General features: G+C 71.0%; 47 protein-coding genes (2 of these 47 running past the window's edge). 34 read left to right on the top strand and 13 right to left on the bottom strand.

The window, feature by feature from the left end; translation table 11 throughout:
* Window positions 1-568, bottom strand: partial view of a GNAT family N-acetyltransferase gene (locus LOC65_RS00950; RefSeq protein WP_230246266.1) — the 5' portion only. 272 nt of this gene lie to the left of the window's left edge; only the first 568 of its 840 coding nucleotides appear in the window; the start codon lies at window positions 566-568; the stop codon falls past the left edge of the window.
* Window positions 569-765: 197 nt separating this feature from the next.
* On the opposite strand from LOC65_RS00950, the gene LOC65_RS00945 reads away from it, so the two are divergent.
* Window positions 766-2,112: a metallophosphoesterase gene (locus tag LOC65_RS00945; protein WP_230246265.1), complete on the top strand. Its 1,347-nt coding sequence runs from the start codon at window positions 766-768 to the stop codon at window positions 2,110-2,112.
* Window positions 2,113-2,308: 196 nt separating this feature from the next.
* Window positions 2,309-3,391: a 5,6-dimethylbenzimidazole synthase gene (gene bluB / locus LOC65_RS19430; RefSeq protein WP_310736909.1), complete on the top strand. Its 1,083-nt coding sequence runs from the start codon at window positions 2,309-2,311 to the stop codon at window positions 3,389-3,391.
* On the opposite strand, the gene LOC65_RS00935 is transcribed toward bluB, so the two are convergent.
* Window positions 3,334-4,359 (bottom strand): MsnO8 family LLM class oxidoreductase, encoded by a 1,026-nt coding sequence (locus LOC65_RS00935; RefSeq protein WP_230246264.1) that lies wholly within the window; start codon window positions 4,357-4,359, stop codon window positions 3,334-3,336. The genes bluB and LOC65_RS00935 overlap by 58 nt on opposite strands.
* Entirely contained in the window at window positions 4,359-5,945 is a 1,587-nt protein-coding gene (locus tag LOC65_RS00930) for a GMC family oxidoreductase (RefSeq protein WP_230246263.1), read from the bottom strand. The genes LOC65_RS00935 and LOC65_RS00930 overlap by 1 nt, the downstream gene beginning before the upstream one ends.
* Window positions 5,946-6,169: 224 nt before the next feature.
* Here LOC65_RS00930 and LOC65_RS00925 point away from each other — a divergent pair, with 224 nt between their 5' ends.
* Window positions 6,170-8,026 (top strand): ABC transporter ATP-binding protein, encoded by a 1,857-nt coding sequence (locus tag LOC65_RS00925; RefSeq protein ID WP_230246262.1) that lies wholly within the window; start codon window positions 6,170-6,172, stop codon window positions 8,024-8,026.
* A gap of 27 nt (window positions 8,027-8,053) precedes the next feature.
* On the opposite strand, the gene LOC65_RS00920 is transcribed toward LOC65_RS00925, so the two are convergent.
* On the bottom strand, window positions 8,054-8,392 hold the full coding sequence (locus tag LOC65_RS00920) for a hypothetical protein (RefSeq protein WP_230246261.1): 339 nt from the start codon (window positions 8,390-8,392) through the stop codon (window positions 8,054-8,056).
* 192 nt (window positions 8,393-8,584) lie between these two features.
* Between LOC65_RS00920 and LOC65_RS00915 the strand changes: the two genes are divergently transcribed.
* Window positions 8,585-11,023 carry a YgiQ family radical SAM protein gene (locus tag LOC65_RS00915; protein WP_230246260.1) on the top strand — a complete coding sequence of 813 codons (2,439 nt, stop codon included), beginning with the start codon at window positions 8,585-8,587 and terminating at the stop codon, window positions 11,021-11,023.
* A gap of 1,606 nt (window positions 11,024-12,629) precedes the next feature.
* On the opposite strand, the gene LOC65_RS00910 is transcribed toward LOC65_RS00915, so the two are convergent.
* Entirely contained in the window at window positions 12,630-13,646 is a 1,017-nt protein-coding gene (locus LOC65_RS00910; RefSeq protein WP_230246259.1) for an IS110 family transposase, read from the bottom strand.
* Window positions 13,647-13,843: 197 nt separating this feature from the next.
* Between LOC65_RS00910 and LOC65_RS00905 the strand changes: the two genes are divergently transcribed.
* The 7 genes from LOC65_RS00905 (at window position 13,844) to LOC65_RS00875 (ending at window position 20,026) form a co-directional block, all read left to right on the top strand.
* Window positions 13,844-15,208, top strand: coding sequence for a hypothetical protein (locus LOC65_RS00905; protein ID WP_230246258.1), 1,365 nt, complete (start codon window positions 13,844-13,846; stop codon window positions 15,206-15,208).
* A 322-nt stretch (window positions 15,209-15,530) separates the two neighbouring features.
* Window positions 15,531-16,184, top strand: coding sequence for a DUF6904 family protein (locus LOC65_RS00900; RefSeq protein WP_230246256.1), 654 nt, complete (start codon window positions 15,531-15,533; stop codon window positions 16,182-16,184).
* Window positions 16,185-16,306: 122 nt separating this feature from the next.
* The gene (locus LOC65_RS00895; RefSeq protein ID WP_230246254.1) at window positions 16,307-16,471 is read left to right on the top strand and encodes a hypothetical protein; all 165 of its coding nucleotides are present in this window, start codon (window positions 16,307-16,309) and stop codon (window positions 16,469-16,471) included.
* A 79-nt stretch (window positions 16,472-16,550) separates the two neighbouring features.
* On the top strand, window positions 16,551-17,504 hold the full coding sequence (locus LOC65_RS00890; protein ID WP_230246586.1) for an IS1595 family transposase: 954 nt from the start codon (window positions 16,551-16,553) through the stop codon (window positions 17,502-17,504).
* A gap of 27 nt (window positions 17,505-17,531) precedes the next feature.
* Complete coding sequence (locus LOC65_RS00885; protein ID WP_255718979.1) at window positions 17,532-17,891, top strand: GNAT family N-acetyltransferase; 360 nt, start codon at window positions 17,532-17,534, stop codon at window positions 17,889-17,891.
* A 43-nt stretch (window positions 17,892-17,934) separates the two neighbouring features.
* A complete protein-coding gene (locus tag LOC65_RS00880; protein ID WP_009857394.1) occupies window positions 17,935-18,381 on the top strand; it encodes a GNAT family N-acetyltransferase in 447 nt (148 codons plus the stop codon).
* Window positions 18,382-18,817: 436 nt separating this feature from the next.
* Window positions 18,818-20,026 carry a GGDEF domain-containing protein gene (locus LOC65_RS00875; RefSeq protein ID WP_230246251.1) on the top strand — a complete coding sequence of 403 codons (1,209 nt, stop codon included), beginning with the start codon at window positions 18,818-18,820 and terminating at the stop codon, window positions 20,024-20,026.
* A gap of 9 nt (window positions 20,027-20,035) precedes the next feature.
* Here the strand turns inward: LOC65_RS00875 and LOC65_RS00870 are convergent, their stop codons facing one another.
* Window positions 20,036-21,184 (bottom strand): aminotransferase class V-fold PLP-dependent enzyme, encoded by a 1,149-nt coding sequence (locus tag LOC65_RS00870; RefSeq protein ID WP_230246249.1) that lies wholly within the window; start codon window positions 21,182-21,184, stop codon window positions 20,036-20,038.
* A gap of 93 nt (window positions 21,185-21,277) precedes the next feature.
* Here LOC65_RS00870 and LOC65_RS00865 point away from each other — a divergent pair, with 93 nt between their 5' ends.
* A complete protein-coding gene (locus LOC65_RS00865; protein ID WP_009857390.1) occupies window positions 21,278-22,069 on the top strand; it encodes a ParA family protein in 792 nt (263 codons plus the stop codon).
* On the opposite strand, the gene LOC65_RS00860 is transcribed toward LOC65_RS00865, so the two are convergent.
* Entirely contained in the window at window positions 22,044-22,940 is an 897-nt protein-coding gene (locus tag LOC65_RS00860; RefSeq protein ID WP_164963236.1) for an HDOD domain-containing protein, read from the bottom strand. The two genes, LOC65_RS00865 and LOC65_RS00860, sit on opposite strands and share 26 nt — an antisense overlap.
* Window positions 22,941-23,147: 207 nt before the next feature.
* On the opposite strand from LOC65_RS00860, the gene LOC65_RS00855 reads away from it, so the two are divergent.
* Both LOC65_RS00855 and LOC65_RS00850 read left to right on the top strand, forming a co-directional pair.
* Complete coding sequence (locus tag LOC65_RS00855) at window positions 23,148-23,366, top strand: hypothetical protein (protein WP_009857388.1); 219 nt, start codon at window positions 23,148-23,150, stop codon at window positions 23,364-23,366.
* A gap of 58 nt (window positions 23,367-23,424) precedes the next feature.
* The gene (locus LOC65_RS00850; RefSeq protein WP_230246247.1) at window positions 23,425-24,342 is read left to right on the top strand and encodes a DUF808 domain-containing protein; all 918 of its coding nucleotides are present in this window, start codon (window positions 23,425-23,427) and stop codon (window positions 24,340-24,342) included.
* A gap of 13 nt (window positions 24,343-24,355) precedes the next feature.
* Here the strand turns inward: LOC65_RS00850 and LOC65_RS00845 are convergent, their stop codons facing one another.
* The 3 genes from LOC65_RS00845 to LOC65_RS00835 all read right to left on the bottom strand — a co-directional run bounded on the left by LOC65_RS00845 (window position 24,356) and on the right by LOC65_RS00835 (window position 27,187).
* Window positions 24,356-24,799, bottom strand: coding sequence for an FKBP-type peptidyl-prolyl cis-trans isomerase (locus LOC65_RS00845; RefSeq protein WP_255718290.1), 444 nt, complete (start codon window positions 24,797-24,799; stop codon window positions 24,356-24,358).
* 16 nt (window positions 24,800-24,815) lie between these two features.
* Complete coding sequence (locus LOC65_RS00840) at window positions 24,816-25,310, bottom strand: DUF3016 domain-containing protein (protein WP_230246244.1); 495 nt, start codon at window positions 25,308-25,310, stop codon at window positions 24,816-24,818.
* Between the two features lie 92 nt (window positions 25,311-25,402).
* On the bottom strand, window positions 25,403-27,187 hold the full coding sequence (locus LOC65_RS00835; protein WP_230246241.1) for a glutamine--tRNA ligase/YqeY domain fusion protein: 1,785 nt from the start codon (window positions 27,185-27,187) through the stop codon (window positions 25,403-25,405).
* 357 nt (window positions 27,188-27,544) lie between these two features.
* Between LOC65_RS00835 and LOC65_RS00830 the strand changes: the two genes are divergently transcribed.
* From LOC65_RS00830 to LOC65_RS00820, 3 genes are all read left to right on the top strand, one after another.
* Window positions 27,545-28,585 carry a hypothetical protein gene (locus LOC65_RS00830; RefSeq protein ID WP_230246238.1) on the top strand — a complete coding sequence of 347 codons (1,041 nt, stop codon included), beginning with the start codon at window positions 27,545-27,547 and terminating at the stop codon, window positions 28,583-28,585.
* Window positions 28,586-28,695: 110 nt separating this feature from the next.
* On the top strand, window positions 28,696-30,222 hold the full coding sequence (locus LOC65_RS00825) for an alkaline phosphatase (RefSeq protein WP_164963240.1): 1,527 nt from the start codon (window positions 28,696-28,698) through the stop codon (window positions 30,220-30,222).
* A gap of 66 nt (window positions 30,223-30,288) precedes the next feature.
* Window positions 30,289-30,816: a DUF1566 domain-containing protein gene (locus LOC65_RS00820; RefSeq protein WP_230246235.1), complete on the top strand. Its 528-nt coding sequence runs from the start codon at window positions 30,289-30,291 to the stop codon at window positions 30,814-30,816.
* Between the two features lie 13 nt (window positions 30,817-30,829).
* Here the strand turns inward: LOC65_RS00820 and LOC65_RS00815 are convergent, their stop codons facing one another.
* A complete protein-coding gene (locus LOC65_RS00815; RefSeq protein ID WP_230246233.1) occupies window positions 30,830-32,347 on the bottom strand; it encodes a helicase HerA-like C-terminal domain-containing protein in 1,518 nt (505 codons plus the stop codon).
* 210 nt (window positions 32,348-32,557) lie between these two features.
* Between LOC65_RS00815 and LOC65_RS00810 the strand changes: the two genes are divergently transcribed.
* The 10 genes from LOC65_RS00810 (at window position 32,558) to LOC65_RS00765 (ending at window position 40,566) form a co-directional block, all read left to right on the top strand.
* Window positions 32,558-33,283 carry a YebC/PmpR family DNA-binding transcriptional regulator gene (locus tag LOC65_RS00810; protein WP_009855288.1) on the top strand — a complete coding sequence of 242 codons (726 nt, stop codon included), beginning with the start codon at window positions 32,558-32,560 and terminating at the stop codon, window positions 33,281-33,283.
* Window positions 33,280-34,533: a phosphoribosylamine--glycine ligase gene (gene purD / locus LOC65_RS00805; protein WP_230246231.1), complete on the top strand. Its 1,254-nt coding sequence runs from the start codon at window positions 33,280-33,282 to the stop codon at window positions 34,531-34,533. Before LOC65_RS00810 ends, purD begins: the two co-directional genes overlap by 4 nt.
* A complete protein-coding gene (gene hemF / locus LOC65_RS00800) occupies window positions 34,530-35,456 on the top strand; it encodes an oxygen-dependent coproporphyrinogen oxidase (protein ID WP_230246229.1) in 927 nt (308 codons plus the stop codon). Before purD ends, hemF begins: the two co-directional genes overlap by 4 nt.
* On the top strand, window positions 35,453-36,073 hold the full coding sequence (gene nadD / locus LOC65_RS00795) for a nicotinate-nucleotide adenylyltransferase (protein WP_230246227.1): 621 nt from the start codon (window positions 35,453-35,455) through the stop codon (window positions 36,071-36,073). The genes hemF and nadD overlap by 4 nt, the downstream gene beginning before the upstream one ends.
* A complete protein-coding gene (gene rsfS, locus LOC65_RS00790; RefSeq protein WP_009855292.1) occupies window positions 36,074-36,745 on the top strand; it encodes a ribosome silencing factor in 672 nt (223 codons plus the stop codon).
* Window position 36,746: 1 nt separating this feature from the next.
* Window positions 36,747-37,217 carry a 23S rRNA (pseudouridine(1915)-N(3))-methyltransferase RlmH gene (gene rlmH / locus LOC65_RS00785; protein WP_009855293.1) on the top strand — a complete coding sequence of 157 codons (471 nt, stop codon included), beginning with the start codon at window positions 36,747-36,749 and terminating at the stop codon, window positions 37,215-37,217.
* A gap of 62 nt (window positions 37,218-37,279) precedes the next feature.
* Entirely contained in the window at window positions 37,280-37,891 is a 612-nt protein-coding gene (locus LOC65_RS00780; protein ID WP_230246225.1) for a nucleoside triphosphate pyrophosphatase, read from the top strand.
* Between the two features lie 73 nt (window positions 37,892-37,964).
* Entirely contained in the window at window positions 37,965-39,425 is a 1,461-nt protein-coding gene (gene rng / locus LOC65_RS00775) for a ribonuclease G (protein WP_009856492.1), read from the top strand.
* Between the two features lie 141 nt (window positions 39,426-39,566).
* Complete coding sequence (locus LOC65_RS00770; RefSeq protein WP_310733804.1) at window positions 39,567-40,157, top strand: nucleotidyltransferase domain-containing protein; 591 nt, start codon at window positions 39,567-39,569, stop codon at window positions 40,155-40,157.
* Window positions 40,123-40,566: a DNA-binding protein gene (locus LOC65_RS00765; protein ID WP_164963246.1), complete on the top strand. Its 444-nt coding sequence runs from the start codon at window positions 40,123-40,125 to the stop codon at window positions 40,564-40,566. Before LOC65_RS00770 ends, LOC65_RS00765 begins: the two co-directional genes overlap by 35 nt.
* Before the next feature lie 18 nt (window positions 40,567-40,584).
* Here LOC65_RS00765 and LOC65_RS00760 read toward each other — a convergent pair whose 3' ends face one another.
* On the bottom strand, window positions 40,585-43,761 hold the full coding sequence (locus LOC65_RS00760; protein ID WP_230246223.1) for a DUF3427 domain-containing protein: 3,177 nt from the start codon (window positions 43,759-43,761) through the stop codon (window positions 40,585-40,587).
* A 296-nt stretch (window positions 43,762-44,057) separates the two neighbouring features.
* Between LOC65_RS00760 and LOC65_RS00755 the strand changes: the two genes are divergently transcribed.
* The 5 genes from LOC65_RS00755 (at window position 44,058) to LOC65_RS00735 (ending at window position 48,349) form a co-directional block, all read left to right on the top strand.
* Entirely contained in the window at window positions 44,058-44,735 is a 678-nt protein-coding gene (locus LOC65_RS00755; RefSeq protein ID WP_009856493.1) for a PEP-CTERM sorting domain-containing protein, read from the top strand.
* A 181-nt stretch (window positions 44,736-44,916) separates the two neighbouring features.
* Window positions 44,917-45,153, top strand: coding sequence for a hypothetical protein (locus LOC65_RS00750; RefSeq protein ID WP_009856494.1), 237 nt, complete (start codon window positions 44,917-44,919; stop codon window positions 45,151-45,153).
* Between the two features lie 4 nt (window positions 45,154-45,157).
* On the top strand, window positions 45,158-45,646 hold the full coding sequence (locus LOC65_RS00745) for a YgjP-like metallopeptidase domain-containing protein (RefSeq protein WP_230246222.1): 489 nt from the start codon (window positions 45,158-45,160) through the stop codon (window positions 45,644-45,646).
* Between the two features lie 40 nt (window positions 45,647-45,686).
* Window positions 45,687-47,108, top strand: a complete 1,422-nt coding sequence (gene dbpA, locus LOC65_RS00740) for an ATP-dependent RNA helicase DbpA (RefSeq protein WP_230246219.1) — start codon at window positions 45,687-45,689, stop codon at window positions 47,106-47,108.
* Complete coding sequence (locus LOC65_RS00735) at window positions 47,105-48,349, top strand: DEAD/DEAH box helicase (RefSeq protein WP_230246218.1); 1,245 nt, start codon at window positions 47,105-47,107, stop codon at window positions 48,347-48,349. The genes dbpA and LOC65_RS00735 overlap by 4 nt, the downstream gene beginning before the upstream one ends.
* Here the strand turns inward: LOC65_RS00735 and LOC65_RS00730 are convergent, their stop codons facing one another.
* On the bottom strand, window positions 48,350-49,039 hold the full coding sequence (locus tag LOC65_RS00730; RefSeq protein ID WP_230246217.1) for a hypothetical protein: 690 nt from the start codon (window positions 49,037-49,039) through the stop codon (window positions 48,350-48,352).
* 228 nt (window positions 49,040-49,267) lie between these two features.
* Between LOC65_RS00730 and LOC65_RS00725 the strand changes: the two genes are divergently transcribed.
* Complete coding sequence (locus tag LOC65_RS00725; protein WP_230246216.1) at window positions 49,268-50,953, top strand: ShlB/FhaC/HecB family hemolysin secretion/activation protein; 1,686 nt, start codon at window positions 49,268-49,270, stop codon at window positions 50,951-50,953.
* A gap of 58 nt (window positions 50,954-51,011) precedes the next feature.
* Window positions 51,012-57,512 carry the 5' portion of an MBG domain-containing protein gene (locus tag LOC65_RS00720; protein ID WP_230246214.1) on the top strand. The gene runs 4,635 nt beyond the window's last position, so the window shows 6,501 of its 11,136 coding nt (coding positions 1-6,501); its start codon is at window positions 51,012-51,014; the stop codon falls past the right edge of the window.

The following is a 57,512-nucleotide window of genomic DNA, read 5'->3' as shown; positions in this document are numbered from 1 at the left end:
GACCGCCGTCGCGCATGCCGACGCTGGCGCAGCCGACCATGGTCTGCAGGCCGTTGCGCACCATGAAGGCGGCGAGCGCGCCCCACAGCGCCATCACGACGCCGCCGGAGCGCCAGTCCGGGTGCACGCAGGAGCGGCCGAGCTCGACCATCGTCGCGCGCAGCGGCTCCAGGGCGCGGAGATCGAACTCGTTGTCGCTGTACAGCCCGCCGGCACGTGCGGCGGCTGCCGGCGTCATCACGCGGTAGGTGCCGACGACGGCGCCGGGCTCGCCGGCGTCGCCCGGGGCGCGCACCAGCAGGTGTTCGCAGAACGCGTCGTAGCGGTCGACGTCCAGCCCCGCGGGCGTGCCGGGCGGCACCTCGAGCCGGGCGCCCATCTCGCCGGCGAAGACCTCGTGGCGCAGACGCTGGGCCTCGCGCACCTCGTCCTCGTCGCGCGCCCAGGCGACGACGAGCGCGGCCTCGGCGGTGGGTGCCGCCGGCAGCGGGGCGCGGGGGCTGAGGGCGCCGGCGCGGTCCTCGATCGGGGCGGCGGCGAGCGGCGGAGTCAGGATCGTGTCGGGCATGGACGGCCATCGTCACGGCCGGGGGTGACGCCCGGGTGAAGCGTCGATGACGAAGCCGTGGCGGTGCGCGCCGCGTGCCGGCGGGCATGACCGGGCGCAAACGCCGCCGTGATGCCGGCGCGGCGTCATCGCACGATCACGGCGGCCGCCTGCAATGCCGGGCGTCGTGCCGCGGGCACGAACGCCACAGGACACCCATGACGACCTCCAACGACAACCGCTCCCGCCCGGCGCCGTCGCGCCGCCGTTTCCTGCAGACCAGCGCCGGCCTGGCGTCCGTCATCACGCTGCCGTCCTGGCTGGCCGGCTGCGGCGGTGGTGACGACGACCGCCCGCTGCGCCTGGCCGTGCTCAGCGACGTGCACCTCTACGACAGCACGGCGCTGGGCACCAGCAGCGAGCTCGACGCCTACCTGCTGCAGGACCGCAAGATGATCCGGGAGAGCGTCGAGATCCTCGACGCCGCGCTGGCCGCGATCGTGGCCGACAAGCCCGACGCGCTGCTGATCTCCGGCGACCTGACCAAGGACGGTGAACGTGTCAACCACGAGCTGCTCGCCTCCAGGCTGCAGGCGCTGCGGGCGCGCGGCATCCGGGCCTACGTGATCCCCGGCAACCACGACGTCGCCAACCCCGACGCGAAGGACTTCCGCAGCGTGCCGGCGACCGCCGCCGAGACCGTCGACGCCGCCGCGTTCGCGACGATCTACGCCAGCTGCGGCTACGGCGACACGATCTCGCGCGACCCGGCGTCGCTGAGCTACGTCGCCGAGCTGGGCACCGGCGTCTGGCTCTTCGCCATCGACTCCTGCCGTTACGCCGAGAGCGCCCATCCGAGCGCGCCGATCACCGCCGGCCGCGTGCGCGCCCAGACGCTCGCCTGGCTGCAGCACTGGCTGGGCATCGCGCGCCAGCGCGGCATCGCCGCCGTCGGCACCATGCACCACGGCCTGATCGAGCACTTCCCCGGCCAGTCGAGCTTCTTCCCCGAGTACCTGGTCGAGGACCGCGAGGCCCTGGCCGCCGCCTTCGCCGCGGCGGGCCTGACGGTGGTCTTCACCGGCCACTACCACGCCCAGGACATCGTGCGCGCCAGCTACGGCGGTGTCATGGTGCACGACATCGAGACCGGCTCGACGGTCACCGCGCCCAGCCCCTACCGCCTGGTGACGATCGACCGCGGCGCCGGCACGCTGGCCATCACCAGCAGCACGGTCAAGGCGACGGCCGGCCACCCCAGCGACTTCGTCGCCTGGTCGCAGGACTATCTGGAGACCGGCCTGCAGACGCTGGTGGCCGGGCTGCTGGGCTCGGCGCCGTACTCGCTGCCGGCGCAGACCGTCGCGATGCTGGTGCCGCTGATCGTGCCGGCGATGGTCGCGCACTACGCCGGCGACGAGCAGCTCGACGACGCCAACGTGCTGGCCACGCTGCAGGCCATGGCGCAGAGCGCCGACCCGATGACGGCGATGCTCGGCGGCTTCGTGCTCGGCCTGTGGAACGACCCGCAGCCGGGCGACAACACGCTGTCGATCACGCTCTGAACACCGCCGGCCGGATGTCCCCGGCCGACGTTGGCATCCCTGTGGACAAACCGTGGGGCCGGCGCGCAAGTGCGCGCCAGGCCACGAGTTTTTTTGGATTGCCTGGTTTTTGAGCACGGCCGCCGGTGCTGGGCGGCGGCTCGGCGGCTCCGTATCATCGCGGCGCGCCGCCTGGGCGTGCCCGTCTCCGCTGCCGATGTCCTGCTCCGAAGTGCGTCCCGATCCTGCCTGCTCTGGCCTGCCGCCGGCCCTGGCCGCGGTGCTTGCCGCGGGCATCCCGCTGACGCAACCGGGCCTGGCCTCGAGCTGCGTGCTGCTGGACGCCGGCGCGCTGGACACGGCCGACTGGTCGGCGCTGGCCGAACCGGGCCAGACGCGCGTCTTCGCCGACGGCGGCCCGCAGGCGGTGCGCATCGCCGCCGAGCTGCAACGCCACGGCCTGGCGGCGGACACCCCGGCGGCGCGTCTCGACGGCGAGACCGTCGTCGCCACCGGCCTGGCGGCGCTGCCGGCCGGCGCCGGCACGCTGGTGGTCGGCGAGACGGTGCGCCTGTCGCGGCACTTCGAAGCCGCGCCGGCCGCCGAGCAGCAGGCCTCGCCCGGCGGCGAACACTACGGCCCGGCCGACGCGCGCCGCCTGCAGCGCCTGCTGGCCGGGCGGCGCGACATGCGCCACTTCCGCCGCGGCGAGCGCATCGCGCCCGAGACGCTGCAGCGCCTGCTGCAGGCGGCGCACCACGCGCCGTCGGTGGGCATGATGCAGCCCTGGCGCTACCTGCGCATCAGCGACCCGGCGCGCCGCGAAGCGATCGCCGCGCTGGTCGCGCGCGAACGCGACGCCACCGCCAGCGCGATGGGCGAACGTGCCGCCGAGTTCCTGCGCCTGAAGGTCGAAGGCATCCGCGAATGCGCCGAGCTGCTGGTCGCGGCGCTGCCGCCCGACGACGGCACGGTCTTCGGCCGGCGCACGATGCCGCGCGAGATGGTCGTCTGCTCGCTCGCCTGCTCGATCCAGAACCTCTGGCTGGCCGCGCGCGTCGAGAACCTGGGCCTGGGCTGGGTGTCGATGTTCGAGCCGCAGCCGCTGGCCGAGCTGCTGGCGATGCCGGCCGGCGCGATGCCGCTGGCCATCCTCTGCCTCGGGCCGGTCGAGGCCTTCTACCCGGCGCCGATGCTGGAGATCGAAGGCTGGCGCTCGCGCCGCCCGTGGCAGGACGCGGTCTACGAGAACGCCTGGGGCGAACCCGCCAGCCCGAACTCGGCGGCCAGCAAGGCGTAGGAGCGTTGGCGCACGGCTTCGTCGTAGGTCCAGGTGTTGACGACGACGTGGTCCAGCGCCAGCCGCGAGGCCAGCGCGCGCAGCCGCGCACCGACCTCGGCGGCGCTGCCGACCAGCGCCTGCTCGCGCGCGCCGGCCAGCAGCGCCAGTTCGTCGGGTTCGAAGCCGGCCAGCGCCACCTGCTCGGGCGACTGCAGCGGCGCGATGCGGCCGCGGCGGCGGTCCAGCCACCAGCGTTCCCGCGGCAGCGCCTGCTGGCGCGCGGCGTCGCCGTCGTCGGCGGCCAGCGCCCAGACGCAGATCGTGGCCTCGGGTTTCGGGTGGCGTTCGCTCGGCTGGTACAGGCCGCGGTAGAGGTCCAGCGCCGCCTCGACGCCGTGGCCGTCGGAGAAGAAGTAGGCGAAGGCGTAGGGCAGGCCGAGCTGGGCCGCGAGCTGCGCGCCGTAGGTCGAGCTGCCGAGGATCCAGACCTCGGGCGTGCGTTCGGCGCCAGAACCCGCCGGTGCCCGCGGATGCGCGACGATGCCGCGGTGGCGCGCGCCGCCCACCCAGGCCTGCAGCTCGGCCACCTGCTGCGGGAAGCCCTCGGCGGCCAGTGCCGCGTTCGGGTTCAGCGCGGTCGCGGTGCGCATGTCGCCGCCCGGCGCGCGGCCGACGCCGAGGTCGATGCGGCCCGGCGCCAGCGCGTCGAGCACGCGGAACTGCTCGGCCACCTTCAGCGCCGCGTAGTGCGGCAGCATGACGCCGGCGCTGCCCAGGCGGATGCGGCGCGTGCGTGCCGCGGCGGCGGCCAGCAGCAGCTCGGGCGCGGTGCCGACCAGCGCGTCCATGTTGTGGTGCTCGCTGACCCAGAAGCGTTCGTAGCCCAGGGTCTCGGCGAGCTCGGCCAGCGCGACGCCGGCGCGGATGGCCTCGTCCTCGCCGCGGCCGGCGACCGCCGGCGACTGGTCCAGCACCGACAGCCGCATCACACGAGGGCGGCGGCGCGGCGCACGAGATCGGCGGCCTTCTCGCCGATCATGAGGGTCGGGGCGTTGGTGTTTCCGGAGACGATGCTGGGCATGATCGACGCGTCGGCCACCCGCAGGCCCTGGATCCCCTTGACCCGGAGCTCGGCGTCGACGACGTCGCCCCGGCCCGGCCCCATGCGGCAGCTGCCGACCGGGTGGTAGATCGTGTCGGCGTGCTGGCGCACCCAGTGCTCCAGCGCGGTGTCGTCCAGCCCCGCGGCCGAGGGCCGGCCGCCACCGGCCAGCGCCGGCTGCGCGAGGATGCGCTGCGTCAGCCGCACGCCGTCCATCAGCCGGCGCAGGTCGTCGGGGTGGTCCAGGAAGCCGGGGTCGATGCGCGGCGGCGCCAGCGGGTCGGCGGCCCTCAGCGTCACGCGGCCGCGGCTCTGGGGCCGCAGCACGCAGACGTGGGCCGACCAGCCGTGGCCCCAGACCGTGCTCCGGCCGTGGTCGACCAGCTTGCCGATGACGAAGTGCAGCTGCACGTCGGGCCGCATCTCGTCGGCGCGCGTGCGCAGGAAGGCGCCGGACTCGGCGAAATTGGTCGTCAGCAGGCCGCGGCGCCGCGAGCGCCACTGCTGCACGCCGGCCAGCACGCGCAGCGCGCCGCCCGCCGACACGCCCACCGTCTCCTTGGCGCCCGGCGCGTCGACCAGCAGCACGACGTCGGGGTGGTCGTGCAGGTGGCGGCCGACGCCCGGCAGATCGTGCACGACCGGCACGCCCAGCGCCTGCAGCTCGGCGCCCGGGCCGATGCCCGACAGCAGCAGCAGCTGCGGCGACTGCAGCGCACCCGCCGACAGGATGACCTCGCGCCGCGCTGCCAGCACGCGCCGCGTGCCGCCCTGCAGCAGCTCGACGCCGGTGGCGCGGCAGCCTTCGAGCACCACCTTCAGCACCTGCGCGCCGGTGACGACGTCCAGGTTGGGCCGATCGAGCGCCGGCGTCAGGTAGGCCTTGGCGGCGCTGAAACGTTCGCCGCCGCGGTGCGTCACCTGGTACATGCCGACGCCTTCCTGGTGTTCGCCGTTGAAGTCGCGGTTCTCGGTGAAACCCGCCTGGCGGCCGGCCTCGATGAAGCGCCGCGACCAGGGGTTGGGCTCGGGCAGGTCCATCACGTTCAGCGGGCCGGCGGCGCCGTGCCAGGCGTCGGCGCCGCGTTCGTTGTGCTCGGACCTCTTGAAGTACGGCAGCACGTCGGCCCAGCCCCAGCCCGGGTTGCCGGCGGCGGCCCAGGCGTCGTAGTCCTCGCGCTGGCCGCGGATGTAGATCATCGCGTTGATGGAACTGGAGCCGCCGAGCACCTTGCCGCGCGGCTGGTAGCCGGCGCGCCCGTCCAGCCCGGACTGGGCGACGGTCTCGAAGGCCCAGTTGGCCTGGCCGGTGCGGGCCATCAGCGCGATGCCGGCGGGGCAGTGGATCAGCGCGCTGCGGTCGGGCTCGCCGGCTTCGAGCAGCGCGACGCGCACGTCGGGGTCCTCGGACAGGCGCGCGGCGAGCACGCAGCCCGCCGACCCTCCCCCGACGATCAGGTAGTCGTACACGCTGGTCTCCGGTGCTCGTGGTTGTCGGACGATCTTAGCCAGCCCGGCTGGAGAGATCGCTCCAGAGCCGCCCGGGGCTGTCACCCCCGCGTCCTCGGCGGCCGCCGTCTGCACCGGACACGCGGCTTGCCGATAATCGCCCCCCGCGGCCGACCCGGCCGCCCACCGCCGCCGGCCGCCCGCGCCGCCGCGGCCGCGCCCATCAGGCGCCTTGGAGACCCGCCGTGTTCCAGCGTTTCGAACGGCTGGTGCATCCCTACCCGGATGCGCTGCCGCCCACGCCGCCGAAGACCTTCGTCGCCTTCCTCTGGGAATGCTCGCGCGGCATGCGCGGGCTGCTGCTCGCGCTGACGCTGCTGACCGCCGGCATCGGCGCCTTCGAGGCGCTGCTGTTCAGCATGATGGCCCACGTCATCGACGTGCTGGCCCAGGTCGAGCCGGCCCGGCTGTGGGAGCAGGAAGGCCGCACGCTGCTGCTGCTGGGCGGCGTGCTGCTCGGCAGCATCGTGCTCGCCGGCGTGCAGGCGCTGGTCAAGTACCAGTCGCTGTTCGGCAACTTCCCGATGCGGCTGCGCTGGAACTTCCACCGCCAGCTGCTCGAGCAGAGCATGGGCTTCTACCAGGACGAGTTCGCCGGCCGCATCGCCACCAAGGTGATGCAGACCGCGCTGGCGGTGCGCGACACCTGGCTGATCCTGGCCGACATCCTGGTCTACGTGCTGATCTATTTCGTCACGCTGGTCGGCATCGTCGGCGGCTTCGACCTGTGGCTGGTGCTGCCGTTCGCCGGCTGGCTGGCCTGCTACATCGGCTGCCTGGTGTTCTTCGTGCCGCGGCTGGGCAAGGTCGGCCAGGCCCAGGCCGACGCGCGCTCGCTGATGACCGGGCGCATCACCGACGCCTACACCAACATCGCCACCGTCAAGCTGTTCTCGCACTCGCAGCGCGAGGCGCGTTACGCACGCAGCGCGATGCAGGAGTTCATGGGCACGGTGCACGGCCAGATGCGGCTGGTCAGCGGCTTCGAGATCGCCAACCAGGCGCTGAGCGTCGGCCTGATCGCGTCGACCGCCGGCGCCTGCCTGTGGCTGTGGACGCAGGGCCAGGTGGGTGTCGGCGCGGTCGCCGCGGCCACCGCGATGGCCTTCCGCCTGAACGGCATCTCGCACTGGGTGATGTGGGAGATGGCTTCGCTGTTCGAGCACATCGGCACGGTGCACGACGGCATCGGCACGCTGTCCAAGGCGCGCAGCGTGCTCGACAAGCCCGAGGCCAAACCGCTGGAGGTCTCGCGCGGCGAGATCCGCTTCGAGGCCGTGCGCTTCTCGTACGACGCGCGCAAGCTGGTGCTCGACGACCTCGACCTCGTCATCCGCCCGGGCGAGAAGATCGGCCTCGTCGGCCGCTCCGGCGCCGGCAAGAGCACGGTGGTGAACCTGCTGCTGCGGCTGTACGACATCGACTCGGGCCGCATCCTGATCGACGGCCAGGACATCGCCGGCGTCACCCAGACCAGCCTGCGCGCGGCGATCGGCATGGTCACGCAGGACACCTCGCTGCTGCACCGCTCGGTGCGCGACAACATCCTCTACGGCCGGCCCGACGCCGGCGACGAGGACATGCGCCGCGCCGCCGAACGTGCCGCGGCGGCCGACTTCATCGCCGGCCTGGCCGACGCCAAGGGCCGCCAGGGTTACGACGCCCACGTCGGCGAACGCGGCGTCAAGCTCTCTGGCGGCCAGCGCCAGCGCATCGCCATCGCCCGCGTGATGCTGAAGGACGCGCCGATCCTGCTGCTCGACGAAGCCACCAGCGCGCTGGACAGCGAGGTCGAGGCCGCCATCCAGGACAGCCTGTACAAGCTGATGGAAGGCAAGACGGTGGTCGCGATCGCGCACCGCCTGTCGACGATCGCGGCGATGGACCGGCTGGTGGTGATGGACCGCGGCCGCATCGTCGAGGTCGGCGACCACCGCAGCCTGCTGGCCGCCGGCGGCCTGTACGCGCGGCTGTGGGCGCACCAGAGCGGCGGTTTCCTCGGCGAGGACGACGCCGACGAGGCGGTGGCCACGGCGGGCTGATCCGCCTCGGGCGAGGGCGGCGCCGCCTCAGCGCGGCGGCGGCTCGGGCATCGGCCGGGTCGGCGCGAAACCGTGTTCGTCGGGCGTCAGCGACATCGGCTGGGTCTCGGCCCAGCCGGCGTCGGCGCTGCGGGGGCGGTCCTGCGGCGCCAGCGCACGCTCCAGCGCGGCGCGGCGTTCGGTCTGGTCGTTGACGGCCGGCGGCGCGGCGTGCAGCCGGCGCTTGAGGTCGCGCGTCTCGGCCTCGGCCTCGAAACGCGAGTGCTGGGCGTCGGCCAGCAGCCGGCGCAGCTGGGCGACACGGCGGCGGTGCCACAGCGCCGCGGCAAGGCTGAACACGGTGAACACGAGGGCGGCAGCGAGCAACGGGGGCCAGTAAGCGTCCATCGAGCGCGTATCGACGCGGCCGCGCGGCGACTTGAGCATTCGCGCAAATCGCCATCCCGCCGCGAGACGAAAGCCACGCCGGGCGCCCGCGCCGGCCCTGCCGCCACCCGGGCGACCCCGGCGCGGCGACAATCGCCGGTTCGCCCCGTTGTCCCCACCCGAGAGCACGCCGTGTCCCACGCCCTCACTCCGCCGCGCCCGGCGCGCGCCCTCACCGGCTACAAGCCGTTCTGGGCCAAGCGTTTCGGCCCCGCGCCCTTCCTGCCGACCACGCGGCGGGAGATGGAGGCGCTCGGCTGGGACTCCTGCGACATCGTCATCGTCACCGGCGACGCCTACGTCGACCATCCGAGCTTCGGCATGGCCGTCATCGGCCGCGTGCTGGAGGCTCAGGGTTTCCGCGTCGGCATCATCCCGCAGCCCGAGTGGAACGCCGTCGAGTCCTTCCAGGTGCTGGGGCGCCCGAACCTGTTCTTCGGCATCGCCGCCGGGAACATGGATTCGATGATCAACCACTACACGGCCGACCGCCGCATCCGCAGCGACGACGCCTACACCGCCGGCGCCGCCGCCGGCAAGCGCCCCGACCGCGCGACGCTGGTCTACACCCAGCGCTGCCAGCAGGCCTACAAGGACGTGCCGGTGGTCATCGGCGGCATCGAGGCCAGCCTGCGCCGCGTCGCCCACTACGACTACTGGCAGGACAAGGTGCGGCGCTCGATCCTCGCCGACAGCAAGGCCGACCTGCTGGTCTACGGCAACGCCGAGCGCGCCATCGTCGAGATCGCCCACCGCCTGGCGCGGCGCGAGCCCGTCGAGACGATGACCGACATCCGCGGCACCGCCTTCCTGGTGCGCAGCGGCTTCGCGCCTCAGGGTTTCATCGAGATCGACTCCAGCGAGGTCGACCTGCCGGGCCGCGTCGACGCGCTGCCCAACCCCTACGAGCCGCCCGACCACGCCGGCGGCAACGCGATCGAAGGCCCCGCGGCCGCCGACCCGACCGTCATCGACGCCGAGCCGGCTGCACCGGCTGCGGCCGCGGCGGCTGTTGCCGAGCAGCCGATCACGATCGTGCCGCGCCGCGCCGCGCGCCCGGCGCCGCCGCCGCGCGACCGCACGGTGATCCGCATGCCGTCGTACGAGCAGGTCCGCGCCGACCCGGTGCTCTACGCCCATGCCAGCCGCGTGCTGCACCTGGAGACCAACCCCGGCAACGCGCGGGCGCTGGTGCAGCGCCACGGCGAGCGCGACGTGTGGATCAACCCGCCGCCGCTGCCGCTGAACATGCCGGAGATGGACCACGTCTTCGACCTGCCGTACGCGCGCAGCCCGCACCCGCGCTACGCCGACGAGTTCGGCCGCCACGACGGCGCGACGAAGATCCCGGCCTGGGAGATGATCCGCTTCAGCGTGAACATCATGCGTGGCTGCTTCGGCGGCTGCACCTTCTGCTCGATCACCGAGCACGAGGGCCGCATCATCCAGAGCCGCAGCGCGGACAGCATCGTGCGCGAGGTCGAGCAGATGCGCACGATGCCGGGCTTCACCGGCGTCGTCAGCGACCTGGGCGGGCCGACGGCCAACATGTACCGCCTGGGCTGCAAGAGCCCCGAGATCGAGGCCGCCTGCCGCAAGCCGAGCTGCGTCTACCCCGACATCTGCCAGAACCTGCGCACCGACCACGGCCCGCTGGTGAAGATCTACCGCCGCGTGCGTGCGCTGCCGGGCGTCAAGAAGGTGCTGATCGGCTCGGGCCTGCGCTACGACCTGGCGGTGAAGAGCCTGGAGTACACGCGCGAGCTGGTGTCGCACCACGTCGGCGGCTATCTGAAGATCGCGCCCGAGCACACCGAGCGCGGGCCGCTGTCCAAGATGATGAAGCCGGGCATCGGCAGCTACGACCGCTTCAAGCAGCTGTTCGACCAGTTCAGCGCCGAGGCGGGCAAGAAGCAGTACCTGATCCCGTACTTCATCGCCGCGCACCCGGGCACCACCGACGAGGACATGATGAATCTCGCGCTGTGGCTCAAGCAGAACGGCTTCAAGGCCGACCAGGTGCAGACCTTCTACCCCAGCCCGATGGCCACCGCGACGGCGATGTACCACTCGGGGCTGAACCCGCTGAAGGGCGTGCACCGCGACGAACGCGGCGAACGTGTGGACGTGGTGCGCGGCGAACGCCGCCGCCGGCTGCACAAGGCCTTCTTGCGCTGGCACGACCCGAACAACTGGCCGCTGCTGCGCGAGGCGCTGAAGGAAATGGGCCGCGCCGACCTGATCGGCAACGGCAAGCACCACCTGATCCCGACCTACCAACCGGCCACCGACGGCAGCTACCAGAGCGCGCGGCGCAAGAACAGCACGCCGTCCAAGGGCACGGTGCTGACCCAGCACACGGGGCTGCCGCCGCGGGCGGGGTTGCCGTGCGGGCGGGGGCAGTCTGCCGGTGCGGCGAGTGGCGCGGCTGCGCGGGGCGCGGCGCCGGGGCGGGGGGCTGGTGGCAAGCCGGCGTCGTCGGCCTCTGCGTCGGCCGGATCGGCGCGTGCGCGGCCGGCGGCGGGCGGCGGTGGAAAGCCGGGCTCGGTGGCGAAGGGGCGCAAGCGCTGAGCTTGGGGCGGGCTGGCGGCGGCGTAGGCGGCAACGGCTGCCGCTGCTCGCACCGCTTCTGGCACCACTGCTGAGACGGCGCCGACGTCGTCGTTAATCGCCGCTCCATTCTCTTGATGGCTTGAGCCAGGCTGCGCTCGGCTGGCCGAGTGCGCCACCGCCTGCGCATGCCGCGGCCACCGGGTGGCCGGTTCCGTTCATGTCCCCCGGCCCGGCTGCGCCGGGCCTCCTCCTTTACTTCACTCCACCGGCCACCCGGCGTCCGCGGCAGGCCGGGGCGGGGTTTGTTCGCTCGGGTTGGCGGCCTCCCCCCGAAGACGGGCGGTGGGCTTGGCGGCCATGATCGGGCGGCTCAGAATCGTGCGCGACCGACGCCGTTTTCGGCGTCTTTTTTACGCCTGCGGAGAGGATCGCACGGCGACGGAAATCTCAAGCGCGACAAGGGCTTGAGTTGTCGTCCAGGGTGTCTGTTACGCGAGCGTTGGATTTGTTATGCGGCGTCTGGTTGCTGCATATAACAAGAGTTAGGCCACACAACCGACACTTTCACTGGCAGGCTCCCCAATCCAAATACGAGGACGCACGTGGATCAGAAAAGACTTGATGAAGCTGTCTCGGCGCTTACACGCAAAGGCGTGAATCGGCCGTGCCCAAGGTGCGGCAACGCACGCTTCAGCGTCGTCGGCGAAACCCAGATCATGCTTCAAGAACAGCCAGGGACCCTGGTAATTGGGGGCCCGAGCATTCCGGCTGTAATAGTCGCTTGCGACAACTGCGGATACATCACGCAGCATGCTTCCATTCCGCTCGGATTGACCCAGGGGGCAAAGTGATGCAGGAGCCAATCCAATACAACAAGCTTCCGGATCAGAATCAGTTCGTGCTTAGATCTAAGGAGCTTGACTTAGAGGCAGGATGGCTAGGCAAGGCATTTGGAGGAGCACGCAACGCTCCTATGAATATTGCGGGATTTGTTGTTATTCTTCTGGTACTAGCCGGCCTGGCAACGCTGTACATACCGTCTTCAATGCCAGCCGCGGAATTTTGGAAGGTATCGGTCCCGCTCATAACACTTGTCATGGGCTTCTTGTTTGGCAAAGGTTCGAGAGGGGACTAGGTGTGGCCTAACCCCTCGCTCAAGCTGACCCGCTACGGCAGGCGCTGTAAGCCCGGGCCGCGGCACATGGTGCATCATCGCAGCCCGGGCTTACAGCGCCTGCCTCCGCGGGCAGCTTAGCTCGAACTACAAGGGCATCCCCGCCTGTCAAGCAAAACGAGGCCTTGATGAATCGATCATCGATTCATCAAGGCACTTCGACGGTGTTCTGCCATTGCGCCGCCTGACGGCAAAAGAACCAAGGTGCGGACTGCGCAACTACAACCGGCCTTTGATGCAGCGTTCGATGCTGCGGGCCCTGATGAAAGACGCGCGCGGGGGCTCCATTCGTTAGCCGCGGTCGCCATCACTGGCGCCGCCTGGAGTTAAACGAGCACTCCCCGCGCAGGTCCAACCTTGATCCATCAACGCAGGTGTCACGCGGTGGCAAAGACGGATTCGAGGTCGCCTTTCTTCGAAGAAGTTGGCAAGGGGTCGCGCGCCGGGCGCTCAGGCCATGGGCTTGAACTCTTCGCCCTTGGCGAGCATCGCCCAGGCCATGCGCACGTTCTTGGCGGCGATGGCGACCACGGCCTTCCAGTAGCCGCGGCGCTCGGCCAGTGCGGTGGCCCAGCGGCTCAGCCGGTCGTGCTTGTTGGCCGCGGCGGCCAGCACGGCGCGCGCTCCCATGATGAACAGCGTGCGCAGATAGGCGTCGCCGGCCTTGGTGATGCGCCCGAGCCGGTTCTTGCCGCCCGAGCTGTACTGGCCGGGCGCCAGGCCCATCCAGGCGGCGAGCTGGCGGCCGTTGGCGAAGTCGTGGCCGTAGCCGATGCTGGCCAGCAGCGCGCTGGCGGTGGTCGGGCCGATGCCGGGCATGGCCATGAGAGCGCGGGCGCGGTCGTCGGCCTGGGCCATCAGCCGGATGTGCTCGTCGTACGCGGCCACGCGCTCGTCCAGGCGCTGCAGTTCGGCCAGGAGGTCGCGGCACACGGTCTGCACCCAGCCGGGCACGGTGTCGAGCTGCTCGCCGGCGCGGCTGCGCACAGTGGCGGCCTTGAGCGGCAGCACGATGCCGAACTCGCTGAGCACGCCGCGCAGGCGGTTGATGACGGCTGTGCGCGCGCTCACCCAGCCTTGGCGCGCGGTGTGCACCGCCAGGCGCGACTGCGCCTGCGTCGACTTGACCGGCACGAAGCGCATCGCCGGACGCTGCAGCGCCTCGCGGATTGCAGCCGCGTCGGCCGCGTCGTTCTTGCCGCGGCGCCCGCTCATGCGGTAGGGCACGACGAACTTGGGCGCCATCAGCCGCACCGTGTGGCCGAACTCCTGGAAGCGGCGCGCCCAGTGGTGCGCGCCCGAGCAGGCTTCCATGCCAATGGTGCACGGCGGCAGCTTGGCTACCGCTTCGAGCAACTGGTCACGGCGCACGGCCGGGCGCAACAGCGCAGGTTTGCCGCGCTCGTCGACACCGTGCAGGGCAAACACGTTCTTGGCCAGATCGATGCCGAGAAACAGAATGGTCATGGACATCTCCTTGCGTCAGCCGGGTGGAGGATGAGATTGCGCAACCCCATCGTCGTACCGGGCGGCCGTCTCTGCCTGAGGGATAACCTCGGGTGGGTGGGACGCTATGGGGATGTCCCTCTCATTCGTTAGGCGTCGCAGCCGGCACTTACCCCGCATACGACCAGCAAATTCCCCCTCACCTCGTTCCCAACGCGATGCGCGACACCCTCACAGAATTCCTTGCGGCCGCCGATGCTTGGATCTGCGACGGCTACGCACTTGACATTCGATACGCGGCTCGCCCTTCGGGCAGAGGCTTTGAGATCTTCAGTGCATCTATCGGACTACATCCACTCAAAGCCCAGACGGATGTGTCGTTCACGATTGATACCGGCAACCTGCTAGTAGGACAGCATCAGCGATGCCCTGTGCCGAAGGCTGCGCTCCTACAGATCCTTGAAGACGCCTCACGCGGCCTCATTCGAGTAGAAGGAAGGCAGCTACACCTTCCGGGCAACGCCCCACACAGTCACTACTCTGACTCCTCCGCGCGGGACAGTTGGTTCTCACCCCTTCACCTCCAGACAACAGGTGGCGCTGGGCCGGGACTCTCATCGACCCAGTTGCTTGCACTAGACAACGAGCTTCGAGCGAGCACACCCCCGTTTGATGGACTGAACGACCTTTTCGCATGGCTCGATCTCGAACCGGCCGCACTTGCTGGCCGCCCATCCTCGGTCACCTCAAGAATCGCACCGCCCGCCGACTTGATTGTCGATCAATGCAAGTTGGCAGACGAGGTTCTCACTCTGATACTCCACGCTCATCCGTCGTTTTTGCAAGAGAGAATCGGACTGATGGTCAGAGCAGTACCGGGGAACGGGATCCGGGGACGCATGCAAGTCTCCAGTGAAATCTCGTGGCAACCGTCTGAAGAGTCAAAGCGTGAGGCAGTAGCCAAGATATCGCTGAAGGAGGCGGACAGTGCTTTGGTTGTGTTGATGGTTGGCTCGGCAACCGTTCGTCGACAATGGTTCATCGATCCGTCCAAAGCACGTAACAACCGCCTTCTCGCTGTTCAGCACTTTGACCATGAGCTGCGCAAAGTGCGAGAGGCTGTACTAGAAACTGGCGACTCTCGGCGCTTCGAGCAAGGCATCGCATCGCTGCTCTTTGTTCTCGGGTTTTCTCCCGCCATTCAGATTGAGACTGACTCGCCAGACCTCATAGTCAGCACACCTGGCGGAAGGCTCCTTATTGTCGAGTGTACTTTGAGAATCGCAGACTTCCAGCAGAAGCTTGGAAAGCTTGTTGACCGTCGCGCCTCGCTAGAAAAGTATCTTAAGAACTCTGGCCACTTCAGCGAAGTACACGCCGCTTTAGTTTGCAGGTTGCCCCGCGATCAAATCGCAGCCCTGTCCGACAGCCTTCTTGCGCACAAGATCTTGTTGGCGTCACATGAAGACCTAACGGCGGGCTTCCTCCGCGTTCGACATGCTGTTGATCCGGATGAAATCATCCAGTCTGCATTGAAGAATCTTGCAGCGACTAGCGGGAGTCCGAGCACCGCGGCGCCGTGATGAGCGACGCCTTGTATCTTCCAAGAGACCGCACTGAGCAGTGAGCTTCGATGAAGTTCGCGGCCGGTGCGCCAAACCCGATAGGCCTATGAGCGAGCAGCTCGCGGGTTAGCCCAGGGCCAGGACGCTGAGGGGGCGCATGAAGAGACAGATCAACGGCGCTGGTGCGGCGTGCTGCGCCGGCTTGGTCGGCAGCCGGCGCAGTCGAGTTTTTCTACAGCTTCGTTAGGCGTCACCAGCAGCCCTGGTCCCCGGCGCAGCATCCTGGCGCTTGACGTTCTGTGATCTACTTCGTCGCAACCTCAGCATTCCCAGACGACACATGCTTGTATCGCGCCCAACAAAATTCGGTGCTGGCATTACGCTTGGCGGCGACTATCTCGACCTGAGCAGTCTTCACGAGACGGTTCACACTCTTGCGTCTGAGAAAGGGCCCTTGTCGGCACACCACTACGAGTTCGCGCTCGGTCTGGCCTATGACCTACGGAAAGCTCGTGAAGGCAAGCGCGACCGCTGGCCGTCTGACGCAGACGCCTATGTAGGGTACTCGGCTGTCAACATTCTGTGGCCGATCTTCCTTGTTCAACTGGGCATGCTTCGAGCGGCTTGCGCTTACATGCCAACGGATCGCCGCATACAAGCACACCTGTATTCACTCGAAGCATGCGCCGCCGAAGCGCTCACGGAGTTTGATCCATCCATCAGTGCAATGTGCATGCGATGGCTAGCGAACTTCAATTTGCTTCATGATAGTTTTCTTATGGAATTCGTAACTCATCAGACAAGAGAATTTCTCTTCGGCGCCGATCAGGGGAAAGCTCGTTTCCGGCGGCTACCTCGCCTACTCGATGAAATCTCGCCTTTCTCGCAGGCATACCATGAGTTCGAGCGTGCTGTCGTGAAGCAGGCTCACGCACAGGGCGCCAAGCCGCAAGACATGACGGACCTATCTGAATGGCCCGACTTCAAGTGGTGAAGGTGACGCATAACCCCTCGGTCAGCCGGGCCGCCTGAAAGCGGCGCTTCCCTTGCTTGCAGGTTCGCTCCGACCTTTGGCCTGCGCCGGCCGGTTACCTCGAACGTTAATTATCAGAACCCATGTCTTTCTATGTTCGTCGCGCCACCGAAGAAGATGCAGCTGCGTTGCTGGATTTGAGGCGCGCGGTCTTCACGGAGACGGACTTCATGCTCTGGGAGCCGCAGGAGTTCAAGGCCACAGAGGAAGATGAGCGGACGTTCATTGCCTGGCTTTCAGGCACCTGATTAGCAACGTGCCTCAGCAGTCTCACGCAGTGAGCCAGTGAACGTCTACGCTGGCAGCACCGCTCACGAGGAGACGCTGATGGCGATGAACCGAATCCAGCTCCAGCCCGGCCTGTCGATGCCGGAGTTCCAGCGCTGCTTCGGCACCGAGGAGCAGTGCGCCGCTGCGGTAGCGGCTGCGCGCTGGCCCAACGGCTTTGCCTGCCCGCGTTGCGGCACCACGGCGCACTGCGCGATCCGACACCAAGGCCGTCGGCTTCTGCAGTGCAACGCGTGCCGCCACCAGACCTCGCTGACGGCCGGCACGCTGTTCGCATGCACCAAGCTGCCGCTGACGACCTGGTTCCTGGCGATGTACCTGCTCAGCCAGGCCAAGACGGGCCTGCCGGCGCTGGCGCTCAAGCGCCAACTCGGCGTGAGTTACCCGACGGCCTGGCTGATGCACCACAAGATCCTGCACGCCATGGCCGAGCGCGAACAACTGCACCGCCTCGACGGCCAGATCCAGCTCGATGACGCCTACCTCGGCGGCGAGCGCAGCGACGGCAGCACCGGGCGAGGGACCACTGGCAAGACGCCCTTCGTCGCCGCGGTGAGCGTCAACGCCGCAGGCCACCCGCTGTTCGTCAAGCTCTCCACCGTCCCGGCCTTCTCCTACGAGGCCATCGCCATGTGGGCCTGCCGCAACCTCGTGCCCGGCTCTCTCGTCCGCAGTGACGGCCTGGGCTGCTTTGCCGGCGTCTCGGCCGCTCAATGCCTGCATGCTCCCATCGTCGCCGGCCGCGCGAAGCCCGCTGCCTTGCCCGACTTCCATTGGGTCAACACCGTGCTCGGCAACCTCAAGCGCACCCTCGCCGGCGCCCATCACAGCTTCAAGTTCGGCAAGTACGCCGACGCCTACCTCGCCGGCTTCGCCTACCGTTTCAACCGCCGCTTCGATCTCAAGGGCCTCGTCGCTCGTCTCGTTGTCGACGTCTGCCGCGCCGCACCGAGAACCGCCAAGGCCATCAGGAAGGCTGACGAACATTGCTAATCAGATTCAGGCAAGAGCAACAGTGTCTTGCTCGTGGCCACGGAGGGCGCCGATCTCGTTGGCTTCTTGGGCGCCAGTGGCGGTGAGAGAATTCGAACCAGGCACTCCGCCTTGATCTTCCTGGGCGTTCGAAGGGAGCACTGGTCCCGCGGCGTTGCTTCGGCAATGCTCCAAGAGGCGCTGTCTTGGGCGTCGGCTGCCGGGTTGCTCCGCCTGGAGCTGAACGTTCACACCACAAACGACCGCGCTGTCGCCTTGTACAAGCGCTTTGGGTTCCAGATCGAGGGGACGCGCCGTGCCTCAATGCTTGTCGCCGGCCAAGTGCGAGATGAGTACCTCATGTCGTACGTCGCAGATCCAAAATTCACAGTGCTGCACGATGCTTGAAGTCAGAGTAGCCAAGCCATGCGATCGGCTTCCGCTTTATCGGATGCTCGAGCTTTACCAATACGAGCTCTCTGATATCTGGGACCAAGACCTCGACGTACACGGAGAGTACGGTTACGCGCTGGACCGGTACTGGCAGGACAAGCATTGCGCGGCGTATGTCTTGACCGTCTCGATGCAGTACGCTGGCTTCGCTCTGGTTGACAACCAGGTCAAGCTGCCGGGTGGCGAGTTCTGGATGGATCAGTTCTTCGTCCTCAAGAAATACAGGCGCAAGCGAATCGCCGCTCACGCCGCCAAACAAGTTTTTGCGCGACACGCTGGCGCGTGGCAAGTCGGGCAGATGACGGATAATGTGGCCGCCCAAGCCTTTTGGCGCAAGGTCATCAATGAGTTCACGGGCGGCGATTACAGCGAGCATCAGCTCACCAGCGGCTGGTGGCAAGGCTACGTTCAGAGTTTTAGCAGCCTTGAACGTAGTGACGCCTAAATAGTCGGTTTCTCCCGCGGCGAGCGTTATGCTGATCTGCCCCTTCCGCCATACCTGCGATTCGGAAGGCGTCCTGATTAGAGGCCACGTGATCTCCGCCCACACCCGCGCCCTGGCCACCGGCGCCGGCCAACCCCCGCTACCGCGGCCGCGCAACCGGGCCCCCGCCGCCTTCCACTCGCTCGCCCCCGACGACCACGTGCCGGCCTTCGCCACCCCCGCCGCCGCCTGACCACCGCGCTCGGCCTGTCCGTGCGGTCCTCCCGGCAACGTGGTCATCCAATGCGAATTGGTGAAATCGCTGTGTCATGATCGGCCGTCCGGGTCCGAGCGGGCCGCTCCGCCCTCCGCCTCGCCCGGCGGTCGCCGCCTCCGAGGTGGTGGTGTCAGGATACGGGCGAGCCACCGGCGCTGCCGCGGCGCGCCGCGGATGACGATGAACTGCACGACCGAAACCAGCGCCGCCGACTTCATGGACCTGCTCGCCCAGCCCGACCCGGCCGGCGGCCAGCACCTGTTCGAAGTCTTCCCCTGGAACGACAACTTCAACACCGGCAACGCGCTGATCGACGAGCAGCACAGGCGCCTGGTGGACCTGCTGAACCAGCTCGCCGGCACGCTGGTGCACAACCGGGCGTTCGAGGTCGAGGCCGCGTTCGCCGAGCTGGCGGCCTACGCCGACTATCACTTCTCGGCCGAGGAAGAGATCTGGGTCGACTGCTTCGGTGACGACGTCTGGCTGCACAACCACCAGGCGGCCCACGGGGCCTTCCTGCCCAAGGTGCAGGACCTGAAGCAGGCCGAAGGCGGCCAGCCGCTGTACCAGCAGATCGAAGGCATGGTGAAGTTCCTGATCCGCTGGCTGGCCTTCCACATCATCGTCGAGGACAAACGTTTCGCGCTCGTCGTCGCCGAGGTCCAGGCCGGCGTGCCGCTGGACGAGGCCAAGCTCAAGGCCGAGCGCAAGATGGGCGCCTCGTCGGTGCGCCTGCTGATCGACACCGTTCTCGGCATGTACGAGAACCTGTCCAGCCGCACGCTGAACCTGCTGCGCGAGCGCCGCGCGCGCGTCGAGGCCGAGGAGAAGCTGCGCCAGGCCTACGTCGACCTGGAGGCCGCCAACCGCCGGCTGGAGGAGTCGGCGATCACCGACGACCTGACCGGGCTGTTCAACCGCCGCCATTTCGACGCCGTCTTCGCTGCCGAGCTGGCGCGCGCCCGGCGCGAGCGTTCGACGCTGACGCTGGCGCTGCTGGACCTGGACCACTTCAAGCGCCTGAACGACACCTTCGGCCACGTCGCCGGTGACGAGGCGCTGGTGTCGGTGGCCGCGGCGCTGCGCGAACATGGCCGCCGCGCCGGCGATTACGCCTTCCGCCTCGGCGGCGAGGAGTTCGCGCTGCTGGCCTGCAGCTCCAGCCCCAGCGGCCGCGGCCAGGAGCTGTTCGAGGCCATCCGCCGCGACATCGAGGCGCTGGCGATCCCCAACAGCCGCAGCGCCACGGCGCCGACGCTGACGGTGTCGATCGGCGCCATCGTGCGCGTGCCCCAGCCCGCGGACACCGCGCAGACGCTGTTCCTCGAAGCCGACCGCCTGCTCTACGAAGCCAAGCAGCAGGGGCGCAACCGCATCGTCTGCGGCTGAGCGCGGCGCTCAGCGCAGCGCCGGCGCGTCCAGCAGGCGCTCGATCTCCCAGCGCCCGGTGTAGCCCTGCACCGAGATGCGCACGAAGGTCCGGCCGGCGTGGGTCGTCACCGGCACCTCGATGCCGCTTTCGTCGAAGAGGCGGCGGCGCAACGCCTCGGCGTCCTGCGCCGGCACGGGGATGACCACCATCTGCGCCCAGTCCTCGTCCCGGGCGATCGGCGCCAGGCCGTGGCGTTGCGTCAGCGCCTGCAGCGCCTCGCGCGCCAGCGCATGGCAGCGCTCGCGCACCGCGGGCCAGCCGTGGCGGCGCTGGAAGTCGATGGCCGCCGGCACCGCCAGCCAGGCCGACAGGTCGCGTGTGCCCTGCCACTGCAGGCGGCGCTCGAACAGCGTGCGCCCCAGGTAGGCGTCGAAGCCGGCGTGGCCGCCGCTGCCCTCGGCATAACCCCAGCTGATGACCGGCGCGTCGAGCCGCGCGTGGTGTTCGGGCCGCGCGTGCAGGAAGCCGCTGCCCTTGGGCGCACACAGCCACTTGTGGCAGTTGCCGACGTAGAAGTCGGCGCCGACGGCGTCCAGGTCCAGCGTGATCTGGCCCGGCGCGTGCGCGCCGTCGATCAGCGTCGGGATGCCGCGCTCGCGGGCGGCGCGGCACAGCGCAGCCACCGGCAGCGTCAGCGCCGTCGTCGACGTGATGTGGCTGGCGTAGATCAGCCGGGTGCGCGGTGTCACCGCGGCCATCAGGCGCTCGACGAAGCTCTCGCGTTCGAAGGGCAGCGGGATCTCCACGCGCCGGTAGTGCGCGCCGCGCGCGGCGCAGGCCTGCTGCCAGGCGGCGTCGCAGGCGCCGTATTCCAGGTCGGTGGACAGCACCTCCTCACCCGGTGCCAGCACGAACGAGCGCGTGACGACGTTGACGCCGGTGGTCGCGTTGGGCACGAAGACCAGGTGTTCCGGGTTGGCGCCCACTTCGCCGGCGAGCGCCGTGCGCGCCTGGTGCAGCAGCTCGGCCGAGCGCCGGCCGAGAAACTCGACCGGGTTGCGCTCCATCTCCAGCTGCCAGCGCTGCTGCTCGGCCAGCACCTCGCGTGGGCAGGCGCCGAAGGAGCCGTGGTTCAGGAAGACGAGATCGGGGGCGAGCAGGAACAGGTCGCGCATCGTGTCGTGTCGGCTGGAGGCGGCCGCCCGAGTCTAGGGTTCCGCCTCCAGTGCTGCGGTGCACAATGTCGCGTCCTTCCACGGAGCGCTCGGATGCGGCACGTCGTCTTCAACCAGAAAGGCGGGGTCGGCAAGTCCACCATCGCCAGCAACCTGGCCGCGATTGCGGCCGCCAGGGGGCGGCGGGTGCTGCTCGTCGACCTGGACGCCCAGGCCAACTCGACGCACTACCTGCTCGGCGAGGCCGCGGTCGACCCGCGCCCCGGCGCGGCGGAGTTCTTCGAGACGACGCTGAAGTTCAGCGTGCGCCCGGTGCCGGCGGCCGATTTCGTCACCGCCACGCCCTGGGAGCGGCTGGACCTGATGCCCGCCAGCGCCGCGCTGGAGGAGCTGCACGCCAAGCTGGAGAGCCGCTACAAGATCTTCAAGCTGCGCGACGCGCTGGCCGAGTTTGCCGGCACCTACGACGAGATCTGGATCGACACGCCGCCGGCGCTGAACTTCTACACGCGCTCGGCGCTGATCGCCGCCGACGGCTGCCTGATCCCGTTCGACTGCGACGAGTTCTCGCGCCGCGCGCTGTACGGGCTGCTGGAGGCGGTGGAGGAGATCCGCGCCGACCACAACGACAAGCTCGCCGTCGAGGGCATCGTCGTCAACCAGTTCCAGCCGCGCGCCAGCCTGCCGCGGCGCACGGTGCAGGAACTCGTCGACGAAGGCCTGCCGGTGCTGGAGCCCTACCTGGGCGCCAGCGTGCGCGTGAAGGAGTCGCACGAACTCGCGCGCCCGATGATCCACCTGGACCCCGGGCACAAGCTGACGCAGCAGTTCGTCGCGCTCTACGAGGCCGTCGCCAAGCCTAGAAAGCGCTCAGCGAAGCGCTGAGCTCCTCGCCCCACTGGGCGATCTCGCCTTCGTCGACCTGCAGCCAGGCCAGCGCGGCGGCCGAGTGGTCGGTCCAGTCGCGCTCGGGCAGCTGGGCCTCCTGGCGGCGCACGATGTGCTCGGCGACGAGGCCGGCGGCCATCAGCGTCTGCACCTCGGGCTCGGTCTCCTCGCCGCCCAGCGAGTCCAGGTCGTGGTGCAGCCGGATCGCGGCCATCACCTCGGGCGCCAGGCGCCAGACGCGCGCCACCAGCGCGCCGACGACGGCGTGGTCGGTGCGGTGGTTGGCGTTCTCGGTGGCGACGTAGCTGCGGTCGATGCGCGCCGCGGCCTCGACCATCGTCGAGCCGTAGCCCTTCACGCTCTGCAGCAGCACCGGCATGCCGACGTGGCAGAACAGGCCGTAGGTGTGGGCGACGTCGGGCGACAGGCCGACGAGCTGGCGGGCGATGAAGGTCATCGCGATCGCACGCTGCGCCGAACGTTCCCAGAAACGCCGCAGGTGGCGGTTGTCGGCGACGATGGCGTTGCGCACCAGGAAGCCGGTCATGATCGCCGCGGTCTGCTTCAGGCCCAGGCGGTTCATCGCCTGGCCGACGGTCTGCACCGGCGGGCCCACGGCGTACAGCGCGCCGTTGGCGTTGCGGATCAGCGTCGCGGACATCGCGACGTCGCTGGCGGCGATGCGGGCGACCTCGTTGAGGTCGGGCTCGGGCTGCTGCATCACCGCCTGCAGCCGCGCCAGCAGCGCCGGGCACGGCGGCACGACGATGTGCTGCAGCGCGCCGCGGGTGCGGGCGTGGTCGATTTCACGGGCGATGGAAGCGGTGCGCGAGGTGTCGGCAGGCAGCGGTGCGGCGATGGCGGTCATGGTGGTGGGGCGCGTCCAGACGTCTTATCGGCCGCGCCGCGCCAGACTGAAGTGCCGTCGTGCCGGCAGGCTTGCGCCGTGTCAGCCGTCTTCCGACACACGCCGCAGCCGCCGTCCGACGCCCGCGATGGCGCCGCGCCCCAGGCGGCCGGGGCCGTGGCCGCCTAAGCTGGATTCATCGCCCAGGGTTCCAGGGAGACCGACGTGATGAACGCCTTCGCCGATGCCGGCCTCGCCGCCCGCTACCAGCTGCGGTTCGAGTCGTTGTTCCAGCAGGGCCGCGCGCTGGCCTTCCCCTGCGACGCCCAGGGCCGCGTGGCGATGGACACGCTGAGCGAGCGAGCGCGCTGCAACTACCTCTACGCCCGCGCCGTCGTCGGCCGCGAGTACGCGACACCGGCCGTCGTGCCCGACTTCCTGTCCTGAGCACCCGATCGGGCGGCGGCCGCGGCGCCAGGGTGCCGCATGCGGCGACAATCGCGCCGTGGCCGCCAGCAGTCTCCTCGCTCTCATCGACGACATCGCGACCGTCCTCGACGACGTCGCGCTCCTCAGCAAACTCGCCGCGAAGAAGACCGCGGGCGTGCTCGGCGACGACCTCGCGCTGAACGCCCAGCAGGTCACCGGCGTGGCCGCCGAGCGCGAGCTGCCGGTGGTCTGGGCGGTGGCCAAGGGTTCGCTGCTGAACAAGGCCATCCTGGTGCCGGCGGCGCTGGCGATCAGCGCCGTCGCGCCCTGGGCGGTGACGCCGCTGCTGATGATCGGCGGCGCCTTCCTCTGCTACGAGGGCTTCGAGAAGCTGGCGCACAAGTTCCTGCACCGCGGCGGCGAGGACGCCGCCCACCGGGCCGAACTGCGCGCCGCGCTGGACCAGCCCGACGTCGATCTGGTGGCCTTCGAGAAGGAGCGCATCAAGGGCGCGATCCGCACCGACTTCATCCTCTCCGCCGAGATCATCGCGATCACGCTGGGCACGGTGGCCGAGGCCGAGTTCATGACGCGCGTGCTGGTGATGTCCGGCGTCGCGCTGGCGATGACGGTGGGCGTCTACGGCGTCGTCGCCGGCATCGTCAAGCTCGACGACCTGGGGCTGCGGCTGCAGCGTGCCGGCAGCGCCGCGCTGCGTTCGCTCGGCGACGGCATCCTGGCCGCGGCGCCGTGGCTGATGAAGTTCCTGTCGGTGGCCGGCACCGCGGCGATGTTCCTCGTCGGTGGCGGCATCCTGGTGCACGGCGTGCACCCGGTGGCCGAGGCCGTGGAACACACGCTGGGCGGGCTCGGCGGCGTCGCCGGCGCGGTGCTGCCGGCGCTGGCCAACGGGCTGCTGGGCGTCGCCGCCGGCGCCGTCGTGCTGGCCGGCGTGACGCTGGCGCAAAAGCTCTTCGCCCGCGCGCCGGCCTGACCGGCCGGCCGCCTTACTTGCGGATGCCCAGCAGTTCGACCTCGAACTGCAGCGTCGCGTTCGGCGGGATCACGCCGCCGGCGCCGCGTTCGCCGTAGGCGATCGTGCTCGGGCAGGTCAGTTTGGCCTTGCCGCCGGCCTTCATCTTCTGCACGCCTTCGGTCCAGCACGGGATCACGCGGTTCAGCGGGAACTCGATCGGCTCGCCGCGGCGGTAGGAGCTGTCGAACTCCTTGCCGTCGACGAGCGTGCCGCGGTAGTGCACGCGCACGGTGTCGGTGGCCGTCGGGCTGGCGCCGCTGCCGTCCTTCAGCGAGCGGTAGATCAGCCCGCTGGCGGTGACGACGGCGCCGGGTTCGGCGGCAGCGGCCTTCAGCGGGTCGGCCGGCGCGGCGGCGAAGGCGAGGGCGGGAGCGGCGGCCACGACGGCGGCCAGGCACAGGCGGTGCAGGGACAAGAGGGTTCTCCGAGAGTCAGGGGGTGAGGAAACGTTCCTCGAACCAGCGTTCGAGCATGCGCCGCTCGTAGGCCAGCGCCTCGTCGGCGCGGCCGCCGAAGAGGCGGTTCTGCAGATAGTTCAGGTCCGAGACGGTCTCGTCGCGTGTCTGCACGCTGCCGCCGGCCTCGAGGCGGTAGCGCAGCGTGATGCGCGGCCAGTCGGCGCCGCCGGTCAGCACGCGCGTGTCGTTGACGTTGCCCACCGGCACGTGGCCGGCGAGGTCGACGTTGAGCACCTCGACCGTCAGCACCTGGCCGTCGGGCAGGCGCCGGGCGAGGTCCTGGAAGATGGCTGCGAGCCGGTCGGTCGTGCGCTCGCGCTCGACGGCGCCGAAGCCGACGTCGGTGTAGCGCTCGGGCTCGACGAAACTCACCTGGACGACGCCGGCGGCCTGCGCCGGGCCGGCCAGCGCCGCCAGCGCCAGCGCGGCGCCCAGCGCCGCGTGGCGGATCGGGAAGAGGTGTGGCATGGGGCCTCCACGAGACGAAGCAGAGACCCCCAATCTGGCACGGAACGCCGCCGGGCACCAGCGCCAGCGACGAGACACCACCGGGCGCAACCTTACTTCGTGCGGCTGTCCCGCAGCGTGGTGATGCGGTTGAACACCGGCGCGTCGGCGCGGTGCAGCACGCGGTCGGCGACGAAGTAGCCGTGGCGCTCGAACTGCAGCCGCGTCTCGGCCGCAACCGAGGCCAGCGACGGCTCCAGCCAGGCCTGCACGACACGCTTGCTGTCGGGGTTGAGCACCTCGCGGAAGTCGCGGCCGGCGGCGTCGGGCTGGGCTTCGGTGAACAGCCGGTCGTAGAGGTTCACCGTCGCGGCGACGGCGTCGTGCCGGCCGACCCAGGTGATCGTGCCCTTGACCTTGATCGCGTCGGCGCCCGGCGTGCCGCTCTTGGTGTCGGGCACGACCTTGGCGAGCACCGCGGTGACCTGGCCGTCGGCGTCCTTCTCGCAGCCCGTGCACTCGACGACGACGCCGTACTTCAGCCGCACCTTGTTGCCCGGGAACAGGCGGAAGAAGCCCTTGGGCGGCGTCTCGGCGAAGTCCTCGCGCTCGATCCAGACCTCGGGGCCGAGGCCGAAGTGGCGTTCGCCCAGTTCCGGGTGGTGCGGATGCGCCGGCGCCTGGCAGGGCTCGACGTGGCCGGCGCCGAAGACCTCGTCCCAGTTGACGAGCTTCAGCGGCAGCGGGTCGAGCACGACCATCGCACGCGCGGCCTTGCCTTCCAGGTCCTCGCGCAGGCAGCCGTCGAGCACCGAGTAGTCGAGCCAGATGTTGGTCTTGCTCGCGCCCGAGCCGTCGGCCATCGCGCGGATCGCTTCCGGCGTGTAGCCGCGGCGGCGCATGCCGAAGATCGTCGGCATGCGCGGGTCGTCCCAGCCTTCGACGATCTTCTCGTCGACCAGCGCCTTGAGCTTGCGCTTGCTGGTGATGACGTAGCTGAGGTTCAGGCGGCCGAACTCGTGCTGGCGCGGCGTCGGGCGCGCCAGCAGGCCGAGTGTGGCCAGCTGGTCGAGCAGCCAGTCGTAGAACGGGCGCTGATCCTCGAACTCCAGCGTGCAGATGCTGTGGGTGATGTTCTCCAGCGCGTCCTCGATCGGGTGCGCGAAGGTGTACATCGGGTAGACGCACCACTTGTCGCCGGTGTTGTGGTGCGTGGCGTGCTTGATGCGGTAGAGCGTCGGGTCGCGCAGGTTGATGTTCGGCGACGCCATGTCGATCTTGGCGCGCAGCACCATCGAACCGTCGGCGTGCTGGCCGTCGCGCATCTCGCGGAACCGCGCCAGGTTCTCGGCCGGCGTGCGGCTGCGGAAGGGGCTGGGCGTGCCCGGCGTCGTGAAGTCGCCGCGGTTGGCGCGCATCTGCTCGGCGCTCTGCTCGTCGACGTAGGCCAGGCCGGCTTCGATCAGCGCCTCGGCGGCGCGGTACATGAAGTCGAAGTAGTCGCTCGCCCAGTAGAGGTGGGCGGTGCCGTTGGCCTGCCAGTCGAAGCCCAGCCAGCGCACGGCCTCGATGATCGCGTCGACGTACTCCTGCTCTTCCTTCTCGGGGTTGGTGTCGTCGAAACGCAGGTGGCAGACGCCGCCGTAGTCGCGCGCCAGGCCGAAGTTCAGGCAGATGCTCTTGGCGTGGCCGACGTGCAGGTAGCCGTTGGGCTCGGGCGGGAAGCGGGTGCGGATCTTCGCCGGGTCGGGCACGCCCGCCGCGTGGTGCGCGCCGTCGCCCGGGGTGCCGCCCCAGCGGCGCTGGCTCCAGGTGCCGGCCTCGAGGTCGCGCTCGATGATGCCGCGCAGGAAGTTGCTCGGCTTGGGGGCGTCGGGGGGAGTCGGGTCGTGGGCCATTCGGCAGGCGGTTTCGCGCAAGGTTCGGGGCCGCGCGCACGGGGGGCTCCGGCGTGGCGGCGAAAGAGCGAAGGATTCTATCGAGCGGCCGTCGCGCGGGGCGGCCGGGGCGGCAGGGGCAGGCCGCAGGGGTCAGGTCTCGCGAGACCTGACCCCGTCTTCTCGCGCGAGACCTGACCCCGTCTTCTCGTCGGTGGTCGTTTCGCGAGACGACGGGCGGCAGGTGCGTGCGGCAGGGGTCAGGTCCCGCAGGACCTGACCCCGTCTTCGCGTCTTCGCCGCGGCGCCCCGGCCGGTTTGGAATAATCGCCGGTCCTTGTCCACGGCGTCCGTACCCGGCGCGCCGCCCCAGAACCGATGTCCGAGGCGACCGCCCCCGCCGACCCTGCGCCTGCCGCGCGCCCCGCCGAGTCCGCTCCGCTGCAACTGCTGCGCGTCAGCGCCGACGAGGCCGCGCGGCTGGACGGCGCCGCGCTCGGCGGCCTGGCCTGGGGCGCGGCGGCCACGCCGTCGGCCCCGGGCCTGGTGGCGCGGCTGCTGGCGCCGGCCGCGCCGGTCGTCGACCTGTTCAGCGCCGGCGCGCCCGACAGCGGCCGCTTCGGCCCGGTGCACTGGCGCGACGACGGCCACTGGCTCTACGGCTGGCTGGACCTGCCCGACGCGGTGGCCGACCTGACCGACGCCTCGTGGCAGGCCTACCGCGACCTGTTCGAGGTGCTGGACGCACGCGGCCGGCCGCCGCTGGTCAAGGTCTGGAACTTCCTGCCGCGCATCAACGACGACGGCGGCGGGCTGGAGCGTTACCGCCAGTTCAACGTCGGCCGCTTCCGTGCCTTCTCCGAAGCCGGCTTCGACGCCTTCGAAGGCGCGCCGGCGGCCTGTGCGCTGGGCCCGCACGAAGGCACGCTGGCGATCCGCTTCCTGGCCTCGCGCGGCGCGGTGCGGCCGCTGGACAACCCGCGCCAGGTGGCACCGTACCGCTATTCGCAGCGTTTCGGCCCGCGCAGCCCGAACTTCTCGCGCGCCGCGCTGGCCGACGCGGGCGACGGCCGGCTGGCCTTCTTCGTCAGCGGCACGGCCAGCATCGTCGGCGAACGTTCGGTGCACGAAGGCGACGTGCGGGCCCAACTCGCCGAGACGCTGCGCAACCTGGACGCGCTGTGCGAGCAGGCGCGCGCCCACGGCGCGGCGGCGGTGTCGCCGGCCGACCTGGACTGCGTCGTCTACCTGCGCCATCCCGAGGATCTCGCCGTGGTGCGGGCCGCTTTCGAGGCCGCCGTCGGCCCCGATTCGGTGGCCGCGCGCGGCGCGGTCTACGTCGAGGCCGACGTCTGCCGGCGCGAGCTGCTGGTCGAGATCGAGGGCCACGCGCTGCTGGCCGGGGCGCTGCGCCGCTGATCCGCGCCGCCTGCGCGCGGCCTGTCATCGAACCGTCTCGGCGCGTGAAACGCCGCGTCACACAAGCTCCCTAAGTTCCAGGTTTCTTCAACACCTGGAACCTGGGAGCCATGTACAAGAGCCTTCAGCGGTACTCGACCCTCGCGCTCGCGGCGGCCGCGCTGTTCTCGCTTTCCGCCTGCGGCGGCGGTGACGACGACGACGGCCCGGCGTTGCCGAAGAACGTCATCGTCATGATCAGCGACGGGGCGAGCTGGAACACCTGGGAGATGGCCGCCAACTGGCAGGCCGGCGTCAAGGCCAACGACCTGCCGGCCTACGCCGCGATGCCGGTGCGCCTGGGCATGACGACCTTCCCGCTGACGACCAGCACCACCAAGACCGACACCGCCGAGACGACGCTCAGCTACGACCCGGCCAAGGCCTGGGACACCACGCTGGTGACGGCGGCGGGCTGGATCGGCGGCTCGACCGGCAACGACTACACGACCGCGATCGCCGGCTACCAGTACCTGCGCCAGAACGTCACCGACTCGGCCGCCGCCGGCACCGCGCTGGCCAGCGGCCACAAGACCTACAACAACGCGATCAACGTCGACAACTTCGGCAACCCGGTCGAGTACATCACCCAGATCGCGCGCGCGCAGGGCAAGGCCACCGGCGTCATCACCTCGGTGCCGTTCAACCACGCGACGCCGGCCGCGTTCGGCGCCCAGAACGCCTCGCGCAACGCCTACAACGCGATCGCCAAGTCGATGCTCGAGACCGGGCCGCTGGACGTGCTGATGGGCGCCGGCCACCCCGAGTACGACGACAACGGCCGCGCCTGGGCCGACATCGACCCGACCTGCGCCACCAACGCCTGCCGCGCCGCCAACAACTACATCGCCGCCACCGAGTGGCAACGCCTGAAGGCCGGCACGCTCAAGCCCGCCGGCGCCACCGCGGCCTGGAAGCTGATCGACGACAAGGCCGACTTCGAGAAGCTCGCCGCCGGCACGCTGAGCTACGACGGCCCGATCTTCGGCATCCCGCGCGTGGCCTCGACGCTGCAGCAGGCGCGCCAGGCCGCGGTCAAGGGCAACGACGCCGCGCAGCCCAGCGGCGTCGCGCTGAACACGACCGTGCCGACGCTGGAGACCATGACCAAGGCCGCGCTGGCGGCGCTGGGCAAGAACCAGAAGGGCCTGTTCCTGATGGTCGAGGGTGGTGCCGTCGACTGGGCGGCGCACGCCAACCAGACCGGCCGCATCATCGAGGAGCAGGTCGACTTCAACCGCGCGCTCGCCGCGGTCAACGCCTGGGTCGAGAAGAACAGCAACTGGAACGAGACGCTGCTGATCGTCACCACCGACCACGGCAACGCGCTGCCGCTGGGCACGGCCTCGGACAGCACCGCGTTCCAGCCGATCACCAACGCCGGTGCCGGCCAGCTGCCGCAGCTGCGCTGGTGGTCCGACAACCACACCAACGAGGTGGTGCGTGTCTGGGCGCGCGGCAAGTACGCCGAGAAGATGAACCAGTACGCCCGCGGCCGCGACGCCCAGTTCGCGGCGCGCATCGGCCACAACGCCGACGGCAGCTACATCGACAACACCGACATCTTCGGCATCGGCAAGGCGGCGCTGGGCCGCTGACGCCGCGCCGAGGCGCACCGGGCGCCCCTCGCGGGGCGCCCTTTCGTCTTTTCCACCGGGTTCCCGATGATCAGCTTCTCGACTCGCCGCCTCGCCCTGCTGGCCTTGCTGGTGGCGGCCGTCCCGGCGGCCGCCGGCCAGCTCTGCCGCGACGGCCGGCCGGCGCCTTCGGGCCTCGTCGTGCGTGGCGACGGCAGCGTCGTCGACACACAGCGCCGGCTGCAGTGGCAGCGCTGCGTGGTCGGCGTCTCCGGCCCGCGCTGCGAGCGCGACCAGGCCGAGCGGTTCCCGGCGCTGCAGGCGCTGGATTTCGTCACCACCTACAACCGCGGCGGCGGGCAGGGCGGGCACCGCGACTGGCGGCTGCCGACGCTGGCCGAGCTGCGCAGCCTGGTCGCCGCCGACTGCGTCAACCCCGCGACCGACCTCAAGCTCTTCCCGAACGCACCGCAGGCGCAGCTCTGGAGCCGCGACGTCGACGGCGGCGTGGCCGCCTACGTCGACTTCCGCGACGGCTACGCCGCCCGCGACGACATCAACCTCGCCAACCCGATCCGCCTGGTGCGCGACCTGCCGGCGCCGCGGCGGCGCTGAGCCGCCACGGCCTTCAGCGCCGCCGGCTGCCGCCGACCAGCGAACCGAGCACGCCGCGGATCAGCTCGCGGCCGACGGCCGAGCCGATGCTGCGCATCGCCGAACGTGCCGCGGCCTCGGCCAGGCCTTCGCGCTTGCCGCCGCGCGGGCCGGTGCTGCCGAACAGCGTGTCCTTGAGCCCGTCCAGCAGGCCGCCGCCTTCCGCCGGTGCCTGGGCGCCCGGCGGCAGGCCGGCGGTGGCGGCCGGGGCCGTCGTGGCGCGGCCCTTCAGCCGTTCGTAGGCCGACTCGCGGTCGACGGTCTTCTCGTAGACGCCGGCCACCAGCGAGCCGGCGATCAGCGCCTGGCGCTCGGCCGGCGTCACCGGGCCGATGCGGCTGCCCGGCGGCAGCACGAAGACGCGTTCGGTGACGCTGGGCCGACCCTTGGCGTCGAGGAAGCTGACCAGCGCCTCGCCGACACCGAGTTCGGTGATCGCCGTCGTCAGGTCGCCGAGCTTGGGGTTGGCGCGCATCGTCTCGGCCGCCGCCTTCACCGCCTTCAGGTCGCGCGGCGAGAAGGCGCGCAGCGCGTGCTGCACGCGGTTGCCGAGCTGGGCGAGCACGGTCTCGGGCACGTCCAGCGGGTTCTGGGTGACGAAATAGACGCCGACGCCCTTGCTGCGCACCAGGCGCACGACGAGCTCGATGCGCTCGACCAGCACCGCCGGCGCGTCCTTGAACAGCAGGTGCGCCTCGTCGAAGAAGAACACCAGCTTGGGCTTGTCCAGGTCGCCGACCTCGGGCAGCGCCTCGAACAGCTCCGACAGCATCCACAGCAGGAAGGTGGCGTACAGGCGCGGCGCGTTCAGCAGCTTGTCGGCGGCGAGGATGTTGACGACGCCATGGCCATCCACGGTCTGCATGAAGTCGGCGATGTCGAGCATCGGCTCGCCGAAGAAGCGGTCGCCGCCCTGTTCCTCGATCTGCAGCAGGCCGCGCTGGATGGCGCCGATGCTGGCGCTGCTGACGTTGCCGTACTCGGTGGTGAACTCGCGTGCGTTCTCGCCGACGTGCTGCAGCATCGCGCGCAGGTCCTTCATGTCCAGCAGCGCCAGGCCCTGGTCGTCGGCGATCTTGAAGACGAGGTTCAGCACGCCCTGCTGGGTCTCGTTGAGCGCCAGCATGCGCGACAGCAGCAGCGGCCCCATGTCGGAGACGGTGGCGCGCACCGGGTGGCCCTGCTCGCCGAAGACGTCCCACAGCGTCGTCGGGCAGGCGAAGGGCTCGGGCGTGTCCAGGCCGCGTTCGGCCAGCACCGCGGCGAGCTTGGGCGAGACGCTGCCGCGCTGGGTGATGCCGGTCAGGTCGCCCTTCACGTCGGCCATGAAGACCGGCACGCCGAGTTGGCTGAAGCTCTCGGCGAGCTTCTGCAGCGTGATCGTCTTGCCGGTGCCGGTGGCGCCGGTGATCAGGCCGTGGCGGTTGGCGAGCGCGGGCAGCAGCTCGCAGACGACGTCGCCGTGACGGGCGACGAGGATCGGTTCGGACATCGTGGAGCCCCCGGTTCTGGCTGTCTTGTCGAGGCGGCCGGCAGGACGCCGGCATGGGTCGCGCGAGTCTAGCGCCGGCCCCGGCGCCCGCTCTTGCGTCCGCGGGCCGGGGGCGCCCGGGGGCCACCGCTAAAATCGCGCCCTTCGCTGAGGAAGCGCGCCGACTTTCCGTCACCCCGACCCCGAACGGCGCTACAGGAGATTCCCCCCATGGCCGGACATTCCAAATGGGCCAACATCCAGCACCGCAAAGGCCGCCAGGACGAGAAGCGCGGCAAGATCTGGACGCGCGTGATCCGCGAGATCATCGTCGCCGCCCGCCAAGGCGGCGGTGACCCGAACGCCAACCCGCGGCTGCGGCTGGCGGTCGACAAGGCCAAGGCGGCCAACATGCCCGCCGACACCGTCAAGCGCAACATCGACAAGGCCACCGGCAACCTCGAAGGCGTCAACTACGAGGAGATCCGCTACGAAGGCTACGGCATCGGCGGCGCGGCGATCATCGTCGACTGCATGACCGACAACCGCGTGCGCACCGTCGCCGAGGTCCGCCACGCCTTCAGCAAGTACGGCGGCAACCTGGGCACCGAAGGCTCGGTGGCCTTCCAGTTCAAGCACTGCGGCCAGCTGATCTTCGCCCCCGGCACCAGCGAGGACGCGGTGATGGAAGCCGCGCTCGAAGCCGGCGCCGAGGACGTGGTCACCGGCGAGGACGGCTCGATCGAGGTGCTGACCTCGCCTGCCGACTTCCAGGCCGTGAAGGCCGCCCTCGAAGCCAAGGGGCTGACGGCGGAGGTCGCCGAGGTCACGATGCGCGCCGAAAACACCATCGCGCTGGCCGGCGAAGACGCCGCGCGCATGCAGAAGCTGCTGGACGTCATCGAGGACCTCGATGATGTGCAGGACGTCTTCCACAACGCGGAAATCGAAGCATGAAGGTTCTCGTGATCGGCGGCGGCGGCCGCGAGCACGCCCTGGCGTGGAAGCTCGCGCAGTCCCCGCGCGTGCAGCACGTCTACGTGGCGCCGGGCAACGGCGGCACGGCGGCGGACGCACGGCTGCGCAACGTCGCGATCACGGACCCGGCGGCGCTGGCCGACTTCGTCGTCGCCGAGAAGGTGGCGCTGACGGTCGTCGGCCCCGAGGCGCCGCTGGCCGCCGGCGTCGTCGACGTCTTCCGCGCGCGCGGGCTGCGCATCTTCGGCCCGACGCGTGCGGCGGCGCAGCTGGAAAGCTCCAAGGCCTTCGCCAAGGACTTCATGAAGCGCCACGGCATCCCGACGGCGCGCTACGAGAGCTTCACCGAAGCCGCCGCGGCGCATGCCTACGTCGATGCGCAGGGCGCGCCGATCGTCGTCAAGGCCGACGGCCTGGCGGCGGGCAAGGGTGTCGTCGTCGCGACGACGCTGGACGAGGCGCATGCCGCGATCGACACGATGCTGGGCGTGCCCGGCGGCCGGGTCGTCATCGAGGAGTTCATGGACGGCGAGGAGGCCAGCTTCATCGTCGTCGCCGACGGCACGACGGTGCTGCCGCTGGCCACCAGCCAGGACCACAAGCGCATCTTCGACGGCGACCGCGGCCCCAACACCGGCGGCATGGGCGCCTATTCGCCGGCGCCGGTGGTCACGCCCAACGTGCACGCCAAGGTGATGCAGGAGATCATCCAGCCGACGCTGGCGGGCATGGCCAAGGACGGGCATCCGTTCACCGGCTTCCTCTACGCCGGGCTGATGATCGACGCCCACGGCCAGCCGCGCACGGTGGAGTTCAACTGCCGGCTCGGCGACCCCGAGGCCGAGGTCATCCTGATGCGGCTGAAGACCGATCTGGTCGAACTGCTGCTGGCGGCCACCGAAGGCAAGCTCGCCGACGTCGCGCTGCAGTGGGACCGCCGCGTCGCGCTCGGCGTCGTGATGGCCGCCGCCGGCTACCCGGCCGAACCGCGTGCCGGCGACGTCATCAGCGGGCTGCCGGCCGAACGCGAGGACCTCGTCGTCTTCCACGCCGGCACCAAGGCCGTCGACGGCCAGACCGTCACCAGCGGCGGGCGTGTGCTGTGCGTCACCGCGCTCGGCGACTCGGTGCGGCTGGCGCAGCAGCGGGCGCTGGAAGGCGTGCACGCGATCGCCTTCGACGGCGCGCAGTGGCGCAACGACATCGGCCACCGGGCCATCCGCCATTGAACGCCGCCGTCGACACCGCGGCGATGCGCCGCTGGCTGCTGGAGCTGCAATCGCGCATCGTCGCCGCGGTCGAGGCCGAGGACGGCACGCCGTTCCTGCGTGACGCCTGGCAGCGCCCGGCCGGCGGCCGGCTCGAAGGCGACGGGCTGACCCAGCTCGTCGAAGGCGGGCCGCTGATCGAGCGCGGCGGCTGCAACTTCAGCCACGTCAAGGGCGCGGCGCTGCCGCCGACGGCCACCCAGCACCGGCCCGAGCTCGCCGGTTCGCCGTTCGAGGCGCTGGGCGTGTCGCTGGTCATGCACCCGCGCAACCCGCACGTGCCGACGACGCACATGAACGTGCGCCTGTTCGCCGCCTTCCCCGAAGGCCGCGCGCCGGTCAGCTGGTTCGGCGGCGGCATGGACCTGACGCCGTACTACGGCGTCGAGGACGACGCGCGCCACTTCCACCGCGTCTGCCGCGACGCGCTGGCACCCTTCGGCGACGACAAGTACCCGCGCTTCAAGCGCTGGTGCGACGAGTACTTCTTCCTCAAGCACCGCGACGAGCCGCGTGGCATCGGCGGCGTGTTCTTCGACGACTTCGCCGAGGGCGGCTTCGACGCCGACTTCGCGATGGTGCGTTCGGTCGGCGAGGCCTTTCTCGACGCCTGGCTGCCGATCGTGCGCCGGCGCCGCGACACGCCTTACGGCGAACGCGAACGCGACTTCCAGTGCCTGCGCCGCGGGCGTTATGTCGAGCTCAACCTCGTCTGGGACCGCGGCACGCTGTTCGGGCTGCAGAGCGGCGGGCGCACCGAGAGCATCCTGATGTCGATGCCGCCGGTCGTGCACTGGGGCTACGACGCCAAGCCCGAGCCCGGCACGCCCGAGGCGCGGCTGTACACCGACTTCCTGCGTCCGCGCGACTGGCTCGCCGAGTGAACCACGCGCCCGCGGCCGCCGGCCGCCGCATCGGCCTGTTCGGCGGCAGTTTCGACCCCGTGCACCGCGGCCACGTCGCGCTGGCGCACGAGGCGATGAAACAGCTGGCGCTGGACGGCGTGCTGTGGGTGCCGGTCGGCCAACCGTGGCAGAAGGCGAGGGCGCTGTCGGCGCCCGAGCACCGTGTCGCGATGCTGGAAGCGGCGGTCGAAGGCGAAGCGCGTTTCGCCGTTGACCGCCTCGAGATCAAGCGCCCGGGGCCCAGCTACACGCTGGACACCGTGCGCGAGCTGCAGCGGCGCGAACCCGACGTGCGTTGGGTGCTGCTGATCGGCGCCGACCAGTACGCTGGCCTGCACACCTGGAACGGCTGGCGCGAGCTGCTCGCGCGGGTCGAACTGGCCGTCGCCGCACGGCCGGGCGTCGCGCTGGTGGCCGATGCCGAGGTGGCGCGCCACCCGCACGCGCTGGCGCTGGTGCCGCTGGCGGTCGACGTGTCGGCCACCGAAATCCGCCGCCGGGCCGCCAGCGGCCTGGACATCACCGAATTGGTGCCGCCGCAGGTGGCACGCTATATTGACCAGCACGCCCTTTACCGGGCCGCATCCGGGAGCTGAATGGACATTCGCAAGCTGCAACGGGCCATCGTCGATGGCCTGGAAGACGTCAAGGCGCAGAACATCGCCGTCTTCAACACCGAGGCCCTGTCGCCGCTGTTCGAGCGCGTGATCATCGCGACGGCCACCAGCAACCGTCAGACCAAGGCGCTGGCCTCCAGCGTGCGCGAGACCGTCAAGGCCCGCGGCATGGAAGTCCTGTCCACCGAGGGCGAGGACAACGGCGAGTGGATCATCGTCGACTGCGGCCAGGCGGTGGCGCACATCATGCAGCCCGCCATCCGCGAGTACTACCACCTCGAGGAGATCTGGGGCGGCAAGGCGGTGCGCGTGAAGCTCGGCGCCACCGGCGGCGGCCTCGTCAAGGCCTCCGAGCCGATGGACGAGGCGCCGAAGAAGCCCGCAGCCAAGAAGGCGGCCAAGAAGAAGGCCGCCGACAAGGTGGCGGCGCGCCAGGCCGCACGCCCGGCGGCCAAGAAGGCGGCCGCCAAGGCGCCGGCGCGCAAGACCGCGCGCCGCGACGCCGACGCCGGCCTGCCGGTGTCGACCGTGAAGGTCGGCACGCCGAAGAAGCCGGCGGCGAAGAAGGCCGCGGCGCCGCGCAAGCCGGCCGCCAAGCCGGCCGCCAAGGCCCCGGCGCGCAAGACCGCCGCGCGCAAGACCGCACGCTGAGGTGAAGCTGCTGGTCGTGGCCGTGGGCCAGCGCCAGCCGGCCTGGGCCGACGAGGCCTGGGCCGATTTCGCCAAACGCTTCCCGCCCGAGATGCGGCTGGAGCTGAAGGCGCTGAAGGCCGAGCCGCGCACCGGCGGCAAGACCGCCGCGCAGTGCATGGCCGCCGAAGCCGCACGCTTCGAGGCCGCGCTGCCGCGTGGCGTGCGCCGCGTGATCCTCGACGAACGCGGCACGCGGCTGGACACCGTCAAGCTGGCCGAACGTGTCACCCACTGGCGTGGCGAAGGCCGCGACGTGGCCCTGCTGATCGGCGGCCCCGACGGGCTGGACCCGGCGCTGAAAGCCAGCGCCGACGAGACGCTGCGCCTGTCGGACCTGACGCTGCCGCACGCCTTCGCGCGCGTGCTGCTCGCCGAGGCGCTGTACCGCGCCTGGACGCTGGCCACCGGCCACCCCTATCACCGCGAATGACCGGCACCCTCTCCCGCGAGCGGGAGAGGGGGCAAGATGGCGGCGCACGACAGCTTTCCACGATGAACGCCACCTTCGTCTACCTCGCCTCGCAGAGCCCGCGCCGCGCTCAGCTGCTCGACCAGCTCGGCGTCGCCCACCGCCCGCTGCTGCCTGCGCCCGACGAGGACGCCGAGGCGCTGGAAGCCGAACGCGACGGCGAAGCGCCGGCCGACTACGTGCAGCGCGTGACGCTGGCCAAGCTCGACGCCGCCGTCGCGCGGCTGCACGCGCGTGCGCTGCCGCCGGCGCCCATCCTCTGCGCCGACACGACGGTGGCGCTGGGGCCGCGCATCCTCGGCAAGCCGCGCGACGCCGAAGACGCCACGGCGACGCTGCGCGCGTTGTCGGGCGGCGAGCACCACGTCTACACCGCCGTCGCAGTGGCGCACGGCGCGCAGCGCCGGCTGGCGCTGTCGGATTCGGTGGTGCGTTTCGCCGTGCTGCCCGAGGCGACGATCGGGCGCTACGTCGCGAGCGGCGAGCCCTTCGGCAAGGCCGGCTCGTATGCGATCCAGGGGCCGATCTCGGCCTGGATCGAACGCGTCGAAGGCAGCTACTCCGGTATCATGGGGCTGCCGCTGTTCGAGACGCGTGCGCTGCTGGCCGAGGCCGGCGTCGCCACCGCGCCCTGAGCGTGACGGCCAGCGCACGCTGCGCGTAGCCCCGCACACGCGGCGCCCCCGGCGTCTCGTTAGACTGCGCGCCATGGCGACGCAGGACATCCTCATCAACTGGGCACCGCAGGAAACGCGGGTCGCCATCGTCGAGAACGGCGCGGTGCAGGAGCTGCACGTCGAGCGCACGCTCGAGAGAGGGCTGGTCGGCAACGTCTACCTCGGCAAGGTGGCGCGTGTGCTGCCCGGCATGCAGAGCGCGTTCGTCGACATCGGCCTGGAGCGTGCGGCCTTCCTGCACGTGGCCGACCTGTTCGGCCACCCGACGACGCGCGGCGACGCGCCGCTGCCGCCAATCGAGCGCCACGTCTTCGAAGGCCAGACGCTGACCGTGCAGGTCATCAAGGACGCCATCGGCACCAAGGGCGCGCGGCTGTCGACGCAGATCTCGATCGCCGGGCGCATGCTGGTCTTCCTGCCGCACGACGACCACATCGGCATCTCGCAGAAGATCGGCGGCCCCGAGCTGCGCGAGCAGCTGCGTTCCCGCATGCAGGCGCTGGTCGGCGCCGATGGCGGCGGCTTCATCCTGCGCACCAACGCCGAGGAGGCGAGCGACGCCGAACTCGCCGACGACATCGCCTACCTGCGCAAGACCTGGGCGGCGATCCGCCAGCGTGCGCAGAGCAAGCCGCCGGGCACGCTGCTGCACCAGGACCTGAGCCTGGCCGAACGTGTGCTGCGCGACCTGACCACCGACGCCACGCACTCGATCCGCATCGACTCCAAGCTGCAGCACGAGGCGCTGCGTGTCTTCGGCGAGACCTACACGCCGGGCGCGGTCGGCAAGCTCGAGCACTACCGCGGCGAGCGGCCGATCTTCGACCTCTTCGGCATCGAGGAGGAGATCGCCAAGGCGCTGGCGCGGCGCGTCGACCTGAAGAGCGGCGGCTACCTGATCGTCGACCAGACCGAGGCGCTGACGACGGTGGACGTCAACACCGGCGGCTTCGTCGGCGCGCGCAACTTCGAGGACACGATCTTCAAGACCAACCTCGAGGCGGCCGGCGCCATCGCGCGCCAGCTGCGGCTGCGCAACCTGGGCGGGATCATCATCGCCGACTTCATCGACATGACGCGCGAGGACCACCAGCAGGCGGTGCTCGCCGAGCTGCGCAAGCAGCTCGCACGCGACCGCACGCGCACCACGGTCAGCGGCTTCACGCAGCTGGGGCTCGTCGAGATGACGAGGAAGCGCACGCGCGAGAGCCTGGCGCACATGCTGTGCGAACCCTGCCCGACCTGCCAGGGCCGCGGCCAGGTGAAGACCGCGCGCAGCGTCTGCTACGACATCCTGCGCGAGATCCTGCGCGAGGCGCGGCAGTTCAACCCGAAGGAATTCCGCGTCATCGCCAGCGCCGCCGTCGTCGAGATGCTGCTCGACGAGGAGAGCGGCCACATCGCCGGGCTGTCGGAGTTCATCGGCAAGCCGATCTCGCTGTCGGCCGAGGCGACGATGAACCCGGAGCAGTACGACATCGTGCTGATGTAGGCCTCCACGGGCACAGGTCGGTGTCGTTTGCCACCTGCAGTCGCCTGATGCCCCGCTTGTTTTCGGGCGGCGTGTCGTGTTGAGGTGTCTGGTAAATCGATGCAAATAAAGCGACAATTGGCGCCTTCCATGCATCAATCCTTGGCCTCCCTGCTGTTCCCCGAATACCGCCGTCGCGTGCTCGGGCTGCTGTTGTTGCGGCCGGAGGAAGCGCTGCATGGCCGGGAGGTCGCTCGCCGCACGGGCCTGCCGGCCGGCACGATCACGCGTGAGCTCACCAAGCTGGCCGAGGCGGGGCTGCTGCGGCGTGAGAAGCGCGGCAACCAGCAGGTCTACAGCGCCAACACCAGCGGCCCGATCTACGCCGAGCTGGCCAGCATCCTGCGCAAGACCTCGGGCCTGGGCGATGTGCTCTCGGCAGCGTTGGCGCCGCTGGCCGGGCGCGTGAAGCTGGCCTTTGTCTTCGGCTCGGTCGCCCGCGGGGAGGAAACGGCCGGCAGCGACATCGACGTGCTCCTGGTCGGCGATGCCGGCTTCCGAGACGTGGTCCAGGCGCTGTACCCGGCGCAGACCACCCTGGGTCGCGAGATCAACCCGAAGGTATTCGCGCTCGACGACTTTGCGGCAAGGGCTCGTTCGGAGCCGTTCCTGCGGGACGTGCTGTCGCGCCCCAAGATCTTCCTGATCGGCAACGCCGATGACCTTGAAGAACTTGCTGGGCATCAGCCTTGACGCGATCCAGCCGGACGCGGCCGCTGTCGGCAAGCTGCTGGCGGCTGCGCAGCGCAATCTGGCCGATGCGCAGCTGGCCGGCCTGAGCGCGGAGAACCGCTTCGACGCGGCCTACAAGGCCATCATGCAGCTGTCGATGGTGGCCTTGCAGGCCAACGGCTACCGCACGCTGACCAGCAAGCCCGGACACCACCAGACGGCGATCCAGACCCTCGGCACCAGCGTCGGCGTCGCGCCGGCCCAGGTCATCGTGCTCGACGCGCTGCGCAAGCAACGCAACTTGTCCGACTACTCGGGCGATCTCATCCCCGAAGCCGTGGCCACCGAGTGCCTGGCCAGCGCGAAGGCGCTGCAGGGGCACGTGCTGGCCTGGCTGAAGGCGCATCGGCCGGACCTGCTGTCGGGCTGAATACCGGGCTGCGCGTCTTCAGCTGCCCCGCAGCACGCTGAACTCCCGGAACAGCCGCGCCGGCAGCGGCCGCTGCAGCCGCCAGGTGATGCTCATCGGTCGGCTGCCCTCGGCGCCGTCGAGGGTGACGGGGCCGCAGGCGCGGTAGGGCTCGCCCTTGTGCGCCCGCACGAAGAGCTGGAAGCGCCAGCCGTTGTGCGCGCTCTCCAGGTAGCGCCGTCCGGCCGGTGTGTCGGGGCCGGCGCTGTTTTGCGACTGCCAGTGGAAACGCTCGGCGCTGATGGCGTAGTCGCGGTAGGCGATGCGGTCGTGGAAGCCCTCGCTCTTGTCGAGCGTCACGAACAGCAGCTCGGTCCGGCGCTCGGCCAGGGCCAGCACTCCGGCCTGGAAGGGCACGCGACGCTCGGCGCTCAGCCAGCCCACGGCGGTCAGGATCTCGCGGATGCCGTAGCGGGCGTGCAGCACCAGCGGCGTGTCGTCCAGGCCCGGCAGCGGCACGGCGGGCCGTGCGTTCGAGGCTTCCAGCCAGCCGCCGAGCTCGGCCAGTTCCTCGAGCACCGGCGCATGTGCCGCCAGGCGGGCGAGGAAGGTGGCGGCGTCGCCTTTCTGTTCGTGGCGGCCGTCGACCTGGTAGGCCAGCATCTGCAGCAAGGCCCGGTCGCTTGCGTCGAGCGCGTGGCGGGTGGCGTGCAGCGCGGGCAGGCGGCCGAGCAGCGTCAGCCGGGCCGGGTCGTCGATGTGCAGCAGGTCGGCCGCGCGCCGGCTGAGGTAGTCCTCCTCGGGGCCGGGCTCGCACACCAGAAGCCCGGCCTCGCGCTTCAGCGCGGTCCAGCCGCTGCGTGTGCCACCGGTGCCGGCGCGGTACACGTCTTCCAGTTCCAGCGCCTGGTCGCTCAGGAAGTTGGCCAGGCGCACGGCGCTGCGGCCGCGCAGCGCGGCGTAGGCCTGCAGCTCGGTCTTCAGTCGCCTCCAGCTCTGCTGCGTGAGCGTGCGCAGGCTGCCCAGCACCTGCTCTCGCGTCTGCTTCTGCAGGTGGATGTGGCAACCCGGCGGCAGGCTGCCGAAGCCGTGCTCCACGGCGTCGGCCAGCTCGCGCCGCGTCAGCCCGGTGATGCCCGACAGCAGCCGGTCGAAGCGGAAGTCGGCGCGGTGCTGGCCGACGAAGTCCAGCACCAGGCAGCTGTCCTTCCTCGGCGCCAGGCGCAGCCCGCGGCCCAGCTGCTGCTGGAACAGCACCGGACTCTGCGTCGGGCGCAGCAGCAGCAGGGTGTCGACCGTCGGCAGGTCCACGCCTTCGTTGTAGAGGTCCACGGTCACGAGGGCGCAGAGCTCGCCGCTGGCCAGCCGCTGCGGTGCGCGGCGGCGTTCGTCGCCCGGGGTGCTGCCGACGACGCAGGCCGCCGGCAGCCCGGCGCGGTTGAGCCGCTCGGTCATGAACTCGGCGTGCGCCACCGAGACGCAGAACACCAGCGCCCGGGACTGCCGGGGCTCGGACGCGAGCCGCATCCACTCCTTGACGACCAGCCTCGCGCGAAGGTCGTTGGCGGTGACGAGCTTGTCGATCGCGTCGCGTTCGCCAGGCAGGTCCCAGGGCACCGACGAGAAGTCGGTCTCGTCGTCGCAGGCGTAGTACTCGAACGGGGCGAGCAGCTGCAGGTCCAGTGCGTGCCACAGGCGCAGCTCCACCGCGGGGCTGCCGTCGGGGCGGTGGTCGAAGTAAGGCGCGAGCGGCTTGCCGTCGCTGCGCTCGGGCGTGGCGGTGAGGCCCAGCAGGACGGCCGGGCGGACCGTGCGCACGAAGGCGTCGAAGCGCTCGGCGGCCAGGCGATGGCACTCGTCGACCACCACGGTGTGCCAGTGCGCGGCGCCCGCCGTGGCGACGAGATCGCGGCTGCTGACGCTGTCGATCGTGGCGAACAGGTGGTCCAGCTGCCCGGGCTCGTGCGTGCCGCAGAGCAGGTCGCCGAACTCGGGGTCGCGCAGCACCTCGCGGTAGGTGCGCAGCGCCTGGCGCAGGATCTCCTCGCGGTGCGCCACGAACAGCAGCCGAGGCCGCCCGCCCAGGCGCTCGCAGCTGGCGCGGTAGTCGAACGCGGCGACCACCGTCTTGCCGGTGCCGGTGGCGGCCACCAGCAGGTTGCGCTGGCGGCCGTGCGCGCGTTCGGCCACCAGCTGCTCCAGCATCTCCTGCTGGTAGCTCTTGGGCTGCAGGTCGAAGAAGCCGACGGCCACCGGGCCGCCATCGCCCGGCCCGGCGCCCGACTCGCGCCGCAGCGCCGCGGCGAGGGCCTGGCGGTGCGTGGCGTCGTCGGGGTCGTAGCGGCGGAACTCGTTGTCCGACCACAGCGTCTCGAAGTGCGCCTCGGCGCGCGTGAACAAGGCGGCCTGCCCGCGCTGGGTGAGCTTGACGGTCCACTCCAGGCCGCCCGTCAGCGCCGCGCCGCTGAGGTTGGCGCTGCCGATGTAGGCCGAGCCGAAGCCGCTGGCGCGGTGGAACATCCAGGCCTTGGCATGCAGCCGCGTGCGGCGGCCGTCCAGTGACACGCGGACGTCGCAGCCCGGCAGGCGTGCCAACTCGTCGAGCGCGCGCAGCTCCGTGGCTCCGGTGTAGGTGGTGGTGAGGATGCGGATGCGCGGCCCGGGCGCGCCGGCGTCGCCGCCGCGGGCGGTGATCTGCTGCAGCACGTCCTGCAGCTTGCGCACGCCCGATACGGTGATGAAGCTGACCAGGATGTCGACCCGGTCGCTGGATGCCAGCTCGCGGCGCAGTTCCTGCAGCAGCGACGGCGAGCCCTTGCCGGCGGTGAACAGCCACGGCATGGCCAGACCGAGCTCGGGCGGTGTCGGGCGGGTCGGCGAGCGGTGCACGGCGCGCAGCAGCCGCGCTGGCGGCGCCAGCAGGTCGACAGCGGCGGCCGCGCCTCGGCTGGTGTTGCCCTGCAGCCGCTCGCGCAGCCAGATCAGCAGCTCGTTGACCAGCCCCAGCTGGCGTGTCGCCGCGTCTTCGCCGTCGCCGGGCAGTTCCTCCAGCAGGGCGGCGAGCTGCCGGACCAGGGCATCGGCCACGAGTTCGGCCGCATTCCCGGCCAGCGGCAGGACCTGATGCCGCGCGCCCGGGTCGGCGGCGAGCAGGCGCTCCAGGCGCTCGGTGAGCAGCAGGTCGTACAGGCCGGAGGGCAGGAGTCCCGGCGTCATCGGCCGGCACCCGGCCCGCGCAGGCCCGCGCCGATCTCCATCAGGGGCATCGTCGTGTTCTCGCTGAGCGTTCTCGGCGGCAGGTTGTACCAGGACGCCGGCCCGCCCGGTCGGCACGCTCGCGCGGGACCGGCCGCATCCGGCCTGTCGGCATCCTTGACACCGACCGGTTCGCAGCCTCGGCCCGCGGCCCCGCCGCTGCGGACAAACCCTTGTCACACCGGCGAAATCTGCCGCCCCGAGGTGGAGTGGCATGTCACGTGCTTTTGATGCAGGAAATCACGTTTGACACCGTCATGAACATCTTGCGCTGCACCTTGTCCGCTCTCGCCACCGTCGCCTGCGCTTCCGCGATCGCCGCGCCGGTCACGCCGACCTACGACCGCTTCGGCACGCTGCCGGGTGCCACCTTCGGCGGCAGCGGCATCCCGAACAACGCCGTGGCGGTGAAGGAATTCGAGAACGGCCTGACGCTCGGCCTGACCGCGCATCAGCGTTACGTCGGGCCGAACCTCGCCAACGACGGCGCCGGGACCTTCTTCGCGCCGGACGGGGTGTCGCAACAGTCGCCGTCGCCGGCGAACCCGTATGCGCTGTGGAACTTCGCGTACTACGTCAGCGGCCTGGACACCACCAGCTACTCGGTGCAGTTGCTGATCGACCGCGATCCGGCGGCCGGCACCGACCAGGCGGCGCACATCGGCGGCGCGTTCTCGGCGCTGCCGCTGATCCAGGACTCGTGGAACCTCGGCATGGACTTCCTCGAGGTGGGCAAGGCCTTCGACGCGTTCGCCGCCGGCGAGTACACGTTCGCCCTGGTCGCCTACTCCGCGGCCGGTGCCGAGATGGGCCGCAGCGCGATCCGCGTCGTCGTCGGCGAGCCCGGCAACGACGTGCCGGAACCGGCGACGCTGGCGCTGGCCGGCTTGGCGCTGTTCGGCGTCGCCGCCGCGAACCGCCGCCGCCGTCACTGAGCCGGCTGCCGCAGCGCCCGGCACGCCGGGCGGGCCGAGCCGGCGTTGCCGCTCGGGGCGCGGGCGGATCTTCGGGGCGCATGGGGCGCGACGGCCGCGGGGCCGGTCGTTGTCGTGAACACGGCCCGCTGCGGCCGCGGGCGGCGGACAATCGCCGGCTTTCGCGTCACCCCGCCCCCGCATGAAGACCTACGACATCGAAGTGCAGCGCCTGAAGTCCCTGCGTCACGACAAGGGCCTGATCGAGATCGGCGTCGACGCGCTGGTGCTGCCGCGCCCGGCGCGCGACGAAGGCGCCGCCGGCTCCTGTCTCAGCCTGCCGGTCGACCAGGCGCGGGCGCTGATGCTGCTGCTCAAGCAGCAGTTCGCCGAGCTCGACAAGCTGCAGCCGCGCAGCCGGCGCTCGGGCCGCTGCTGAGCCGGTGTCAGAACTCAAGTATCTGCAGTGCTACCCGCCCGACCTGCTGGCTCAGGTCCAGGCGCTGATCGCCGAAGGCCGGCTCGCCGACTACGTCGCGCGCCGCCACCCCGAGCCTTCGCCGGTGCGCAACGAGCGCGAGCTCTACGACTACGTCTGCGCGCTGAAGTCGCGGTTCATGAAGAGCGCGCCGCCGCTGTCCAAGGTCGTCTTCGACCCCAAGCTGCACGTCGTCAAGAACGCGCTGGGCACGCACACCGCGGTCTCGCGTGTGCAGGGCGGGCGGCTGCAGGCCAAACGCGAGATCCGCATCGCCGCGCTGTTCAAGGAGGCGCCGGCCGACTTCCTGCGCACGATCGCCGTGCACGAGCTGGCGCACCTGAAGGAGCGCGAGCACGACAAGGCCTTCTACGCGCTGTGCCGCCACATGGAGCCCGAGTACCCGACGCTGGAGTTCGAACTGCGGCTGTGGCTGACGGCGCGCGAACTCTGAAATCCCGGCGCCGGCCGGCCCTAGCCTCGACAATCGGGGCATGACCGAATCTCCCGCCGCGCCCGCCGGCCCCGCTTTCTCCACGCTGCCGCTGTCGCCGGCCGTGCTCGCCAACCTGCAGCAGCTGGGCTACGAGTGCATGACGCCGATCCAGGCCGCGGCGCTGCCGCCGGCGCTGGCCGGGCGCGACCTCATCGCCCAGGCCAAGACCGGCAGCGGCAAGACCGCGGCCTTTTCGCTGCCGCTGCTGGCCAGGCTCGACGCCAAGCGCTTTGCCACACAGGCGCTGGTGCTCTGCCCGACGCGTGAACTCGCCGAGCAGGTCTCGCAGGAGATCCGCCGCCTGGCGCGCGCCGAAGACAACGTCAAGGTGCTGACGCTGTGCGGCGGCGCCGCGATCCGGCCGCAGCTCGCCAGCCTGGAGCACGGTGCGCACGTCGTCGTCGGCACGCCGGGGCGTGTGCTCGACCACCTGGAGCGCGGCTCGCTGGCGCTGGAGGCGCTGACCACCTTCGTGCTCGACGAAGCCGACCGCATGCTCGACATGGGCTTCGCCGAGGACATCGCCGCCGTCGCGCGCCACTGCCCGCCGCCGAGCAAACGCCAGACGCTGCTGTTCTCGGCCACCTATCCGGACGACGTCGCCAAGCTCGCCGCGCGCTACCTGCGCGACCCGCAGGAAGTGCGTCTGGCCGAAACCCACGCCGCCAGCCAGATCGTCGAACGTTTCTACGAAGTGACCGAGAGCCAGCGCCTGCACGCCGTCGGCCTGCTGCTGCAGCGTTTCCGCCCCGAGAGCACGCTGGCCTTCTGCAACACCAAGCAGCAGTGCCGCGACCTGGTGGCGGTGCTGCAGGCACAAGGCATCGTCGCGCTGGAGCTGCACGGCGACCTGGAGCAGCGCGACCGCGACCAGGTGCTGGTGCGCTTCGCCCACCGCAGCGCCAGCGTGCTGGTGGCCACCGACGTCGCTGCGCGCGGGCTGGACATCAGCAAGCTCGAAGCGGTGATCAACGTCGACATCACGCCCGAGCCCGAGGTGCACACCCACCGCATCGGCCGCACCGGGCGCGCCGGCGAGAGCGGGCTGGTGTTCAACCTCGCCAGCCTCGACGAGATGGGGCGTGTCGGCCGCATCGACGAGATGCAGGGCCGGCAGAGCGTCTGGCATCCGCTGCCCGAGCTGGAAGCGGAACTGGCCAAGGCCGGGCCGCAGCCGCCGCTGCTGCCGCCGATGGTGACGCTGCAGATCCTCGGCGGCCGCAAGGAGAAGATCCGCCGCGGCGACGTGCTGGGCGCGCTGACCAAGGACCTGGGGCTGGAGGCGGCGGCGGTCGGCAAGATCGACGTCAACGACTTCTCGACCTACGTCTCGGTGCGCCGCGACCTCGCCGAGCAGGCGCTGCGCGGCCTGGCGCGCGGCAAGGTCAAGGGCCGCACCGTCAAGGCGCGGCGGCTGTGAGCGCGGGCTTCGCCGCCCTCGGGCTGACGCCGGCGCTGCAGCGCGCCTGCGCCGAGCTCGGTTTCAGCATTCCGACGCCGGTGCAGCAGCAGGCCATCCCGCCGGCGCTCGACGGCCAGGACCTCGTCGCGCGCGCGCCCACCGGCTCGGGCAAGACCGCGGCCTACGCGCTGGCGATGCTGCATCGCTTCGACATCACGCCGCGCGAAAGCCGGCGCGTCACGCGCGCGCTGCTGCTGGTGCCGACGCGCGAACTCGCGGTGCAGGCCGGCCAGACGCTGCGCGCGATGGCGCGCGAGATGGCCGAGCCGGTGAAGGTCGCCGTCGTCTTCGGCGGCGTCTCGGTGAACCCGCAGATGATGGGCCTGCGCGGCGGCGCCGAAGTCGTCGTCGCGACGCCGGGCCGGCTGCTGGACCTGGACGAGCGCAACGCGCTGACGCTGGGCGAGGTGCAGCTGCTGGTGCTCGACGAAGCCGACCGGCTGCTCGACGACGGTTTTGCCGACGAGCTGGAGCGTGTGCTGGCGCTGCTGCCGGCCGAGCGCCAGCAGTTGCTGTTCTCGGCGACCTTCCCGCCGCCGGTGCAGGCGCTGGCCACGCGCTTGCTGCACGCGCCGGTGCAGGTGGCGGTGGACGCCGCGCCCGAGGCCGGCGGCCCCGAGATCGAGCAGCACGCGGTCGAGGTCGACACCGCGCAGCGCACGCCGCTGCTGCGCCGGCTGCTGGCCACGCACGACTGGCCGCGGGTGCTGGTCTTCGTCGCCACGCGCCACGCCAGCGAGATGGTCGCGGCCAAGCTGCAGCGCGCCGGCATCGCCGCCGCGGCGCTGCACGGCGAGCTGAGCCAGGGCGCGCGCGCACGGGTGCTGGCCGAGCTGTCGCACGGCACGCTGCGTGTCGTGCTCGCCACCGACCTGGCGGCGCGCGGGCTGCACATCCCGGCGCTGGCCGCGGTGATCAACTACGACCTGCCGCGTTCGGCCGCCGACTACACGCACCGCATCGGCCGCACGGCACGCGCCGGCGCCAGCGGCGAAGCCTGGAGCTTCGTCACCGCGGCCAGCGAGGCGCATTTCCGCCTCATCGAGAAGCGCCAGGGCCGGCGCGTCGAACGCGAGCGTGTCGACGGTTTCGAGCCCACCGAGAGTGCCCCTGCCGCGCCCGCCGGCCACGGCGGCGTCAAGGGCCGGCGCAAGAGCCGCAAGGACAAGCTGCGCGAAGCGGCCGCGCGCGGGGCCTGATCAGCGGCGCAGCAGCGCCTTCGCGGCGTCGATGCGCTGCGCCAGCGGCGCCGCGGCGTCGCGCATCACCGACAGCAGGAAACGTTCGGCTTCGCGTTCGGGCGCCGAGCGCGGCTCGGGTGCACCCGGCGCCGTGGTCGCGTCCGGCGGCGCCAGCGTGCGCAAGGCGGCGGCCAGTTCATCGGCCGTGATCGGGCGCAGCGGCGCCAGCAGCGCGGCCTGGGCGTCGGCGCCCGGCGGCAGGTCCAGCCACGGGGTCTCGGTGAACAGCGGCGCCAGGTCGGGCGAGACCAGCGCCGCCCAGCGTTCGGGACCGACCTCGGTGCCGGGCAGGGCCGGCGGCGCGGCCTCGGGCGCCGGCCAGCAGCGCAGCCGGGCCGCGGGCAGTTCGTCGAGCCAGCGCCGGCGCAGGCCGTCGACCAGTGCGCTCGCCGTCGCGGCATCCACGGGCTGCTGCAGCGCGAACCAGAGCTGCAGGCCGTCGCGCCCCGACAGCACGATGGCCGGTGCCGGCAGCCCGAGTTCGTTCTGAACGCCGGCCCAGACCGCGCCGAGCAGTGCCGCGTCGACCGGGGCCACGAGTTCCAGCACCGCGCTGCGTACGCGGCCGGACGCGTCGGCCCAGGTGCCCGGCTCGCCCGGCGCGGCGCAGAGATGGAGGCGGAGGAGTTCGGTGTGCAGTCGGTTCATGGTGTCGTCGGCCGTGACTGTAGGCCATCGGCGGCGACGGCCTGCCGCGGGTGTGCACGCCCGACGCATCCCTTCGGTGGACTACGGGTTAATGCTAAAGGTGCGATTTATGGCCGCATTTCTCGTGACGCACCGAGACGCTTCAACTTAAGCTTTCCCTGATTCCCGGGCTTGACAGTGGCCGTCGCTGCTGATCCGGGTTTACTCTGGGTTCAGGGAGCCGAGTCGATGAACAACAAGACCCTGGGCGCCGTGGCTGCGGCCGCGCTGCTGGCCTGCGGCGCGCCGCAGGCGCAGACCCCGCCCGATGCCGGCACCCTGCTGCGTGATGCAGAGCGTGCGGCACCGCCGCCGCCACCGCCGCCGCCGACCACGGCCGCCCCCGCGGCCACCCCCGATGCGGCGCCCGGTGCCCGGGTCCAGGTGCTCGGCTTCCGCCTGCGCGGCGTGACGCTGTTGCCGGAGGCCGAGCTGCAGGTCCGGCTGGCGCCCTTCGTCGGCCAGCCGGCGAGCCTGGCCGACCTGCGCCGTGCCACCGACGCCGTGGCCCGCGCCTACCAGGACGCCGGCTACCTCGTGCGGGCCTTCCTGCCCGAGCAGGAGCTGCGCGACGGCGTCGTCACGATCGCGGTGCTCGAGGGCCGCCTGTCGGGCGTGCGTGTCGAGCAGGCGCCGCCGGGGCGCAACGTCGGCGAGCCGCGTGTGCTCGGCACGATGACGGCGCGCCAGAAGATCGGCGCGCCGGTGCGCGCCGACGAGGTGCAGCGCGCCATCGGCCTGCTCGACTCGCTGCCCGGCGTGCAGGCCAGCTCGGTGCTCGAACCCGGCGACCAGCCCGGCGAGACGCGCCTGGTGGTTGCGGTCGCCGACGAGCCGATGTTCGGCGGCCGGCTGCAGCTCGACAACGCCGGCACCCGGGCCAGCGGCGAGTGGCGCAGCACCGGCGCGCTGGAGATCAACAGCCCGCTGCGCTTCGGCGACCAGCTGCAGTTCTTCGCCAGCCACAGCGCCGGCTCGGACTACGGCAGCGCCGGCTACAACGCGCCGGTCGGCTACGACGGCTGGCGTGCCAGCGCCACCGTGTCGCGCCTGGCCTACGGCTACGACCTGAACAACACGCGCTACAGCGGCGGCGCGACGGCCTGGGCGGCGGCGGCGAACTACCCGCTGCTGCGCCGTGCCGGCGCTTCGCTGAGTCTGAGCCTGGCCTACGACCGCAAGGCCTTCGACAACGCCATCGCCGGCATCCAGCTCAGCGACAAGACCGTCGCCACGCGCACGCTGGCGCTGGGCGGCGACGCCGTCGACGGCTGGCTGGGCGGCGGCGTCACCCAGTTCTCGCTGTCGCTGGCCTTCGGCCGGCTGGACCTCGGCGGCAATGCCGCCGACCTCGCGGCCGACCAGTCCGCCGGCGGCCCCGACCGCGACGGCAGCTTCCGCACGCTGGGCTGGACGCTGACCCGGCTGCAGCGCCTGAGCGCCGCCGACACGCTGCAGCTGTCGCTGTCGGGCCAGCGCGCCAACCGCAACCTTGACTCGTCGCAGAAGTTCGGCGCCACCGGCACCTCGGCTGTGCGTGCGTACTCCAGCTCCGAGCCGTCGGCCGACGAGGGCCAGCTGGCCAGCCTCGAGTGGCGCCGCCTGGTGACGCCCGAGCTGACGCTGTCGCTGTTCCACGACCACGCCTGGCTGCGCCGCGACCGCGAGCGCAACGCCGCGACGCTGGACCCCAACCGCTACACGCTGTCCGGCAACGGCGTGGCCGCCAGCTGGAGCGGCCCGCAGCAGGTGCTGCTGCGCGCGGCGCTGTCGTGGCGCAACGGCCGCAACCCGGTCCGCAGCGCCGGAGGCGACGACGGCGACGGCACCCGTCGCGATCCGCGCCTCTTCGTCTCCTTCGTCAAGGCCTTCTGAGCCTGTCGAACCGCGTGCGGGTGCCCGCCCGCCGCCCCGCATCTTCTCGGAGTACCTCATGAACCACGGTCCCGGCGCCCTGAACCGCATCTATCGACTCGTCTGGAACGACAGCACCGGGGCCTGCGTCGCGGTCGCCGAAGGCACACGCTCGCGCGGCAAACGCAGCCGCGGCGTCGCCGGCGTCGTGCTCGGCGCCGGGCTGGTGCTCGGGCAGACGGCGGCCTGGGCGGCGCCGCCGGCGGCCAACGCGCTGCCGCAGGGCGGCCAAGTCGTCAGCGGCCAGGCGGCACTGCAGCAGCAGGGTGCGCGGCTGGACATCACGCAGGCCAGCCAGCGTGCGGCGATCAACTGGCTGAGCTTCGACGTCGGCAGCCAGGCGCTGGTGCAGATCCAGCAGCCGAACGCGCAGGCGGTGCTGCTCAACCGCGTCACCGGTGCCGACCCGTCGGCCATCCATGGGCGCCTCAGCGCCAACGGCCAGGTGCTGCTCGTCAACCCGAACGGCATCGTCTTCGGCCGCGGCTCGCGCGTCGACGTCGGCGGGCTGGTCGCCAGCACGCTGGACATCGCCGACGCCGACTTCGCCGCCGGCCGGCTGAAGTTCACGCGCGGGGACGGCGCCGGCAGCGTCGTCAACCAGGGCACGATCAACACCGCCGCCGGCGGTTACGCGGCGCTGCTGGCGCCCGAGGTCATCAACGAAGGCGTGGTCAGCGCGCGTCTGGGCACGGTGGCGCTGGCCGCCGGCGACGCGGTGACGCTGGACGTCGCCGGCAGCGAGCTGCTGGGCGTCAAGGTCGACCCGGCGACGGTGGCCGCGCTGGTCGAGAACCGCCAGCTCGTGCAGGCCGAAGGCGGCCGCGTGATCCTCAGCGCCGGTGCCGCGCAGCGATTGCGCGAGCAGGCGGTGGCCGGCGGCGGCGGTGCGACCGACATGCTCGTCGCCGCCGACGGCGCCGTTCGCCTGGTTGGCAACACCGGCAGCATCGTCGCGCAAGGCGGCCAGGTCACGCTCAGCGGCGGCAACGTCGATCTCGGCGGCAGTATCGCCGCGCGCGATGGCGGACGCCTCCTGGTGCAGGCCGACTATGTCGGCCAGTCGGGCACGCTGGACGTGTCGTCGGCGAAGGGCGCCGGCGGTGCGGTGCAGATTCAGGCCGACACGGTCATCCAGACCGCGCAGGCGCGGGTCACCGCCGACGGTGCGACGCGTGGCGGCAGCATCGCGGTGACCGGCAGCACCGGCGCCGAGGCCGACTCGTCGGTCTACAGCTCGGCGACCTTCAGCGCCCGCGGCGGCAACGGCGCCGGCGGCGACATCGCCGTGACCGCCGCCAGCGTGCAGCTGCGTGCGGCGACGCTCGATGCGAGCGGCGCGCAGGGCGGGCGCGTGCGCGTCGGCGGCGGCTTCCAGGGCGGCGACATCACGCTGGGCAACGCGACGACGGTCGGCGTCAACGCGTCGACCGTGCTGCGCGCCGATGCGGCCGGTGCACACGGCAACGGCGGGCAGGTGGTGGTCTGGTCCGACGACAAGACGCTGTTCGCCGGCCGCATCAGCGCGCGCGGCGGCAGCTTCGGTGGCGCGGGCGGGCAGGCCGAGGTCTCGGGCAAGCAGGACCTGGCATTCCAGGGCCTGGCCGACCTCAGCAGCCGCGACGGCCGCTCGGGCCGCCTGCTGCTCGACCCGCGCAACCTCATCGTCGACAACCTCGGCAGCGCGCTGGCCAGCCTGTCGATGAGCGACCCGACTCCCGACGCCACCAACGGCTTCGGCAGCTCGACGCAGGTGCTGCGCAACGGCCGCGTCGTCGTCACCGCGCCGGGCGCGGACACCGGCGCGGTCAACGACACCGGCGCCGTCTACCTGTTCGACAGCTCGACCGGCGCGTTGCTCAGCAATCTGCGCGGCAGCCACGCCGGCGACAAGGTCGGCAGCGGCGGCGTCACCGTGCTGAGCAATGACAACTACCTCGTGCGCAGCCCCGAGTACGGCACCGTCACCGGCGTCACCGTCACGAACTTCCTTTCCGACGAAGGCACCGGGACCCGTACCGCGCCGACGGCGCCGAACTACTACGCGTTGCAGACCGGCACGAGCGCCTCGGCGGGCGCGATCACCTGGCAGAGCAAGTCCGGCAGCGGCTCCAGCCTCGTCAGCGCGAGCAACAGCCTGGTCGGCGACACCTCGAACACCGACAGCATGGTGCCGCACGGCTACAGCGGCCTCACGGTGACCAATCCGGCGGCGGTCACGGTCACGGCCAACGACCGCCTGGGCGGCGCCGACGTGCTCAGCGGCACGAAGGTGGCCCGCCCCGGCACGCGCATCGTCGAGCTGGCCGACGGGAACGTCGCCATCGCGGCGCCGACCTGGTTCAACGGCCGCGGCGCAGTGGTCTGGATGGACGGTGACACCGGTGCGCTGTCCACCGGCGCGGCCGGGGCAACGGTCTCGGCCAGCACGGCGCTGGTCGGCTCGACGCCGAACCGCACGCTGGCTCCGGTGTCGACCGCGACCGACGGGACGAAGGTCTACGTGGTCGGTGCCGACGAGCTGAACAGCACCGGGACCAACGAGCTGACGCGTCTCGGCGCCTCGGCCTACTACAACTACACCGACGCCAACCAGAACCGGCGCACGACACCGCCCGGTGCCGCCGGCGACATGGTCGGCAGCCTGCTGACGGTCCTGCCCGGCGGCGCTTACGTGGTCAACTCGCCGTTGTGGTCGAACGGCTCGGCGGTGTATGCCGGTGCCGTGACCTACGGCGCCGCGGGTGGCGGCAGCGTCGGCGCGGTCGGTGGCGCGAACAGTCTGGTGGGCAGCAGCGCCTACGACTTCGTCGGCAGTGGCGGCGTCGCCAAGGTCGGCAGCAGCAGCCAGAACTATGTCGTCGTCAGCCCTTATTGGTCGGGCAACGGCAACGCGGCCGCCGGACGTTTCCTGGAGAACGACCCGAACGGTGCCGTCACCTGGGTCGACGGCAGCAATGGCCAACCGTTCGGCGCCGGCACCCGCGGCGTGGCCGTCGGGGCCGGCAACAGCCTGGTCGGCGCTGCCGGTGACGGGCTCGGCGCGTACTCGAACATCGAGTCGGCCCTCTACACGAGCTACGAGTACAACTCGACGACCTATGCGTCGAGCTTCCAGACCGCGCTGCGCACGACGGTCTCGCTGACCGACGGCCTGCGCGTGCTGGCCAACGGCAACTACCTCGCGGTCGACACCTCGTGGAACGGAACGCGTGGCGCCGTCACCTTCGGCAGCGGTGACAGCGGCGTGGCCGGCACCGTGTCGGCGGCCAACAGCCTCGTCGGCAGCACCGTCGGTGACAACGTCGGCAAGACCGTCACCGAGCTGTCCGACAGCCATTACGTCGTGGCGTCGCCGACCTGGAGCAACGGCGCGACCGCGCAGGTCGGCGGCGTGACCTGGGGTTCGGGCACGGCGGGCGTCTCGGGGGCGCTGTCGTCGTCGAACAGCCTGATCGGCAGCGGCGCCTACGACCAGGTGGGCGTCGGCGGCGTGCTGGCCGTCGGCGACGCCGACAGCAACGGGCGGCGTGCCAACTACATCGTGCTGAGCCCGCAATGGGGCAACCGCGGCGGCAACGAGCGCACGACCGTCGCCTACGGCGCGGTCACCTGGGGCAGCGGCAGCGGCGGCGTCGCCGGCACGGTGTCGGCCGGCAACAGCCTGGTCGGGAACTCCGCCGGCGACTACGTCGGCAGCTACCACTACGGCGACAACCGCAGCTACGACTCCACCAACAGCTTCTTCGCCACCGACGGCACGACCTTCGTCATGGCTTCGCCGACCGCGTGGGCGGCCAACCTGGCGGCGACCGTGGACGTGCTGGACAACGGCAGCTACGTCGTGCGCAGCCCGAGCTGGGGCGGCGGCAAGGGCGCCGTGACCTGGGGCTCGGGCAGCGCCGGTGTCAGCGGGACGGTCGACAGCTCCAACAGCCTGGTCGGCAGCACGGCCGACGGCTACACGACCGTCACGACGAGCGACGGCTCGCGCAGCTTCTATGACATCAACGGGATCCTGCGCAGCGCGACGTTCTCGCGCGATACGACCTACCTGACGACGACCGGCGACCACGTTGGCCTGCTCGGGCAGGCGCTCAGCGGCGGCCGCTACATGGCCGTGAGCCCGTCCTGGGGCAATGGGCGCGGCGCGCTCAGCATGGTCGGCGCAGGCACCGTCGGGACCGTCGGCGTGGCCAACAGCGTCGTCGGCAGCACGCCTGACGTCTACACCGACGCCAACCACACGACGCTGGTCAGCGCGGGCGACCGGCTCGGCACGCTGCCGAGCCTCAGCCTCGTCACCGTGCCGTACACGAGCACCGGCAGCGCTGCCGGGACGACCTACGTCATCGGCGATTCGACGTCGCGTCAGGTCGGTCTCTACTACATGAACCACACGGTGACGACGGGCACGCCGTCGAACACGACCTACAAGGGCAGCACCGGATTCACCTACAACGCGCTCTCGGACTGGTACCTCACGGCCTTCACGCTGAACATGTACCCGCTCGTCAAGGAGCTGTCGAACGGGGCCGTCCTCGTCGGCAGCGCCGGGTGGAACAACGGCAGCGCGCTCAACGCGGGCGCCGTGACCTGGTTCAGCGCCAGCGGGCAGCTGTCCGACGGCAGCAGCGGCGGCACGCTCTCGGATGTCAACAGCGTCGTCGGCAGCCACACGCGTGACTGGCTCGGCTACCGCCTGCCGGTGGACGGTGTCATCGAGCTGAAGGGCCCCAACGCCGGCAACTTCGTGCTGGTCAACTCGCAGTGGTGGGATGGCCGCGGCGCCGTGACCTGGGGCAGCGGCACCTCGGGCGCCGCCGGCACCGTCTCGGCGGCCAACAGTCTGGTCGGGAGCAAGGCCGACACGCGGCCCGCGACCACGCTCGTCGCGCGGGCGGTCTACAACAACGGCACCGGCGTGGCCTACAACACCTGGGCCGTGCGTGACAACACGACCGGGCAGACCGCCGGTGCCGTCACCCGCGACGGCGACCGCATCGGCCAGGGCGGCGTTTACGCGCTGGCCGACGGCAACGTCGCCATCTCCTCGCCGTTCTGGGACCACAGCAACGCCAGCTACACGAACAACGTCTATCTCGGCTACGGCGCGCCGAAGTCCAAGGGCGCGGTGACCTGGATGAACGGCGGCAGCGGCCAGCTGTTCGGCGGCGACGCCGGCGGCACCGTCAGTGCCGCCAACTCGCTGGTCGGCAGCTCGTATGGCGATGCGGTGTCGTGGGCGGTGTGGGAGCAGGGCAGCCCGTCGCTGACCGCCAGCTTCCTGATGCCCGGGGTCACCGCATTGTCCGATGGCGCGTACGTCGTTGCCAGCCCCTACTGGGCCAACGGCGCCGCCACCGCGGCCGGCGCGGTGACCCACGTCTCCGCCGGCGGCATGGCCGGTGCGGTCGGCACCGGCAACAGCCTCGTCGGCAGCACGGCCAACGACCACGTCGGTCTGAGCACCGGCATCCGTGTCGGCGCGACCGGCACGAACCGCAAGGTCATCTCCGGCGTGACCGTCGTGAACGTCTGGAATCCGCTGGCGAACGCCTACGAGACCAACTACTTCGTGCGCTCGCCCGACTGGGCCAACCTGGCCGATCCGACCGGCGGCCTGCGGGCCGGCGCGCTGACCTGGGTGGACGGCTCGACCGGCCTGGCGGCCGGCGAGAACTCGCGCGGCGCGGTCGTCTCGGTCACCAACAGCCTGGTCGGCAGCACTGCAGGCGACAAGGTCGGCAGCCATCTGTCGCTCGTCTCCGGCACGGTCGGCGGCAACAGGGTCACGACCGGCGATCTGCTGATGTTCAGCAACATCGCCGACTGCGACATCCCCGGCGTCGGCGCCATCACCCTGATCTCGGGGCTCACCGGCGCGACCGGCCCGGTCGGCTGGCGCAACAGCGTGGTCGGCCTGGCGCCGACCGCCGACGGCCTGAACACGAGCAGCTTCTCCGGCGGCACGAACCTGCAGAACTACGTCAGCGACGTCCAGTACGCGCTGCTGCCGACCGCCGTGACCGCGTCCGAGACGGTGGCGTACCGGCCGCTGGTCTGGGCCGCACCCAACACCACGAGCGGCAAGAACGCGTCGCAGGTGATGGCGCTGACGCTGGTCGCCGACGACCTCGCGCAGCCGCGCAATGCCGACCAGATCAACGGCAACGCCGGCAACCTGAACTGGGGCAGCGCCGGCTTTGCCGGCGATGCCGCCGGGTTCGGTGCGCTGGGCGGCAGCGGCGGCTTGCTGGGCTTCTCGGCCAGCCTCGGTGCCGATGTCGTGCTGACCCCGGCCACGCTGACCGCGATGCTCGACGCCGGCACCGACGTCACGCTGCAGGCCAGCCGCGACATCACGGTCGTGCGCGACCTGATCGTCAGTGCCGGCGGACTCGGCGGCGACCTGACGCTGGAGGCGGGGCGCTCGATCCTGCTGTACGGCCACGTCCAGACCGACAACGGCGACTTCACCGCGATCGCCAACCAGAACCTGTCCGCCGGCGTCGTCGCC

The organism is Rubrivivax sp. JA1055 (assembly GCF_020966565.1).
In the GTDB taxonomy this organism is placed as follows: Bacteria; Pseudomonadota; Gammaproteobacteria; order Burkholderiales; family Burkholderiaceae_C; genus Rubrivivax; species Rubrivivax benzoatilyticus.
This window is presented reverse-complemented; position numbering and strand designations above follow the sequence as displayed.

Bases quoted from the DNA above. Each gene is read 5' to 3' on its own strand.
- LOC65_RS00945 (WP_230246265.1), top strand. From the start codon at position 766: ATGACGACCTCCAACGACAACCGCTCCCGCCCGGCGCCGTCGCGCCGC.
- bluB (WP_310736909.1), top strand. From the start codon at position 2,309: ATGTCCTGCTCCGAAGTGCGTCCCGATCCTGCCTGCTCTGGCCTGCCG.
- LOC65_RS00935 (WP_230246264.1), bottom strand. From the start codon at position 4,359: ATGCGGCTGTCGGTGCTGGACCAGTCGCCGGCGGTCGCCGGCCGCGGC.
- LOC65_RS00910 (WP_230246259.1), bottom strand. From the start codon at position 13,646: ATGACCATTCTGTTTCTCGGCATCGATCTGGCCAAGAACGTGTTTGCC.
- LOC65_RS00905 (WP_230246258.1), top strand. From the start codon at position 13,844: ATGCGCGACACCCTCACAGAATTCCTTGCGGCCGCCGATGCTTGGATC.
- LOC65_RS00900 (WP_230246256.1), top strand. From the start codon at position 15,531: ATGCTTGTATCGCGCCCAACAAAATTCGGTGCTGGCATTACGCTTGGC.
- LOC65_RS00895 (WP_230246254.1), top strand. From the start codon at position 16,307: ATGTCTTTCTATGTTCGTCGCGCCACCGAAGAAGATGCAGCTGCGTTG.
- LOC65_RS00890 (WP_230246586.1), top strand. From the start codon at position 16,551: ATGGCGATGAACCGAATCCAGCTCCAGCCCGGCCTGTCGATGCCGGAG.
- LOC65_RS00880 (WP_009857394.1), top strand. From the start codon at position 17,935: ATGCTCGAGCTTTACCAATACGAGCTCTCTGATATCTGGGACCAAGAC.
- LOC65_RS00875 (WP_230246251.1), top strand. From the start codon at position 18,818: ATGAACTGCACGACCGAAACCAGCGCCGCCGACTTCATGGACCTGCTC.
- LOC65_RS00870 (WP_230246249.1), bottom strand. From the start codon at position 21,184: ATGCGCGACCTGTTCCTGCTCGCCCCCGATCTCGTCTTCCTGAACCAC.
- LOC65_RS00865 (WP_009857390.1), top strand. From the start codon at position 21,278: ATGCGGCACGTCGTCTTCAACCAGAAAGGCGGGGTCGGCAAGTCCACC.
- LOC65_RS00860 (WP_164963236.1), bottom strand. From the start codon at position 22,940: ATGACCGCCATCGCCGCACCGCTGCCTGCCGACACCTCGCGCACCGCT.
- LOC65_RS00855 (WP_009857388.1), top strand. From the start codon at position 23,148: ATGAACGCCTTCGCCGATGCCGGCCTCGCCGCCCGCTACCAGCTGCGG.
- LOC65_RS00840 (WP_230246244.1), bottom strand. From the start codon at position 25,310: ATGCCACACCTCTTCCCGATCCGCCACGCGGCGCTGGGCGCCGCGCTG.
- LOC65_RS00835 (WP_230246241.1), bottom strand. From the start codon at position 27,187: ATGGCCCACGACCCGACTCCCCCCGACGCCCCCAAGCCGAGCAACTTC.
- LOC65_RS00830 (WP_230246238.1), top strand. From the start codon at position 27,545: ATGTCCGAGGCGACCGCCCCCGCCGACCCTGCGCCTGCCGCGCGCCCC.
- LOC65_RS00825 (WP_164963240.1), top strand. From the start codon at position 28,696: ATGTACAAGAGCCTTCAGCGGTACTCGACCCTCGCGCTCGCGGCGGCC.
- LOC65_RS00820 (WP_230246235.1), top strand. From the start codon at position 30,289: ATGATCAGCTTCTCGACTCGCCGCCTCGCCCTGCTGGCCTTGCTGGTG.
- LOC65_RS00815 (WP_230246233.1), bottom strand. From the start codon at position 32,347: ATGTCCGAACCGATCCTCGTCGCCCGTCACGGCGACGTCGTCTGCGAG.
- LOC65_RS00810 (WP_009855288.1), top strand. From the start codon at position 32,558: ATGGCCGGACATTCCAAATGGGCCAACATCCAGCACCGCAAAGGCCGC.
- purD (WP_230246231.1), top strand. From the start codon at position 33,280: ATGAAGGTTCTCGTGATCGGCGGCGGCGGCCGCGAGCACGCCCTGGCG.
- rsfS (WP_009855292.1), top strand. From the start codon at position 36,074: ATGGACATTCGCAAGCTGCAACGGGCCATCGTCGATGGCCTGGAAGAC.
- LOC65_RS00780 (WP_230246225.1), top strand. From the start codon at position 37,280: ATGAACGCCACCTTCGTCTACCTCGCCTCGCAGAGCCCGCGCCGCGCT.
- rng (WP_009856492.1), top strand. From the start codon at position 37,965: ATGGCGACGCAGGACATCCTCATCAACTGGGCACCGCAGGAAACGCGG.
- LOC65_RS00765 (WP_164963246.1), top strand. From the start codon at position 40,123: ATGACCTTGAAGAACTTGCTGGGCATCAGCCTTGACGCGATCCAGCCG.
- LOC65_RS00760 (WP_230246223.1), bottom strand. From the start codon at position 43,761: ATGACGCCGGGACTCCTGCCCTCCGGCCTGTACGACCTGCTGCTCACC.
- LOC65_RS00755 (WP_009856493.1), top strand. From the start codon at position 44,058: ATGAACATCTTGCGCTGCACCTTGTCCGCTCTCGCCACCGTCGCCTGC.
- LOC65_RS00750 (WP_009856494.1), top strand. From the start codon at position 44,917: ATGAAGACCTACGACATCGAAGTGCAGCGCCTGAAGTCCCTGCGTCAC.
- dbpA (WP_230246219.1), top strand. From the start codon at position 45,687: ATGACCGAATCTCCCGCCGCGCCCGCCGGCCCCGCTTTCTCCACGCTG.
- LOC65_RS00730 (WP_230246217.1), bottom strand. From the start codon at position 49,039: ATGAACCGACTGCACACCGAACTCCTCCGCCTCCATCTCTGCGCCGCG.
- LOC65_RS00725 (WP_230246216.1), top strand. From the start codon at position 49,268: ATGAACAACAAGACCCTGGGCGCCGTGGCTGCGGCCGCGCTGCTGGCC.